At 41.1% G+C, this 57,671-nt stretch carries 50 protein-coding genes, 4 tRNA genes and 1 pseudogene (2 of these 55 running past the window's edge); 40 read left to right on the top strand and 15 right to left on the bottom strand.

Translation table 11 applies throughout. The annotated features are described in order from the left end of the window. The 3 genes from cmoB to CTN07_RS01015 all read right to left on the bottom strand — a co-directional run. A protein-coding gene (gene cmoB / locus CTN07_RS01025; RefSeq protein ID WP_036765100.1) for a tRNA 5-methoxyuridine(34)/uridine 5-oxyacetic acid(34) synthase CmoB crosses the window boundary here: on the bottom strand, positions 1 to 199 show its 5' end (the start). Its footprint begins 776 nt before the window's first position; only the first 199 of its 975 coding nucleotides appear in the window; it begins with the start codon at positions 197 to 199; the stop codon falls past the left edge of the window. 18 nt (positions 200 to 217) lie between these two features. Beyond that, entirely contained in the window at positions 218 to 946 is a 729-nt protein-coding gene (gene cmoA, locus CTN07_RS01020; protein WP_005300112.1) for a carboxy-S-adenosyl-L-methionine synthase CmoA, read from the bottom strand. Positions 947 to 1,117: 171 nt separating this feature from the next. After that, positions 1,118 to 2,014, bottom strand: a complete 897-nt coding sequence (locus CTN07_RS01015) for a DUF72 domain-containing protein (RefSeq protein WP_005300111.1) — start codon at positions 2,012 to 2,014, stop codon at positions 1,118 to 1,120. 242 nt (positions 2,015 to 2,256) lie between these two features. On the opposite strand from CTN07_RS01015, the gene aspS reads away from it, so the two are divergent. The 5 genes from aspS (at position 2,257) to ruvB (ending at position 7,373) form a co-directional block, all read left to right on the top strand. Then, positions 2,257 to 4,035 carry an aspartate--tRNA ligase gene (aspS, locus tag CTN07_RS01010; RefSeq protein ID WP_005300109.1) on the top strand — a complete coding sequence of 593 codons (1,779 nt, stop codon included), beginning with the start codon at positions 2,257 to 2,259 and terminating at the stop codon, positions 4,033 to 4,035. Positions 4,036 to 4,266: 231 nt separating this feature from the next. Next, positions 4,267 to 5,013 (top strand): YebC/PmpR family DNA-binding transcriptional regulator, encoded by a 747-nt coding sequence (locus CTN07_RS01005; RefSeq protein ID WP_005300107.1) that lies wholly within the window; start codon positions 4,267 to 4,269, stop codon positions 5,011 to 5,013. Positions 5,014 to 5,029: 16 nt separating this feature from the next. Next, positions 5,030 to 5,551, top strand: a complete 522-nt coding sequence (ruvC, locus tag CTN07_RS01000) for a crossover junction endodeoxyribonuclease RuvC (RefSeq protein ID WP_036764134.1) — start codon at positions 5,030 to 5,032, stop codon at positions 5,549 to 5,551. A gap of 169 nt (positions 5,552 to 5,720) precedes the next feature. Then, positions 5,721 to 6,344 (top strand): Holliday junction branch migration protein RuvA, encoded by a 624-nt coding sequence (gene ruvA, locus CTN07_RS00995; RefSeq protein ID WP_036764132.1) that lies wholly within the window; start codon positions 5,721 to 5,723, stop codon positions 6,342 to 6,344. Positions 6,345 to 6,362: 18 nt separating this feature from the next. Continuing rightward, positions 6,363 to 7,373: a Holliday junction branch migration DNA helicase RuvB gene (ruvB, locus tag CTN07_RS00990; protein WP_005300101.1), complete on the top strand. Its 1,011-nt coding sequence runs from the start codon at positions 6,363 to 6,365 to the stop codon at positions 7,371 to 7,373. Between the two features lie 174 nt (positions 7,374 to 7,547). On the opposite strand, the gene CTN07_RS00985 is transcribed toward ruvB, so the two are convergent. Further along, positions 7,548 to 8,450, bottom strand: a complete 903-nt coding sequence (locus tag CTN07_RS00985; RefSeq protein WP_005300099.1) for a dihydrodipicolinate synthase family protein — start codon at positions 8,448 to 8,450, stop codon at positions 7,548 to 7,550. A 323-nt stretch (positions 8,451 to 8,773) separates the two neighbouring features. Here CTN07_RS00985 and CTN07_RS00980 point away from each other — a divergent pair, with 323 nt between their 5' ends. The 17 genes from CTN07_RS00980 to CTN07_RS00900 all read left to right on the top strand — a co-directional run bounded on the left by CTN07_RS00980 (position 8,774) and on the right by CTN07_RS00900 (position 25,104). Next, on the top strand, positions 8,774 to 9,649 hold the full coding sequence (locus tag CTN07_RS00980; RefSeq protein ID WP_005300097.1) for a MurR/RpiR family transcriptional regulator: 876 nt from the start codon (positions 8,774 to 8,776) through the stop codon (positions 9,647 to 9,649). Between the two features lie 260 nt (positions 9,650 to 9,909). Continuing rightward, positions 9,910 to 10,617 (top strand): N-acetylmannosamine-6-phosphate 2-epimerase, encoded by a 708-nt coding sequence (locus CTN07_RS00975; RefSeq protein WP_005300094.1) that lies wholly within the window; start codon positions 9,910 to 9,912, stop codon positions 10,615 to 10,617. Then, entirely contained in the window at positions 10,614 to 11,492 is an 879-nt protein-coding gene (locus tag CTN07_RS00970; RefSeq protein ID WP_005300092.1) for an N-acetylmannosamine kinase, read from the top strand. The genes CTN07_RS00975 and CTN07_RS00970 overlap by 4 nt, the downstream gene beginning before the upstream one ends. Positions 11,493 to 11,554: 62 nt before the next feature. Further along, positions 11,555 to 12,022, top strand: coding sequence for an N-acetylneuraminate anomerase (gene nanQ / locus CTN07_RS00965; protein WP_036764130.1), 468 nt, complete (start codon positions 11,555 to 11,557; stop codon positions 12,020 to 12,022). Positions 12,023 to 13,051: 1,029 nt separating this feature from the next. Further along, the gene (gene cydA, locus CTN07_RS00960; protein WP_036764128.1) at positions 13,052 to 14,638 is read left to right on the top strand and encodes a cytochrome ubiquinol oxidase subunit I; all 1,587 of its coding nucleotides are present in this window, start codon (positions 13,052 to 13,054) and stop codon (positions 14,636 to 14,638) included. 18 nt (positions 14,639 to 14,656) lie between these two features. Then, positions 14,657 to 15,793: a cytochrome d ubiquinol oxidase subunit II gene (gene cydB / locus CTN07_RS00955; protein ID WP_036764126.1), complete on the top strand. Its 1,137-nt coding sequence runs from the start codon at positions 14,657 to 14,659 to the stop codon at positions 15,791 to 15,793. A gap of 11 nt (positions 15,794 to 15,804) precedes the next feature. Then, entirely contained in the window at positions 15,805 to 15,909 is a 105-nt protein-coding gene (gene cydX / locus CTN07_RS00950) for a cytochrome bd-I oxidase subunit CydX (RefSeq protein ID WP_036764124.1), read from the top strand. Further along, positions 15,906 to 16,217, top strand: a complete 312-nt coding sequence (gene ybgE, locus CTN07_RS00945) for a cyd operon protein YbgE (protein WP_036764122.1) — start codon at positions 15,906 to 15,908, stop codon at positions 16,215 to 16,217. Before cydX ends, ybgE begins: the two co-directional genes overlap by 4 nt. 318 nt (positions 16,218 to 16,535) lie before the next feature. Beyond that, positions 16,536 to 16,943, top strand: coding sequence for a tol-pal system-associated acyl-CoA thioesterase (gene ybgC / locus CTN07_RS00940; RefSeq protein ID WP_036764120.1), 408 nt, complete (start codon positions 16,536 to 16,538; stop codon positions 16,941 to 16,943). Continuing rightward, complete coding sequence (gene tolQ / locus CTN07_RS00935) at positions 16,940 to 17,626, top strand: protein TolQ (protein ID WP_036764119.1); 687 nt, start codon at positions 16,940 to 16,942, stop codon at positions 17,624 to 17,626. The genes ybgC and tolQ overlap by 4 nt, the downstream gene beginning before the upstream one ends. Positions 17,627 to 17,628: 2 nt before the next feature. Further along, positions 17,629 to 18,072 carry a protein TolR gene (gene tolR, locus CTN07_RS00930; protein ID WP_036764118.1) on the top strand — a complete coding sequence of 148 codons (444 nt, stop codon included), beginning with the start codon at positions 17,629 to 17,631 and terminating at the stop codon, positions 18,070 to 18,072. Positions 18,073 to 18,082: 10 nt separating this feature from the next. Next, complete coding sequence (gene tolA, locus CTN07_RS00925; RefSeq protein WP_036764117.1) at positions 18,083 to 19,171, top strand: cell envelope integrity protein TolA; 1,089 nt, start codon at positions 18,083 to 18,085, stop codon at positions 19,169 to 19,171. Positions 19,172 to 19,182: 11 nt separating this feature from the next. Beyond that, the gene (gene tolB / locus CTN07_RS00920) at positions 19,183 to 20,532 is read left to right on the top strand and encodes a Tol-Pal system beta propeller repeat protein TolB (RefSeq protein WP_005300082.1); all 1,350 of its coding nucleotides are present in this window, start codon (positions 19,183 to 19,185) and stop codon (positions 20,530 to 20,532) included. Positions 20,533 to 20,579: 47 nt separating this feature from the next. Continuing rightward, positions 20,580 to 21,125, top strand: a complete 546-nt coding sequence (gene pal / locus CTN07_RS00915; protein ID WP_005300081.1) for a peptidoglycan-associated lipoprotein Pal — start codon at positions 20,580 to 20,582, stop codon at positions 21,123 to 21,125. Between the two features lie 16 nt (positions 21,126 to 21,141). Continuing rightward, positions 21,142 to 21,876, top strand: coding sequence for a tol-pal system protein YbgF (gene ybgF, locus CTN07_RS00910; RefSeq protein WP_005300080.1), 735 nt, complete (start codon positions 21,142 to 21,144; stop codon positions 21,874 to 21,876). A gap of 167 nt (positions 21,877 to 22,043) precedes the next feature. Further along, positions 22,044 to 23,087 carry a quinolinate synthase NadA gene (gene nadA / locus CTN07_RS00905; RefSeq protein WP_005300079.1) on the top strand — a complete coding sequence of 348 codons (1,044 nt, stop codon included), beginning with the start codon at positions 22,044 to 22,046 and terminating at the stop codon, positions 23,085 to 23,087. Positions 23,088 to 23,256: 169 nt separating this feature from the next. Next, positions 23,257 to 25,104, top strand: coding sequence for a response regulator (locus tag CTN07_RS00900; RefSeq protein WP_005300078.1), 1,848 nt, complete (start codon positions 23,257 to 23,259; stop codon positions 25,102 to 25,104). Positions 25,105 to 25,146: 42 nt separating this feature from the next. Here the strand turns inward: CTN07_RS00900 and CTN07_RS00895 are convergent, their stop codons facing one another. Then, positions 25,147 to 25,722: a UPF0149 family protein gene (locus CTN07_RS00895; protein ID WP_036764115.1), complete on the bottom strand. Its 576-nt coding sequence runs from the start codon at positions 25,720 to 25,722 to the stop codon at positions 25,147 to 25,149. Positions 25,723 to 25,969: 247 nt separating this feature from the next. Here CTN07_RS00895 and CTN07_RS00890 point away from each other — a divergent pair. From CTN07_RS00890 to phaC, 11 genes are all read left to right on the top strand, one after another. Beyond that, positions 25,970 to 26,057, top strand: a tRNA-Ser gene (locus tag CTN07_RS00890). Between the two features lie 25 nt (positions 26,058 to 26,082). Further along, positions 26,083 to 26,173: transfer RNA gene (locus CTN07_RS00885), tRNA-Ser, on the top strand. A 164-nt stretch (positions 26,174 to 26,337) separates the two neighbouring features. After that, the gene (locus tag CTN07_RS00880) at positions 26,338 to 26,673 is read left to right on the top strand and encodes a DUF6404 family protein (RefSeq protein ID WP_036764113.1); all 336 of its coding nucleotides are present in this window, start codon (positions 26,338 to 26,340) and stop codon (positions 26,671 to 26,673) included. Positions 26,674 to 26,788: 115 nt separating this feature from the next. Beyond that, positions 26,789 to 28,417, top strand: a complete 1,629-nt coding sequence (locus CTN07_RS00875) for a LytS/YhcK type 5TM receptor domain-containing protein (protein ID WP_036765092.1) — start codon at positions 26,789 to 26,791, stop codon at positions 28,415 to 28,417. Between the two features lie 18 nt (positions 28,418 to 28,435). Then, positions 28,436 to 29,155, top strand: coding sequence for a LytR/AlgR family response regulator transcription factor (locus CTN07_RS00870; RefSeq protein ID WP_005300072.1), 720 nt, complete (start codon positions 28,436 to 28,438; stop codon positions 29,153 to 29,155). A 249-nt stretch (positions 29,156 to 29,404) separates the two neighbouring features. Next, positions 29,405 to 30,616, top strand: a complete 1,212-nt coding sequence (locus CTN07_RS00865; RefSeq protein WP_005300070.1) for an L-lactate MFS transporter — start codon at positions 29,405 to 29,407, stop codon at positions 30,614 to 30,616. Positions 30,617 to 30,928: 312 nt separating this feature from the next. After that, positions 30,929 to 31,381 carry an L-alanine exporter AlaE gene (locus CTN07_RS00860; RefSeq protein WP_036764111.1) on the top strand — a complete coding sequence of 151 codons (453 nt, stop codon included), beginning with the start codon at positions 30,929 to 30,931 and terminating at the stop codon, positions 31,379 to 31,381. 331 nt (positions 31,382 to 31,712) lie between these two features. Further along, positions 31,713 to 32,453: an SDR family oxidoreductase gene (locus CTN07_RS00855; protein WP_005300068.1), complete on the top strand. Its 741-nt coding sequence runs from the start codon at positions 31,713 to 31,715 to the stop codon at positions 32,451 to 32,453. A 13-nt stretch (positions 32,454 to 32,466) separates the two neighbouring features. Continuing rightward, entirely contained in the window at positions 32,467 to 33,672 is a 1,206-nt protein-coding gene (locus tag CTN07_RS00850; protein ID WP_005300066.1) for an acetyl-CoA C-acetyltransferase, read from the top strand. A 44-nt stretch (positions 33,673 to 33,716) separates the two neighbouring features. Continuing rightward, positions 33,717 to 34,064, top strand: coding sequence for a phasin family protein (locus CTN07_RS00845; RefSeq protein ID WP_036764108.1), 348 nt, complete (start codon positions 33,717 to 33,719; stop codon positions 34,062 to 34,064). A 59-nt stretch (positions 34,065 to 34,123) separates the two neighbouring features. Beyond that, on the top strand, positions 34,124 to 35,896 hold the full coding sequence (gene phaC, locus CTN07_RS00840; RefSeq protein WP_005300061.1) for a class I poly(R)-hydroxyalkanoic acid synthase: 1,773 nt from the start codon (positions 34,124 to 34,126) through the stop codon (positions 35,894 to 35,896). Positions 35,897 to 35,984: 88 nt separating this feature from the next. On the opposite strand, the gene mscM is transcribed toward phaC, so the two are convergent. Beyond that, positions 35,985 to 39,293 (bottom strand): miniconductance mechanosensitive channel MscM, encoded by a 3,309-nt coding sequence (gene mscM, locus CTN07_RS00835; protein WP_005300059.1) that lies wholly within the window; start codon positions 39,291 to 39,293, stop codon positions 35,985 to 35,987. Positions 39,294 to 39,539: 246 nt separating this feature from the next. Here mscM and CTN07_RS00830 point away from each other — a divergent pair. The 5 genes from CTN07_RS00830 to CTN07_RS00805 all read left to right on the top strand — a co-directional run bounded on the left by CTN07_RS00830 (position 39,540) and on the right by CTN07_RS00805 (position 44,914). Next, positions 39,540 to 39,627 (top strand) — tRNA-Ser (locus tag CTN07_RS00830). Positions 39,628 to 39,652: 25 nt separating this feature from the next. After that, positions 39,653 to 39,743: transfer RNA gene (locus CTN07_RS00825), tRNA-Ser, on the top strand. Positions 39,744 to 40,530: 787 nt separating this feature from the next. Continuing rightward, positions 40,531 to 42,342, top strand: coding sequence for a leukocidin family pore-forming toxin (locus CTN07_RS00820; protein ID WP_005300058.1), 1,812 nt, complete (start codon positions 40,531 to 40,533; stop codon positions 42,340 to 42,342). 826 nt (positions 42,343 to 43,168) lie between these two features. Beyond that, entirely contained in the window at positions 43,169 to 44,041 is an 873-nt protein-coding gene (locus CTN07_RS00815) for a BstA C-terminal domain-containing protein (protein WP_005300056.1), read from the top strand. Positions 44,042 to 44,200: 159 nt separating this feature from the next. Further along, the gene (locus CTN07_RS00805; RefSeq protein ID WP_005300053.1) at positions 44,201 to 44,914 is read left to right on the top strand and encodes a hypothetical protein; all 714 of its coding nucleotides are present in this window, start codon (positions 44,201 to 44,203) and stop codon (positions 44,912 to 44,914) included. Positions 44,915 to 45,147: 233 nt separating this feature from the next. Here the strand turns inward: CTN07_RS00805 and CTN07_RS00800 are convergent, their stop codons facing one another. Together CTN07_RS00800 and CTN07_RS00795 are read right to left on the bottom strand one after the other, a co-directional pair. Next, positions 45,148 to 46,206 carry an IS91 family transposase gene (locus CTN07_RS00800; protein ID WP_005300051.1) on the bottom strand — a complete coding sequence of 353 codons (1,059 nt, stop codon included), beginning with the start codon at positions 46,204 to 46,206 and terminating at the stop codon, positions 45,148 to 45,150. Between the two features lie 11 nt (positions 46,207 to 46,217). After that, the gene (locus CTN07_RS00795) at positions 46,218 to 47,093 is read right to left on the bottom strand and encodes a tyrosine-type recombinase/integrase (protein WP_005300050.1); all 876 of its coding nucleotides are present in this window, start codon (positions 47,091 to 47,093) and stop codon (positions 46,218 to 46,220) included. A 266-nt stretch (positions 47,094 to 47,359) separates the two neighbouring features. Between CTN07_RS00795 and CTN07_RS00790 the strand changes: the two genes are divergently transcribed. Further along, positions 47,360 to 48,079 carry a hypothetical protein gene (locus tag CTN07_RS00790; RefSeq protein ID WP_198137218.1) on the top strand — a complete coding sequence of 240 codons (720 nt, stop codon included), beginning with the start codon at positions 47,360 to 47,362 and terminating at the stop codon, positions 48,077 to 48,079. 291 nt (positions 48,080 to 48,370) lie between these two features. On the opposite strand, the gene CTN07_RS00780 is transcribed toward CTN07_RS00790, so the two are convergent. Continuing rightward, on the bottom strand, positions 48,371 to 49,900 hold the full coding sequence (locus CTN07_RS00780) for a transposase (RefSeq protein ID WP_005300046.1): 1,530 nt from the start codon (positions 49,898 to 49,900) through the stop codon (positions 48,371 to 48,373). Positions 49,901 to 50,047: 147 nt separating this feature from the next. Between CTN07_RS00780 and CTN07_RS00775 the strand changes: the two genes are divergently transcribed. Then, a complete protein-coding gene (locus CTN07_RS00775) occupies positions 50,048 to 51,226 on the top strand; it encodes a hypothetical protein (RefSeq protein WP_005300045.1) in 1,179 nt (392 codons plus the stop codon). A gap of 323 nt (positions 51,227 to 51,549) precedes the next feature. On the opposite strand, the pseudogene CTN07_RS00770 reads toward CTN07_RS00775, so the two are convergent. The 6 genes and pseudogenes from CTN07_RS00770 to ebgA all read right to left on the bottom strand — a co-directional run. Further along, a pseudogene (locus CTN07_RS00770) lies at positions 51,550 to 51,663 on the bottom strand (GNAT family N-acetyltransferase); the annotation flags it as partial. Continuing rightward, positions 51,638 to 51,931 carry a type II toxin-antitoxin system TacA family antitoxin gene (locus CTN07_RS00765; RefSeq protein ID WP_036764106.1) on the bottom strand — a complete coding sequence of 98 codons (294 nt, stop codon included), beginning with the start codon at positions 51,929 to 51,931 and terminating at the stop codon, positions 51,638 to 51,640. The gene CTN07_RS00765 and the pseudogene CTN07_RS00770, both read right to left, overlap by 26 nt. 148 nt (positions 51,932 to 52,079) lie before the next feature. Further along, positions 52,080 to 53,507 carry an amino acid permease gene (locus tag CTN07_RS00760; protein WP_036764105.1) on the bottom strand — a complete coding sequence of 476 codons (1,428 nt, stop codon included), beginning with the start codon at positions 53,505 to 53,507 and terminating at the stop codon, positions 52,080 to 52,082. A gap of 160 nt (positions 53,508 to 53,667) precedes the next feature. Then, positions 53,668 to 55,110 carry an amino acid permease gene (locus CTN07_RS00750; RefSeq protein WP_036764101.1) on the bottom strand — a complete coding sequence of 481 codons (1,443 nt, stop codon included), beginning with the start codon at positions 55,108 to 55,110 and terminating at the stop codon, positions 53,668 to 53,670. A gap of 107 nt (positions 55,111 to 55,217) precedes the next feature. Further along, on the bottom strand, positions 55,218 to 55,670 hold the full coding sequence (locus CTN07_RS00745) for a beta-galactosidase subunit beta (RefSeq protein ID WP_005300040.1): 453 nt from the start codon (positions 55,668 to 55,670) through the stop codon (positions 55,218 to 55,220). Positions 55,671 to 55,674: 4 nt separating this feature from the next. Next, positions 55,675 to 57,671, bottom strand: the 3' portion of a protein-coding gene (gene ebgA, locus CTN07_RS00740; RefSeq protein ID WP_005300038.1) for a beta-galactosidase subunit alpha. Its footprint extends 1,105 nt past the window's final position; only the last 1,997 of its 3,102 coding nucleotides appear in the window; the start codon falls outside the window, past its right edge; its stop codon occupies positions 55,675 to 55,677.

The following is a 57,671-nucleotide window of genomic DNA, read 5'->3' as shown; positions in this document are numbered from 1 at the left end:
ATGCAACACTTACTTCATCTTGGATATTAATGAGATCAGGCTTTTCTGTTGGTAACTTTTTAAGTGCACGTAACCAACGTCCCATATCGCCATGTTCTTTATTTTCCCAATCCGTCAGTTGCTGTGGCAGGATATTTAGCCAAGGACGCAGGGTTTCATGTTGGGCGATAAGTCGATAAAACTCAGAAAAACTAAACAACATAATGGAACGTAAACCTTATTTAATCGCAAACATTGAGCCAAAGTTAAAACATTGGAACCAAACTTCAACACTACTAAAACCGATCTGGCTAAGACGGTCACGGTGAGTTTGAATAGAATCTGGCAGCATCACATTTTCAATGGCACTGCGCTTTTGACTGATTTCTAGCTCGCTATAACCATTAGCTCGCTTAAAATCATGGTGCAGATCGATAAGTAACTCATGAGCGGTTTCATCATCAAAAACGTATTTTTCTGACAAAATTAAGATGCCACCAGGGCGAAGACCTGCATAGATTTTCTCTAATAGAGTTTGGCGATCATCGGGAGCTAAAAATTGCAGTGTGAAGTTAAGGACAACAACTGAGGCCTCTTCGATTTCAACTTCACGAATATCGGCTTCAATGACATTAACTGGAGTGTCTGAGCGGTAGGCATTGACCAATAAACGGCAGCGTTCAACCATTGCACTTGAGTTATCAACCGCAATAATTTGACAACCTTCTTGTTCTATATGACGACGCATAGACAGTGTCGCAGCACCAAGAGAACAACCAAGGTCATAGATTTTTGAGTGTGGTTTGGCAAAACGCTCAGCCAACATACCGATAGCCGATATGATATTACTGTAGCCCGGTACCGAGCGTTGGATCATATCAGGAAAAACTTCGGCAACACGGGCATCAAAAGTAAAGTCACCGATTTTTTCTATTGGCGCAGCAAAAATATTGTCGTGGCCTGCCATTCTCACGAACCTCATAAGTTAAAGAACTGGAATTCCCAAATAAACACTCTAATTTGATTGATAACATCAAACTAGGTGGGCTATCCATAAGCCTGAAAGGTCGCGTATTGTAGAGAAAATGGGAACATTTGTCTTTATCAATTCGCACTTTCCCCTATTTATTCAGCAAATCTACAGTAAGTTAAACTGCGGATTCTCATCGTTTAAGATTGGTAGCGTAATGCTTGGTAAATTCACAGTACTTAGTTGCTTTATACTTTGCTGTTTTAAGAGCGCATAAAGTCGTGTTGCAAGTTCTGGTGCGTGATTATTATCTGGGGTATGGATAAAAAGGTAGGGCTGTTTACCTTCATTAAGCCAGATAGGTAAGCGAGTGAGCCAATTGGCAAAAAATGGGTCATTGCTGAGATCGTCTGGATGACCAATAAAACGAATCATAGGATTATCGGCTGTCGCTATCGCATGAACAGGGACGCGAGGTTTTTTTTGATGGGCATCTTTTACAGCGGCAGAGGTCGGTGGGGCTGCAAAGACTGGTCGACTATCCATAATAATTCGATTGGCTTTTTTTTCGAATAATAAGTGGTTGAACCGTCTCTCATCTTCACCTTTGGCAAAGAAAGCGGCGTGACGAACTTCAACTCCAACTGGATAGTGACTTGGAAACAAATCGAGAAACTGCTTTAAAAGTGGTAGAGACTCTGGGCCAAAGCTTGCGGGGAGTTGTATCTTCCATAAACCAATTTTGTGCTCAAGAGGCGACATTACAGAGAAAAAATCGCTCAGACTCTGTTGGCTATGACGAAGCTGTTGCTGGTGGGTAATAGTTTTAGGCAATTTAAAGGTAAAACGAAAGTTATCCGGTGTTGCACTGTGCCATTTTTGGGTTGTAGTTAAGTTCGGAACAGCGTAAAACGTAGTATTACCTTCAACGGTATTAAAGGTTTCTGCATAGCGAGCCAAGCGATCACCTGTTTTACAACCTTTGCCATAAATCGATTGTTGCCACTGGTTATGTGACCACATAGCGAGCCCTAATCGTAATGGTGGTGATGAGTTTGGCTGCATAGTGGATCCTTTTTGAGTAATGAGCTTGTAGACTGAACAATTACCTTGCACTGAACTTCGCATCTTTGAGAGGTTTGGGTATAATACCTCGTTATTTTTTATCTTCCGACCAAATATCTCCGCCTTTTTGGTGCAATTTTGAGCGATGCTAGGTCGGGAGGCTAGATTAGCCTGTGCAAGGTAAGTGATTAGTTTACTTAAATCGCTCACAGGAATGTAAGTATATAGATCGGGAATTTCTTATGCGCACCCAATATTGTGGCCAACTGAACAAGTCCCAAGCAGGACAAACAGTAGAACTTTGCGGCTGGGTTAACCGTCGCCGTGACTTAGGCGGTCTTATCTTTATCGACATGCGAGATCGTGAAGGTATTGTTCAGGTTGTTGTTGATCCAGATATGAAAGAAGTATTTGAATTAGCAAACCAACTGCGCAATGAATTCTGTATTCGTCTAACAGGTGAAGTTCGTACTCGTCCAGAAAGCCAAGTAAATAAAGACATGGCAACGGGTGAAGTTGAAGTATTAGCTTCAGGTCTTGAAATCATCAACCGTAGTGATGTACTTCCTCTAGACTTTAACCAAAAGAACTCAGAAGAACAGCGTCTAAAGTACCGTTACCTAGATCTACGTCGTCCAGAAATGAGCGATCGTATTAAACTGCGTGCGAAAGCATCAAGCTTTGTTCGTCGTTTCCTAGATACTAACGGTTTCCTTGATATTGAAACACCAGTACTAACTAAAGCAACACCTGAAGGTGCACGTGATTACTTAGTACCAAGCCGTGTTCATAAAGGTAACTTCTACGCATTACCACAGTCTCCTCAGCTATTTAAACAGCTGCTGATGATGTCTGGTTTTGACCGTTACTACCAAATCGTAAAATGTTTCCGTGATGAAGATCTTCGTGCTGACCGTCAGCCAGAGTTCACTCAGATCGATATCGAAACATCTTTCATGAGCGCAGAGCAGGTTCGTGCTGTTACTGAGCAGATGATCACTGAAATGTGGAAAGAGCTTCTAAATGTTGATCTGGGCGAGTTCCCAATCATGCCATTTAGCGAAGCAATGCGTCGTTTTGGTTCTGATAAGCCAGATCTACGTAACCCACTTGAGCTTGTTGATGTTGCTGACATTGTTAAAGACGTTGACTTTAAAGTGTTCTCAGCACCTGCAAACGATGAGAAAGGTCGTGTTGCTGTTATCTGTGTACCAGGTGGTGCAGAACTAAGCCGTAAGCAAATTGACGAATACACTAAGTTCGTTGGTATTTACGGTGCTAAGGGTCTAGCATGGATGAAGGTTAATGACCGTGCTGCTGGCCTTGAAGGTGTTCAGTCTCCTGTTGCTAAATTCTTAAACGAAGAAGTTATTGCTAACTTGCTTGAGCGTACAAATGCTCAAACAGGTGACATCATTCTATTTGGTGCCGATAGTAACCGTGTTGTGACTGAGTCTATGGGCGCACTACGTCTGAAACTGGGTGAAGACCTAGGTCTAACAGATAAGTCTGCTTGGAAACCACTATGGGTTGTTGATTTCCCAATGTTTGAAGAGAACGAAGATGGTTCATTGTCTGCAATGCACCACCCATTCACTTCTCCATTGAATATCTCTCCTGAAGAGCTAAAAGCAAATCCAGCTGGTGCGCTATCTAATGCCTACGATATGGTACTAAATGGTTATGAAGTGGGCGGTGGTTCTGTTCGTATTCATAATGGCGAAATGCAAGCAGCAGTATTTGATATTCTAGGTATCGCCGCTGATGAGCAACGCTTGAAGTTTGGTTTCCTACTTGATGCGCTTAAGTACGGTACACCTCCTCATGCGGGTCTAGCATTTGGTCTTGACCGTCTAGTCATGTTACTTTGTGGTACAGAGAACATTCGTGACGTTATCGCATTCCCTAAAACAACAGCAGCAGCATGTCTACTGACTGATGCTCCAAGTGTTGCAAACCCAGCAGCGCTTGAAGAATTAGCGATTGCGGTTAAGCTAGCGAAAGAAGAATCTGCAGAGTAATAAAATCGACACTGTCTTTGATTGTGAAGACAGTGAATTCGAGAGGATACTGAGCTAAGAATCTCGCTTGGTATCTGTAGATTTTTATATTTAACTGGTCGCTCAGAGTTCTGGACGACCAGTTTTTTCATTTTTGTGAAACAGAGAGTCCCTTGGGCTTATACCATGCTCCATACTCATTTATGTTTTGGGTGGTTATGAAGCTTGGTATCAAAGAAATAGGAGTAAGATATGGCTGGTCATAGTAAATTTGCCAACATCAAACACCGTAAAGCGGCGCAGGATGCTAAACGCGGTAAAATTTTCACTAAGCTAATTCGTGAGATTGTAGTTTCAGCGAAAGAAGGTGGTGCAGAGGTTGAAAATAACCCCCGTCTACGTGCTGCAATTGATAAAGCATTATCAAATAACATGACACGCGATACCATTAACCGTGCTGTTACTCGTGGCGCTGGTGGTGATGGTGAAGACAATATGGAAACCGTAATCTATGAAGGTTATGGTCCTGCAGGTACTGCTGTTATGGTTGAGTGTATGACTGATAACCGCAACCGTACTGTATCTGCTGTTCGTCATGCATTTTCTAAAGCTGGTGGTAACTTAGGTACCGATGGCAGTGTAAGCTACCTATTTGATAAAAAAGGGGTTATCTCTTACGCTCCAGGTCTTGATGAAGACGCTGTTATGGAAGCGGCATTAGAAGCGGGTGCTGATGATGTTGAGACGAATGATGACGGCTCGATTGATGTTTACACTACGCCAAAAGAGTTTGGTGCAGTGAAAGATGCAATGGATGCGGCAGGTTTTGAAGCTGCAAACGCAGAAGTAACCTTAGTGCCATCCACTAAAGCGGATCTGGATATCACAACAGCGCCTAAATTGATGCGTTTGATTGATGTATTAGATGACCTAGATGATGTACAAGAAGTGTATCATAACGGTGATATGTCTGATGAAGTTGCTGCAACTCTAGAATAAGTGTAGCTACGCATTAATGTCGATTATTTTAGGTATTGACCCCGGATCTCGTATTACGGGATATGGGGTGATACGACAAGTAGGCCGAAAATTAGAGTATTTAGGCAGTGGTTGTATTCGTACTTCTTGCCCTGATATTCCAGGTCGATTAAAACAAATTTATACAGGGGTGAGTGAAGTTATCACTCAATTTCAGCCAGATGTTTTTGCCATTGAAGAAGTCTTTATGGGTAAAAATGCCAGCTCTGCTCTGAAGTTAGGTCAAGCTCGTGGCAGTGCTATCGTTGCTGCGGTTAATGCCGACTTACCTGTTAATGAGTATGCGGCCCGTTTGATTAAACAAGCGGTGGTTGGCATAGGTAGTGCTGATAAATTACAGGTTCAACATATGGTTTGTTCTATGTTGAAACTAGAAGGCAAACCTCAAGCTGATGCGGCCGATGCATTGGCCGTTGCCATCTGTCATGCTCATACTAACCGAACGTTAGTTGCTATGGCTGGACAGGTATCTGGTGCTCGTCGAGGCCGATATCGCTAACCTGATATTTTGTTCTATTAAAAGCAGCTTCGGCTGCTTTTTTTCTGTCAAATAAGTGAAAAGAGCTGGATATCCATCCAGCTCTTTACTATTCTAAGGCCAGAAAATGCATTGCTGCTTCTTAAAGGGAGCGGCATAACGTAATTCATTCAAATATAGAGAGAATGTTGTGATAGGTCGACTACGCGGAACCGTATTAGAAAAACAGCCACCAGAGGTACTCCTTGAGGTGGGCGGAATTGGTTATGAAGTTCAAATGCCAATGAGCTGTTTCTATGAACTGCCAGAAGTCGGCCAAGAAGCGATTATTTTTACCCATTTTGTGGTTCGTGAAGATGCGCAACTTCTGTATGGCTTTAATAAGAAAAGTGAGCGAGAGCTCTTTCGTGAAGTGATTAAAGCTAATGGTGTCGGTCCTAAATTGGGCTTAGCCATTCTTTCTGCCATGACAGCAAGCCAATTTGTACTTAGCGTGGAGCAAGAAGATATCACGACATTAGTGAAGATCCCGGGTGTAGGTAAGAAGACTGCAGAACGTCTATTGGTTGAGATGAAAGATCGTCTTAAAGGGTGGGGTGAAGGCGACTTATTTACACCAGCTCAAGATACGGCGGCGTCAAATGCACCAATTCAAAACCCATCTTCGCAAGCGCGTGCTGAAGATGAAGCTGTTAGTGCTCTAGTTGCGCTTGGTTATAAACCGCAACAAGCCTCTAAAGTGGTTTCACAAGTGGCTCAACCTGAAATGAGCAGTGAAACGATCATCCGTGAAGCTTTACGTTCAATGGTTTAATAGGTAGGAATTCATATCATGATTGAAGCGGATCGTCTGATTTCTGCCAATCACACGACATCACGTGAAGAAGATGTGATTGATCGTGCGATTCGACCTAAGCTGCTGCAAGATTATCGTGGACAGGATCATGTCCGTGACCAGATGGAGATCTTTATTAAAGCGGCTAAATTACGTAATGAAGCGCTGGATCATCTCCTTATCTTTGGTCCTCCTGGCTTAGGTAAAACAACATTAGCCAATATTGTTGCCAATGAAATGGATGTTAATATCCGTACTACATCGGGCCCAGTATTAGAAAAAGCCGGTGATCTTGCCGCTCTTCTAACAAACTTAGAAGAAAACGATGTGTTGTTTATTGATGAGATCCATCGTTTAAGTCCGCATATTGAAGAGATTCTTTATCCTGCGATGGAAGATTATCAGCTCGATATTATGATTGGTGAAGGTCCCGCTGCTCGGTCTATTAAGATTGATTTGCCCCCTTTTACTTTAATAGGAGCAACAACCCGAGCCGGTTCTCTTACTTCACCTCTTCGTGACCGTTTTGGTATAACGCAGCGCTTGGAATACTACAAAGTTGAAGACTTGAAAAACATTGTAAAGCGCAGTGCCGATTGCCTTGGTTTATCAATGGAAGAAGCCGGAGCTATGGAAGTTGCGATGCGTTCGCGTGGTACACCTCGTATTGCTAACCGTTTGCTACGTCGAGTGCGCGACTATGCCGAAGTAAAGGGTGATGGTCATATTTGTCCTGATGTTGCTTCTAAAGCGCTAGATATGCTTGATGTAGATAGCAGCGGTTTTGATTATATGGACCGTAAATTATTACTGGCTATCATTGATAAATTTATGGGTGGCCCCGTTGGTCTGGATAACTTAGCAGCAGCTATCGGTGAAGAAAGAGATACCATTGAAGATGTATTAGAACCTTACTTGATTCAGCAAGGTTTCTTACAGCGTACACCGCGAGGTCGTATTGCAACTCATCGAGCGTATTTGCATTTTGGTTTAGATATTCCAGATTAATCGCTAAGATTCTATCTGTACTGTTAAAAAGCAATGAATTAACACGCAATAAAAAACGAGGCGGTAGTGATATCGCCTCGTTTTGTCTTATTTGGGTGTCTAAAGTCGTTATTTAAGCTTAAGTTTTAGGATGTTATCTAAACCGAAAACATGTACTTAATGCTTTTTATTCCATTATTTTGCGGCGTTTAGAAAACCAGCATCACGCATCTTAGCAACAACTGTTTCTTTTTGTTCTGTAGTTAAAGCACGAAGTGGTAAACGTGGGTCGCCACAGTCGATACCGTGAAGAGCCATCGCGGCTTTACCTGCTGCTACACCACCAAATTCAACTAATACTCGAATTAGAGCAATAACATTGTCCATGCCTTTAACAACTGCTGCATGATCACCGTTATTGAAATCTTCAATCATTTTAGTGAAGTGCGGAGCTGCATAGTTGTAAGTACTACCAACTGCGCCAATAGCACCAACAGCAAGTGCCCCAGGAAGATGCTCGTCAACACCAAATGGAATGTCGTATTTGCCATCGCAAGCACGTAAACAGCGTTGGTATTCGTATAAGTCACCAGAGTTAAACTTAATACCTGATAGGTTAGGGATCTTTTTATCTGCTTTAATTAGGAACTGTTCCATATCTAGGTTCACACCAGACATGCCTGAGTGGTAGTAGTAGAACCCTTTTGATGGCGCAGCTGCTGCAACGGTTGCACAGTATTCAACAAGATCATCAACAGAACCTGGTTTAAAGAAGCAAGGACCAATTGCCGATGTTGCGAAAATATCTAATGTTTCAGCGTGACGAGTCAACTCTAGTGTATCAACAATACTTAGAGCACCTGTGTGTAGAGTAATCTTTAGCTGGCCTTGAGATGCTGAAACCCAACGCTCTGCAATCGCTTTACGCTCTTCAACCGAACAGTGAATGCCTTCTCCTGTTGTACCACAAACATAAACTCCTTTTACGCCGTCTTTAATTAAGTGAGCGGCAATTTGATCGATAGCAGCAAAGTTAACGTTGCCATTAGTATCAAAAGGAGTGTGTGGAGCAGCAATTAGACCTGTTAGTTTTTCCATGGTATGCCTCGATATCAATCTGAAGTTTTACTTCATTAAATATTTAAAAGTGGAGTTTGAGTTTATTCTATGGAGTAAAATTTCATTAAGCAATGGCTAAAATCGGTTCAAGACAACAAAACCATTAAAATGTGATTGGTACGACATTTGGACAAACAATTTTAAATCGAACTGTTTTTACCCATATTGGATTTATAAAATTTGCGCAAAGAAAATGCGACTGATATAACACTTGGTAAATGGAGTAATACTTCACATTATTGTTATGCCATGTGAGAATGTTATAACAATAGAATCAATACGATAAATCAGTAGGGGATAGCATGACCGCAAAAACAACAGCGATAAAAGCGGGTAAAGTTTTAGATATGATCGGTAGTTTACAAGAAAGTTTAACGCCATCAGCTCAAAGAATTGCCGATTATGTTCTTGATAATGCAGCTGATGTTACTCGTTTCTCTATTGCTGAATTGTCTAGTGCGGTAAATGTGGGCGAGGCTACGATTATCCGATTCTGTCGAACGCTGGGTTTTAAAGGATTTCAAGATTTTAAGATGGAGTTGGCTATAGAGCTTTCTACTGCATCATCGCCTAATGAGAAATCTCTGTTAGATAGTGATGTGACCCCAAGCGATAGTGCCGAGCTTATTGGACAGAAGTTACATAACACGATCAATAACGTATTAGGTGAAACGCTTAACCTACTTAACTTCGATACTTTAGCGAAAGTGGCAAAACTGCTGCGCTCATCTCACGGCGTGTATTTTTTTGGTGTTGGTTCATCGGGTATTACTGCAGAAGATGCGAAAAATAAATTGATGCGTATTGGTTTCAATGTTGATGCATTAACCAATAACCACTTTATGTATATGAAAGCTTCTCTTTTGCATCCAGGCGATCTAGCCATTGGTATTAGTCACTCTGGTAACTCGTTGGAAACAACAAAAGCGCTTAAACTGGCAAAAGAAGCAGGAGCGACAACTGTAGCTCTAACTCATAATCCCCGTTCATCGATAGCAGAATATGCTGATTATGTGCTGGTTAATGGTAACCGTCAGGGTAAATTACAAGGTGACTCCATCGGTACTAAAATTTCTCAACTGTTTGTTCTCGACCTTATTTACGCTTTGTTAGTTCAAGAAGATATGGATGGTACACAAGCGCAAAAATTGAAGACAACACAAGCGCTCGATTTTTAGCTTAAGGCCCCCAAGTAATATTAAGGTGCTAGGTCTTGAAATTACTTGGGTATTACTCCGATCTTCGTTTGCTCTCTTATCTGACCCTCTCTCTTTTTTCTAACTCTTCTCAAAAGTTGATTTGCCTCTAATTTCATATTCAGATACATCTATTTTCGTGGAGTAGATCTCTATTTTCTTAAAACCAATTTGAAGCTAAACTTCATTCGCTTTAAATTGGAGTCAAACTTCATAAGTAAAAATGTTTTGGAGTAAGACTTATGACACACAATGAACAGCCAATTCTCAAAAAGCTTAAGGGTGGTTTTATCTCTTCATGCCAGCCTGTTGATAATGGTCCAATGGATGACCCAAATATTGTTGCAGCGATGGCTCAAGCTTCTGTGGCTGGTGGTGCAGCGGGCCTTCGTATTGAAGGGGTTGCCAATCTAAAAGCAGTCCGTCCAACCGTTACTGTTCCTATCATTGGTATCATTAAGCGTGATTTGCCGGATAGTCCAATTCGTATTACCCCATTTATTGATGATGTTATCGCATTAAAAGAAGCGGGTGCCGATATCATTGCTATAGACGCCACACACCGTACCCGTCCAGTTGAAATTGCAGCATTGGTTCAAGAAATAAAAGCTCAAGGCTGTTTAGTAATGGCTGATTGCTCTAATTATGATGAAGGCATCTATTGTCAGCAACTCGGTGTGGATATTATTGGTTCTACTATGTCTGGCTATACTGGTGGAGAAGTGCCAACCGAACCAGATGTAGAACTGGTAACTCGTTTGCATAATGCGGGATGTTGGGTTATGGCAGAAGGTCGCTATAACACACCTGAGTTAGCGAAAGTTGCAATTGAAGCTGGGGCTTCTTGTGTGACTGTTGGCTCTGCGATTACACGAGTTGAACATATTTGTCAGTGGTTCAGTTCTGCCGTTGCCAGTGCTGAGCCACAAAAGATTGAGGCAATAGCATGAAGTCAGTGTTAGCTGTTGATATTGGAGGCACTAAAATTGCCTGTGCGATAGTGCGAGATGGTCAAGTTTCTAATCGACAACAGATTGCCACTCCCAGTTCGCAGCAACCCGATGCGATGACTGAAGCGTTACGTCAGCTATTAACACCGTATATTGGCCAAGTCGAACAGGTTGCTGTAGCTTCAACCGGTATTATTGATCATGGCATTCTCAAAGCATTAAATCCGGCTAATTTAGGTGGGTTAAACCACTATCCCTTACAGCAAGAAATCATCGCTATTATGGGCTGTGATGTTGATGTGATTAATGATGCACAAGCGGCGGCATGGGCTGAGTTTAAAGCTCTTGAACAGCCTGTGAACAATATGGCCTTTATTACTGTATCAACAGGGGTAGGGGCTGGAATTGTTCTTAATGGTCAGCTTCAAGTTGGCCCACGTGGTATAGCAGGCCATGCCGGACATACAGTCGCCGATCCTCATGGCCCTCGTTGTGGCTGTGGCCGCATTGGTTGTGTAGAAGCTATCGCATCAGGAACCGCCATTGCAAAGCAAACCAGTCAGCGTTGGGGCGAGGAGTGTACAGGTAAAGAAGCGTACCAAGCTTTTTTAGCCGGAGATCCTCACGCCACTTTCTGTGTGGAAAATTCAGCAAAGGCGATTGCTAATTTAATTGCTGATCTCACTATTACGCTGGATTTAGATACAGTCACCCTTGGTGGCAGTGTGGGCTTAGCCCAAGGATATCGAGAGCTAGTTGCAGCACAATTAGCCGAGTTACCAGCAGTGTATCGTCCCAAATTAGTGGCGGCAAAAACACAAGCAGATGCAGGCTTAGTGGGTGTTGCTTTATGGGTCAACGAAACGAATTCCTAGTTCCCCCTAAGGTTCAGATGTACTGAGATGTCATCTGGGCCTTTTTATAAAGGATTTACAATATGATTTTAGGTCATCTTGATAACGCAAAAAGTTACGAGTTTTTACCGCAACCATTTAAACAAGCGATTCATTTTTTATTAGAACAAGATTTGGCTGCGCTAGAGCTCGGTCGTCATGAGATTGCAGGCGATTTGATTTATGCCAATGTCATGAGTTTTGATACGGCTGATGCAAGCTCTAAGCAGGCTGAAGTGCATGAGCAATATATTGATTTGCAGGTGCTGATATCGGGTGAAGAGCGCATTGATTTTGCCTTGCCTGACGCACACCCAAAAGCGACAGAATACGATGATGAAAATGATTTTTATCTAGTAAGCGAAATGGTTGCACAAAGTACTGTGATCATGAAGCCAAGAATGTTTGCCATCTTTATGCCGTTAGAGCCGCATAAGCCAGGTTGCGTAGTAGAAAATGCAACGAATATAAAGAAAGTAGTGGTTAAGATTCATCAGCAAATCATCCAATAACTGGTTTTGTTAATACTAAGTTATTATAAAGGTGGTGGCATGTGACAAAAAACGGGACTCTGACAGTCTCGTTTTTTGTCTCTAATGTTTAATTTGTATAATTAATGCAAATTAAATGAATCTTTTGTGATGCTGGTAACAGATAAAAAACAAATTCAATTACAGGATAACTCATGCAAGGAGTGAATTTATTTTGTAGTTTGGCTGTTTTTTGTCCGTTCTTTAATTAATCACGTTTCTCTTGGCTAATTGCCAAAAAATTTTTTTAGAATAAATGCTCAATCTGGCAATTAAATTTGCCATAACTTCTACCGCTATCAATACATTATACGATAAAAATCACCTCGAATTTTTCCTCTGAATCAGCACGTTTTATTTCCTTATATGAGCCATATTTCTTCAAGTTAATAGCCCCAAAACACCGTAATTTATCTTTATGGTGAAAGGTTAAATGGATTAGTTTTATTTATGTATTTAATTTGGCTTAAATTACGTTAATCCATGATAAATCTAAGGTGTTCTCTTAGAAAATACAGCAAAGATGCATAGTGAATTATCATCTTTGCCTTATTTTTTTCGGGTGAAATGTAAGTTTTGTATCAAATTAAAAACAGGTTGTGAATAAACGTGATTTACTCATGAGCAGATTTAAAAATTTCCTATTTAAATATCCTAACAGCCCTTCTAAATGGCTTTGAAAATCTTGATCTGTATCAATTGATGTTTCGATGGTTAAATTCTGAACAGCATTTATTGATATTTATCAAAGCAAATTGATTAATAAATTCTTTGAAGAGTAGAGCGAAAATCAGTAATATTAGCGATGACTTTATTAGCTGTAGCTTAACAATAAATTAACAGTTTTTCACAAACTTGCAACATAATAAGGATGCTTTCGTCATAGCTATGATCGCTGCCAGGAAGGTCACCCAATGATGCGGTTTATTGGCTATAACCAAAGCTAAAACCAATAATCGGTACACTGTGTAGTACTGTCGCCAGTCAGCCTGGCGAAAGAAGGAGTTCTCAATGTTCACTGATATCGTCGAACTATCGCGGTTACAGTTCGCATTAACTGCGATGTATCACTTTTTGTTCGTGCCTCTGACTCTTGGTATGGCATTTTTACTTGCCATCATGGAATCAGTTTATGTAATGACAGGAAAGCAAATCTACAAGGACATGACTAAGTTCTGGGGTAAGCTTTTCGCAATCAACTTCGCACTAGGTGTGGCAACAGGCCTAAGTATGGAGTTCCAGTTCGGTACTAACTGGGCGTACTACTCTCACTATGTGGGTGATATTTTTGGTGCACCACTAGCAATCGAAGCGTTAATGGCATTCTTCCTAGAATCCACTTTAGTCGGTATGTTCTTCTTCGGCTGGGATCGTCTGTCTAAGCGTCAACACCTTGCAGTGACTTGGTTAGTAGCACTTGGTTCAAACTTCTCTGCTCTTTGGATCCTAGTGGCTAATGGCTGGATGCAAAACCCTGTAGGTGCCGATTTCAACTTCGAAACCATGCGTATGGAAATGGTGAGCTTTGCTGATGTGGTTCTAAACCCAGTTGCTCAGGTGAAGTTTGTACACACAGTTGCGTCTGGTTACACAACAGGTGCGATGTTCATTCTAGGTATCAGTGCATACTACCTACTTAAAGGTCGTGATATTGCTTTTGCTCGTCGTTCTTTCGCCATTGCAGCAGCTTTTGGTCTAGCGGCAATTATTTCTACTATCATTCTTGGTGACGAGTCTGGTTATGAGCTTGGTGACGTACAGAAGACTAAACTAGCAGCAATTGAAGCCGAGTGGCACACTGAGCCAGCTCCTGCAGCCTTTACTGCGATTGCAATTCCGAACCAAGAAAAAATGGAAAATGATTTCCAAATTAAGGTTCCATATCTATTAGGTATCATTGCAACCCGTTCTCTTGATGAGCAAGTAACTGGTATTGTTGACCTTAAGAAAGAGCACGAAATCCGTATTCGTAACGGTATGATCGCTTACGGTTTACTTGATAAACTTCGTGCTGGTGACAAGTCACCTGAAAATATTGCAGCATTTGATAAAGTTAAGAAAGACCTTGGTTACGGTCTACTATTGAAGCCTTATGCGCCAAACGTAGTAGATGCAACTGAAGCAGATATTCAAAAAGCGACTGACGATTCAATCCCTACCGTTTGGCCGCTATTCTGGAGCTTCCGTGTGATGGTTGGTGCGGGCATGCTAATGCTTGGTATCATCGGTATGGCATTTATTCAGTCTTGCCGTCATAAGATCACAGAGAAGAAATGGGTTCTTAAAGCAGCTCTTTATGGTATTCCACTACCATGGATTGCAGTAGAAGCTGGCTGGTTTGTTGCTGAATACGGTCGTCAGCCATGGGCAGTAGGTGAAGTTCTACCTGTTCATATGGCAGCATCGAATCTACAACCTTATGAGTTATGGCTATCACTACTAGGTATTATTGCACTATACACAATCTTCTTGATTGCAGAGCTATACCTAATGATTAAGTACGCTCGTTTAGGTCCAAGTAGTCTAAAGACTGGCCGTTATCACTTTGAAAAAATTGACTCGCAGCAAAATGCTGTATCACGTCAAGTAGAAGCGTAATCAGGGAGAACCATAGCAATGTTTGATTATGAAGCTTTGCGATTCATCTGGTGGATACTAATTGGTGTGTTATGCATCGGTTTTGCTATCACTGATGGTTTCGATATGGGCGTAGGTATGCTGTCTAAAGTTATTGGTAAGACAGATACTGAACGCCGTGTAATGATTAACTCTGTCGCTCCACACTGGGATGGTAACCAAGTATGGTTAATCACCGCAGGTGGTGCTCTATTTGCAGCGTGGCCTCTAGTTTACGCAACTGTATTCTCAGGCTTCTACCTTGCAATGATTTTGACGCTAGCAGCTCTTTGGCTTCGTCCATTGGCGTTTGACTACCGTTCAAAGCTTGCTGAGCCTAAATGGCGTGACGCATGGGATAACGCTTTATTTGTAGGAAGTTTTGTTCCACCATTAATTTTTGGTGTGGCGTTTGGTAACCTGCTACAAGGTGTTCCATTTGAATTAAATAACCTACTGATTCCAACCTACAAAGGTAATCTATTGGGTCTTCTAAACCCATTTGCATTGCTATGTGGTGTTGTTAGTGTGCTAATGATCCTGACTCAGGGCGCGGCATACCTACAGATGAAAACAACAGATGCTGTTCATGTACGTGCTCGTGCAGTGGCAATGAAAACATCTATTGCAACAGCAGTAGCGTTTATTATCGCAGGTATTTGGGCTCATGGCCTTGATGGTTATGTAGTGACTTCAACAATGGATCACTTTGCTCCATCTAACCCACTGAATAAGCAGGTAGAAGTAGTTTCTGGTGCATTGTTCCTTAACTATGCTCAATACCCAGCAATGTGGATTGCACCAATTCTTGCTGTTGTAATGCCGGTTCTAACCATGCTTGCTTCACGTGCTGAACGTGCAGGTTTTGCCTTCTTATTCTCAAGCTTAACATTAGCGGGTGTCGTGCTAACTTTCGGTTTTGCGACTTTCCCATTCATTATGCCATCGAGCATTATGCCGAATGTAAGCTTGACCATTTGGGATGCAACATCTTCTGAGCTAACTCTGAAGATCATGACAGGCGTAGCCTTCGTTATGGTTCCAATTATCTTGGCTTACACCTCTTGGTGTTATTACAAAATGTTTGGTCGTCTTGATAATAAATTTATCGAAGACAACAAAAACTCATTGTACTAAGGAGATTAACCATGTGGTATTTTGCTTGGATTCTAGGTGTATTACTGGCATGTTCATTCGGTATTATCAACGCATTATGGCTTGAAACAACCGAAGATATGGACAAAGAAGATTGAGTAATATCAACAGTGTAATTACAGCAGTTCATGCGCCATTGGCTAATCTTCCAGTGAGAATATTAGCTTTTGTGATGGCTGTAGTCACAACCGGACTCGTGATGTGGAATCCGCATCAGTTTGCCGATGCAATAGGGGGTTTTGGTCCTGTTATTGCGCCAGCCATGATTTGGTCTACCTGTGCATGTATGATTCATGCAATGGGGTTTGTTCCACATAAGTGGTATTGGAAGTTGCTCTTTACACCAGTAATTGCACTACCTGTTTTAGCTTACATCTTAGGATTACGTTTACATTTAATAATGTAATATCCTGAAACAGAATAAACGGCTTGTTCTTATTAAAGAGCAAGCCGTTTTTTTATGGCTTGAGTATAGTGAGTTGTATTTTTAGGATGCAAGGACGCTACTGAGTTCGAGTATAGATAAACTGTGACAAAAAAAGACAGAGAGAATATACCCTGAACAGAAATGTAATTTGATTGTCAGAAACCAATAAATACGACAAATAATTGGGTAGAATAGCGCTCGGCTCGACTTATTAACGGATAATTATCTGAAAGGTCATCGAGTTAGGGTATAGTAAGCCCAATTACTGAGTAACAAAATCATATTGCAGTGCAGATTATGAGTGATATTAAAATCTTTAATTGGCCCATTACCATCTACTATGAAGATACCGATGTTGGTGGCGTGGTTTATCATGCCAATTATCTGAAGTTTTTTGAGCGTGCTAGAACAGAGATGCTTCGTAGTATCGGTGTGAGCCAGCATGTTCTTCTTGAGCAAAATCTAAGTTTTGTTGTGAAAAGCATGAACATAGATTTTCGTAAAGGTGCTCGCTTAGATGAGCACTTAACCGTACAAACCTGGGTTGAAAATGTCCGTAAAGCCTCTTTGGATTTTTGTCAAAGTTTGGTGAACAATGACGGTCAAATCTTGTGCTGTGCAACTGTTAAGGTAGCCTGTATCAACCCGAAAATAATGAAACCTCAAGCGCTTCCAGAGCATATTAAATCGGAGATTATGAAGTGACTGGCGAACTGTCCATTTTAGACCTTTTCTTACAGGCGAGCCTGTTGGTTAAGATTGTAATGCTGATTCTATTAGGGATGTCCGTGGTCTCTTGGACCATGATCATCAAACGCTCTCAGGTACTTTCTGAGGCAACAACACGAGCTCATCGTTTTGAAGACCGCTTCTGGTCTGGTGTGGATCTTTCTCAGCTTTACAAAGAAGTTGAAGCTCGTAAAGACGATCTAACCGGTTCTGAGCAGATCTTCTATGCGGGTTTTAAAGAGTATGCTCGTCTTCATCGCAGTAACGGTAAAGTGCCAGAAGCTGTGATGGAAGGTACTGGCCGAGCAATGCGTGTTGCGCTATCTCGTGAAGTGGAAGAGCTTGAAACTAATCTACCATTTTTAGCAACCGTAGGTTCAATTAGCCCATACATCGGCTTGTTTGGCACGGTATGGGGCATCATGCACGCATTTATTGCATTAGGCGCAGTAAAGCAAGCCACTCTAGCTATGGTTGCTCCTGGTATTGCCGAAGCACTAGTGGCAACAGCAATGGGTCTGTTTGCAGCGATCCCTGCTGTTATGTTTTATAACCGTTTAACTAACCGAGTTGCGAAACTAGAACATACTTACGCTACTTTTATGGAAGAGTTTTCTAGTATTCTACACCGTCAAGCGTTTGCTGCTAATCAGGAGTAAGCATGGCTTATCAACCGAAAAAGCGCAAAATGACCGCAGAGATTAACGTTGTTCCTTATATCGACGTTATGCTGGTGCTGCTGATTATCTTTATGGTAACCGCGCCGTTTGTCAGTCAGGGGGTTGATGTCGATTTACCTTCTACGCATACGGCACAAACGGTTGCAGATTTAAATGGTGAGAGTGATACACCACCGATTATTGTCGAAGTCGATAAAGACGGTAACTTAGGTCTGAGTGTCAATAATGAAGATGTTCAGCGAGGCTTGAGCTTAAATGATTTAATCACACGAGTAAAAGCAGAGCGACAATTGAACCCTAAAGTTTTAGTGATGGTGGGTGGGGATGGTAGAACTCCTTACGCTAATATTATTGAAACGTTAGATGCGCTTAATACCGCTGGTGTGAGTTCGGTTGGCCTAATGACCGATCCGATTGATCAGTAAAGGACCTTGAATGAAAAATAACAACTACACGACATCTGTCATCATATCGTTATTTCTTCATGCCTTACTGTTAATTGCTCTGATTTGGGGGGCGGATTTTGCCATGACTGAATCTAAGCCTGCGGGTAATGCGATTCAGGCTGTGGTCGTTGATCCAGCTCTTGTTCATCAGCAAGCTCAGCGCATACGAGATCAGCGACAAGCGGCGCAAAAAGCAGAGCAAGATCGACTTAAACGTCTTGAGCAACAAGCTGATGCGCTTGAAAAGCAACGCAAGGCAGAAGCTGAGCGAGTTCGTAAGCTTAAAGAAGATAAACTAGCGGCAGAAAAAGCCACTCGTGAAGCCGAAGCAGAGCGTAAAGCGAAACAAGAGGCTGCAGAGAAAGCCGAACAACTGCGTCAGCAAAAGTTAGTAGAGCAGCGTAAAGCAGAAGCGGCAGCGAAAAAAGCAGATGCCGAGCGTAAAGTTAAAGAGGCAGCGGCTGCAAAAGCTGAAGCCGAACGCAAAGCAAAGCAAGAAGCAGCAGAAAAAGCTGAGCAACTTCGCCAGCAAAAAGTAGCTGAACAGCGCAAGGCAGAAGAAGCTGCGAAAAAAGCAGAGGCAGATCGTAAAGCTAAAGAGGCTGCAAAGAAGAAAGCTGAAGAAGCCGCTAAACTGGCAGAGCAAAAACGTATCGAAGCTGAGAAACAACGTAAAGAATCTGAGCGTAAAGCCGCAGAAGCGAAAGCTAAACAGCAGCAACAAGAAGCAGCATTAGATAATATCTTTGATGGTTTAGAAGCCGAAACACAACAGCGTGGTGGTGCTAAAGGTCAATTTATTGCCGATGAAACTCAGCGTTATGGTGCTATTTATAAACAAATGATTCAGCAGAACTTACTGACTGATCAAAGTTTTATTGGTAAGCAGTGTGTGCTGAGTATGCGTTTATCGGCTAATGGTTTATTGTTAAATGTTGACCAGGTTTCTGGCGATAACACCTTATGCCGAGCAGCGAAGGCCGCTGTTGTAAAAATCAGTCAGTTCCCAATGCCGGAAGATCCTGCCGTTATTGAAAAACTGCGAAATATTAAACTTACCGTCAGTCCTCAGTCATAAAGGAGTTGTGGATGAAACGTTGGATAATGGGCTTGTGCTTAATGTTACTGACCGTGAGTCAGTTTGCACGTGCTGAATTAGAACTTGTGATAACCGATGGTGTCGACTCGGCCCGTCCAATTGCTGTTGTGCCATTTAAATGGGAAGGGCAAGGTAAACTACCTACTGATATCTCTGCTGTTGTCGCTTCTGACTTACAGCGCAGTGGTAAATTTAGTCCAGTACCTGTGGCAAAAATGCCGCAGCAACCATCTGATGAGAGCCAAATTAACTATAATGCTTGGACTCAAATGGGTGTGGATGCTCTTGTAATGGGAACGGTATCGCAAGATGCTAATGGTAATTACGTTGTTCAATATCAATTGATCGACTTAGTGAAAGGTCAACTACAAAGTAAACAAACCACAGCAGATGCTAATGGTCAGGTTGTAACTGAGAAAAATTATATCTTAGTCAATAACCGCGCAACGGTGAAACCAAACCGTTTACGTCAGTATGCTCACCGTATTTCAGATGTGGTATATCAAAAACTAACGGGTGAGCGTGGTGCTTTCTTAACTCGTATTGCTTATGTTGCAATGGAAGAGAAATCAAAATTTCCATATCAACTTCGTGTAGCTGACTACGATGGTTACAACGAGCGTACCGTACTTAAGTCTCAGCAACCAATTATGTCTCCTGCATGGTCACCAGATGGCAGTAAGTTAGCTTATGTTAGCTTTGAGAACAATAAAGCTCAGATCTACATTATGAATATCTATAAAGGTACTCGTGAGCTGGTTTCTGACTACCCTCGTCATAACGGTTCACCACGTTTCTCTCCAGATGGTTCTAAGTTAGCGCTTGTACTGTCTAAGAGCGGCAGTTTGCAGATCTACATTAAAGATTTAAATACTAAGCAGTTAACACAAGTGACTCGCGGTCGTGCTAATAACACTGAACCGTTTTGGGATCCTACGGGTAATTCATTGATCTTTACCTCTGACCGTGGGGGTAAGCCTCAGATTTATCGTGTTAACTTAGCGGATGGTCAAACTCAGCGCTTAACATGGCAGGGCAGTCAGAATTTAGGTGGCCAATTAACACCTGATGGTCGTTACCTTGTAATGGTGAATCGTTCAGATACTGGCTATAACATTGCTAAGCAAGATTTAAAAACGGGTGCGGTACAGGTTCTAACAAAGACATTTCTTGATGAATCACCAAGCATTGCCCCTAACGGCAGTATGATCATTTACAGCTCATCGATTGGTAATTCTAACGAGTTGTCTTTAGTGTCTATCGATGGTCGCTTTAAGGCTCGTTTACCATCGGCAAGTGATCGTGTTCGTTCACCTGCTTGGGGACCATTCCTCAACTAATAGTTACTAAAAAAGACAAATAGATATCAAGACAAAGGATACAAATAATGCAATTAAACAAAGTACTTAAAAGTCTAGCGATTGCGCTACCGCTAATGACTCTTGCTGCATGTAGTTCAACTGAAGGTACAAACAGTTCAGCGGCTGATCAAACTGCTGGCGGTTCATCTTCTATGGTTGATCAAGGTGCAATCTCAACACCTGTAGATGGTGGCAATGGATCAATGTCTGAGCAAGAAATTCGTAATCAGCAATTGCGTCAAGAGACCACTGTTTTCTTCAAGTTTGACAATGCTGAAATTCAACCTGAATATCAAGCAATGCTAGAAGCTCACGCTGAGTATCTACGTGACCACCCAGCAGTAAAAGTTATCATCGAAGGTCATGCAGATGAGCGCGGTACGCCTGAGTACAACATTGCCCTAGGTGAGCGTCGTGCTGCTGCGGTTGTTAAGTACCTACAAGCATTAGGTGTTCCTGCAAGTCAGATGTCTATCGTGAGCTACGGTGAAGAGAAGCCGCTAGTTCTTGGTCATACAGATGCTGATTACGCGAAAAATCGTCGTGCAGTACTTGTTTATAAAACTATCTAATTGATAGGGATCTATCATGAACAGTAACAATATGCGTAAACTCGCATTAGGGTTGCTGGTTGGTGCGGCGACTCAATTGGTCGCCGTTCCTGCTTTTGCCGATTCACAGTTAGATCGTCTAGAGCGTATGCTTGATGCGCGAAATCAGATGATGCTTGATATGCAGCGTCAACTCGATCAAATTTCAACAGATGTTGACGATCTTCGCGGAAAAGTAGAGCGCAATAGCTACGATTTAAAGCAGATGTTAGAGCGTCAACGTGAACTTTATCGAGAAGTAGATACGTTAAGTAGCCAGCAAGCGCAACAGGCAAAAGAGACCAAAGCAACCAATACGGATGCAAAGGAAAATCAAGAGAGCTACAGCAGCAATCTTGATGAAAACCAAGCGTATGAGAAAGCCGTTAATCTGATTTTAAAAGAGAAAGATTACCAAGGTGCAACGAAAGCCTTTAATGACTTTATTGCCACTTATCCAAAATCGGTTTACGCGCCTAATGCCCACTACTGGTTAGGTCAGTTGTATTTTGCTCAAGGGCAAATGAAAGCTGCTGATGAACATTTTACAGCAGTTGTTGCTGCAAAAGATTCAAGTAAGCGTGCCGATGCTCTATTAAAATTGGGTGCTATCGCTCAAAAAGCCAATGATAATGCCAAAGCCACTCAGTATTATCAGCAGGTTGTTAAAGAGTTTCCTAGCTCAACAACGGCCACACAAGCCCAAGCTGCATTGAACAAACTGGGACAATAATCCAGAATTTTCATTGGTTAAAAACTAAGGTCTGAGCTTAAGTTCAGACCTTTTTTATTGTGAGATTTCGCTGAAAGCTGGTGGTAACTCAATGTTCCTCCTGCATCTTGTGAACGTTTTGTATATAATCAAGGCAGACTAAGGATTAGCCACTAGAGCAAGAAGCAATGACAAAACAATTCAATCCCGCCGAAACCATTTATCCCTTTCCACCAAAGCCAACGCCTCTAACCGCCGATGAGCGCGCTACTTATAAAGAGAGCATTCAACGTCTATTAGTAGAGAAAGACGCGGTGATGGTCGCGCACTATTATACCGATCCTGAAATTCAGGCATTGGCAGAAGAAACAGGCGGCTTTGTTGGCGATTCGCTAGAAATGGCTCGTTTTGGTAATCAACACCCAGCGAAAACCCTACTGGTCTGTGGTGTGCGTTTTATGGGAGAGTCTGCCAAGATCTTAACACCAGAGAAGCAGATACTGATGCCAACATTAGAGGCTGAGTGTTCCCTTGATCTTGGCTGTCCAGCAGAAGCTTTTACTCAGTTTTGTGATGAGCATCCAGAGCATACCGTGGTTGTTTACGCCAATACGTCAGCGGCGGTAAAAGCTCGTGCTGATTGGGTGGTGACATCAAGCATTGCTTTGGAGATAGTCGAGCATTTAGAGGCTGAAGGTAAACCTATTATTTGGGGACCTGATCGCCATTTAGGTTCTTATATTCAAAAGCAAACTGACGCTGATATGTTATTGTGGCAAGGTGAATGTGTCGTCCACGATGAATTCTCAGCTAAAGCGCTCCGAGATATGAAAGCGGTTTATCCTGATGCCGCTATTCTCGTACATCCAGAATCACCTGCCAGTGTTGTCGCTCTGGCCGATGCCGTTGGTTCGACGAGTCAGTTGATTAAAGCAGCTAAATCGCTTCCTAACCAACAGCTGATTGTCGCAACAGATAAAGGCATTTTTTATAAGATGCAGCAGATGGTTCCAGAGAAAGAGCTTATTGAGGCTCCAACTGCTGGTGCTGGCGCGACCTGTCGCAGTTGTGCTCACTGTCCTTGGATGGCGATGAACGGTCTAAAAGCAATCGAGACCGCATTGATAGATGGCGGAGCGGAGCACGAAATCTTTGTTGATGAAGCTATTCGAGTGCAATCGCTCGTTCCTTTAAATCGCATGTTAGATTTTGCTGCTAACCTACAACAGTAATTAAATTCTATTCTGAGCCAAATGCCGCTTTCGCTTAATCGTTAAAGTGGCATTTTTTATTCTGACTAAACCTCGAACTTTGAAGTTACTTAAGTATAAGTATTAAAAAAGTACCAAAAAGCCAAAATTTTGCTTTACTTAATTAACAGTAGGTAAGGAGATTTTAGGCATGAAGCAAATTGGTCGGCTCCCATTATGGGGAAAGTATTTACTTGTGATCGTGAGCTTAACCATGGTGATGTGCTTTGTTTTTGGTGAGATTTTACGAATTTCAGAAACCAAATTTATTGAAGAAAAAATCCAAGGCCAATTAGAGCAGTACAGTAATATTATTGTTTCTGCTACTAAACAAGATCTCCTTGAGCAAGATACTCAAAGATTAGAAAATACTGTTCTCACTATTACACATAATATTCCCAGTTTAGCCCATCTCTGTTTTTATAATCGTGATAATCAAAAAGTGTTTCAATGGGGAAGTGCCGATGATCACCATGATGATCATTTTCACTATGAGATCACCAAAGATGTGGTGGTTAATAATGGTTATATCGGCAAAGTTGAGATCGCTTTAAAAAATCAGGTTCCTGAAGAGATCATAGCCCACCATGTCGCTTATATTCGAATTATTCTTGCGGCTTCATTATTACTTCTGGGCTGTTTATGCTATTTCGTATCGCAATATCTTATTATTAATCCTATTGCGCGAATTAATAATAAAATTCTTTCGCTTAAAGAGATGTACCCTAAATTAAATCAGGTAAAAGAAAACCAGTCAGAAATGCAACGGCTGAATTCATCAGTCTTTATTTTAAAGCAAGTATTAGAGAAGCAGCGAGAAAAAGAATTATTACTTCAAGAAGCGCAACATGAATCAGAAGAAGCCAATCGAATTAAGACTGAATTTATTGCGACCATGAGCCATGAAATTCGCACTCCGATGAATGTGATTTTAGGCTCGTTAGAAGTACTCAATGAAGAAGACTTAAGTCCTAAAAGTAAACGGTTTGCCGAAATCTCACAAAGTGCAGCCCATTTACTGTTAAATCAACTTAATGATGTTTTAGACTTTGCGCGATTAGAATCAGGAAAGGTGGCACTTAGCCAAGGGGAATTCTCACCGTATAAATTAGTTCGTTCCATAGAAGATATCTTTCGCAATCAAGCTGAACAAAAAGGCGTTAAATTTCATGTTGATATCGGTTTTTCACCAGAGCTATTCATGGTTAGTGATGAAGGGAAAATATCACAAATTCTCACTAACATTGTTGGTAATGCACTAAAGTTTACCAGCTCTGGGAGTATCACGATTAGGGCCCGTTGGCATGAGACAGAGCAACTGATTTTTACCATTAGCGATACTGGAATTGGTATTGATAAAGATAAAATAGCCTCGATTTTGCAGCCTTTTGTACAAAGTGATGCATCCTTTTCAAGACGTTATGGTGGGGCAGGGATGGGACTGGCTATCACCTCTGCGTTGGTTGAGTTGCTCTGTGGCCAGTTAGAAATTGATAGCCAAGTTGCAAAAGGAACCCAATTTACCGTGAGACTACCCATTGCTAAAAGCTATTTTAAGCAACAGAAACAGAGTGGATCTTCAAAGCACGATGATTGGACATTACTCCATGGTAAAAAGATTTTGTTAGTAGAAGACAGTATTTCTAATCAATTGATTGCTAAAACGATTTTAGAAAAAAATGGCTTTGTTGTTGAAACGGCTTTAAATGGTCGAGAGGCGATAGAGCAAGTACAGCAAGTCAAGGTTGATGCAGTATTAATGGATTTGCAGATGCCCGAATTAAATGGGTTAGAAGCCAGTCTTGCGATACGCCGCTTAGGGGGGATATATACATCCCTACCTATTATTGCGATGACAGCAAATGCTAGCGATAAAGATAGAGAGGAATGCCATCAAGCTGGTATGGATGATTATTTAACTAAGCCTATAAATAAACAGCATATGCTTGAAGTGCTAAGGATATGGTTAACGACTCAGTCAATCCCTGAAATTGAGTAGATTTGGTATACGACAAACCTACTCAATTATAGGGTTTGTCGCTTATTGATCTTCTGCTAACGTTTGGGCTCGTTGAGTTAGGCCACATAGCATAGTTGGAACAGCTTTAAAGATCTCTTCAAATTGAGCCAGAGCATCGGCACCTTCTTGAGATAATACTGCAAGAGCATTTTCTGGGTCGAACAGTAAGCTGATAGACAGAAGAACGCCACCTAGTAGGGCATTATCTTCACTGTCTTCAGGCATAATGGTTTCCCAATCATCACGTGCTAACTGCCAGCCTTGCAGCATGCCTTCTGTGAACTCGCGAGTCTCTTCTGTCACTAGTTGAGCATCATCGAGGGCGCAACCTTCAGGCCATTGCCAAGTACCCGCTAGCAGTGCTGCTCGTGCATCATTCCAGATACCAACAATAGCATTTGCGTAAGCTTCAAGTTCTTCATGAGTTGTAAATGGTGAAACTTCCTCACCACCCCATAAGAAAGCAAGCCACTCTGCAGGATCAAGAATATTTGGTGCAGCCGCCATAGAGGTCACAAAACCATAAGTTTGTGCAGAGGATAATAGCTGCTCGGCAAGGTTAGAATCTTCTAAAATTGCATTTAGTTGTGAAGACATAGTTAGAATCTCATCGGTGAAGGCTTAATGACGTCTTACTGTATTTAGCGACGTATCTCATGGCCTGATTATATACCAGTCTTACTTAAGAAGAGCAGTGATGGACTCGCTAAATTCTTGTTATTTCATCTTGTTGTTTGAATAATGAACGCTTAAAAACAAATAAAGAAAAAAGGCTTGCCAATGTAGTCGGGGATCTTTATAGTACGCCTCCGTTGTCACGGTAAAGCTGTGATGGCAACAATGTGGTGAGGTGTCCGAGTGGCTGAAGGAGCACGCCTGGAAAGTGTGTATACGGCAACGTATCGAGGGTTCGAATCCCTCCTTCACCGCCATAACTTCTTACGAGAAGAACAAAACGGAGAGATGGCTGAGTGGTTGAAAGCACCGGTCTTGAAAACCGGCATACGTTTGTAGCGTATCTAGGGTTCAAATCCCTATCTCTCCGCCATATTTAGAAAAGCCGCTGAGTTTATGCTCAGCGGCTTTTTGCATTTTTGCGAGATAGCTAATAGAATCCATTTCTCATTGTGCAATAATTTGCTTATAAATCCGTTGCCGTTGTCATCATTGAAGCGGGAATAGATAACAATGATCTCTTCAAGGAATGAAGTTATGGACGCACACTATCAGCAAAGACTCAACGCCGCATTTCGTCAATTACAAGGTGTCAGAATTACCAATTATGATCCTATTGTTGATCGCTTATTTCGCCGAATCGGCATCTATCTACCTCCGAGTTATTATCGCCACCCATTAAGCAACCTAGCGATTTTTGGGGTTATGTACTGGCCGCTCTTTTTCGTGCTCAATATCTTATTCGTCCCTGTGGCAAGTGCGGCACTTTACAGTTTAATTCCAAGCTTATTATTGAGTAGCTTGTTAACCGCGTATTTTTATTGGGCTCAATGTATTAACGATCTCACTGAATGGCAGCAGTTAGATTTGTGAACAGCAGGTTTGAACTTCTCAATAAATCATCCTACAAATTATTTTTCACTTTAGTACAATTCCCTCACTAAATATTCAATGTAAGTGAGGGAATAACGTGTACAGTGAACAACTAATGATGCTATTGGCGGTGTTTGAGCGCGCCGCCTTAATGCTCATGGCCCTTTTTCTCCTCACTCGAACACCGCTATTCCAAGATATTGTTAAGAAAAAACATCGTCGACCAATAGAAACGGCAATGATCTCTTTGTTGTTTATCCTTTTTGCGGTCTTCAGTACTTATACTGGAGTCAAAGTTGATGGCTCTTTGGTTAACGTTCGTATTATTGCGGTTATCTCTGGCGGAATTATTTTTGGCCCTTGGATTGGCATTCCAGCGGGCATTATTGCAGGTATTCACCGCTATTTGATCGATATTGATGGTCCAACTTCGGTAGCATGTTTAATCACGAGTGTTATCGCAGGCTTATTAGCTACATGGATACATAAAAAGTGTGCCCCTAAGCATTATGCAAAGTTAGGCATTTTAGCGGGTATGGTGTGTGAAGCGTTAACCATGACCTTAATTGTGGTGTTATCTAATAATGACTCCCAAGCCTATACCATAGTGTCACACATTAGCTTTCCAATGATTACCGGGACCTTATGTATTGGTCTTATCATTAAGCTGGTGCAAGATCTTGATGAAGAGAAAGACCTGGTTGCTGCAAGACAAGCCAAACTGGCACTTGATATTGCCAATAAAACCTTGCCGTATTTTCGTAAAAGCAATCGTGAATCTTTGATGGCGGTATGTAATATCATTCGCCATGAAACAGAGGCTGATGCGGTCTCTATTACCGATACTCAAGATGTTCTCGCGTATGTCGGAATAGGGGAAGAAAATTACTTAGATGCCTATCATAAGATCAGCACCATGACCCAGCAAGCCGTGACGACAGGTCAGCAAATTATCAGTAACAATCTCAATATTCACAATTTTCACTCTTTGTTGATTATACCTTTGTGTGAAAATGGGGAAGTAACCGGGACGCTGAAAATCTTTTATCGCCAGCCGAATCAGGTTAAACCGTCATTACGAGAAATGGCTATTGGTCTATCACAATTGATCTCGACGCAAATGGAAGTCTCCCGTATTGATCAACTGCGAACTATGGCGAGCAAAGCGGAATTTTCAGCCTTACAAAGTAAGATAAACCCTCATTTTCTGTTTAATGCGCTTAATGCCATTTCTACTTTAGTGCGAATTCGTCCAGATCAAGCTCGTGAATTGATTGCTAACTTAGCCGATTTTTTACGCTACAACCTAGATCACACCGATGAATTGATCGATATTCAAGAAGAGCTGCAACAAGTGAAAGACTATGTAGCGATAGAGCAAGCTCGTTTTGGTAATAAACTGAGTGTGAATTTTGATATTGATGATGTTCACAATAAAATTCCGGCACTGCTTCTACAACCGTTAGTGGAAAATGCCATTTTGCATGGAATTCAGCCTTCAGCCAAACCAGGACAAGTGTCTATTCTGGTTAAGCGCTTACTTACCGATGAAGTTCAGGTCACCATAGAAGATACCGGGGTAGGTATTAAACCTGAGGTTATCACCAAATTGCGTAACGGTAACATGGAGAGTCACCGAATTGGTTTGCAGAATGTCCACCAGCGATTGCTACTGTTATATGGTGAAGGATTAGAGATTGTCTCTGATAAGCATGGCACTAAAATGTCTTTTATTATTCATTAAGCGAGAAGGGAAAGAACAATGTTAAAAGCATTAATTGTTGAAGATGAGTACCTAGCTCGTGAAGAGTTGCAGTATTTGATTTCCACCCACAGTCAAATCGATGTGGTAGCCAGCTTTGATGATGGTCTTGAAGCCTTTAAATATTTACAAAGCCATAAGGTCGATATTGTCTTTTTAGATATTAATATACCCTCTATTGATGGCATGTTATTGGCGCGTAATATTCATCAATTTCAACATAAGCCCCATATCGTGTTTACTACAGCTTATAAAGAATATGCAGTAGATGCATTTGAACTCGAAGCGTTTGATTATTTGCTTAAGCCTATTAGTGAAACTCGGGTCAAAGGCTTGTTGCAGAAACTGGAATCGATAAACAACGACATCCCTGTTGCCAATGAAAAAGTCACAACATCATTAAATTTAACCCGTGATAACCGCATTTATGTCACACCCATTAAAGATATATATTATGCGGTAGCCAAAGAGAAAATCACTGAGGTTTGTACTGCATCGGGCCTTTATATTGTGCCATATACTATTAGTGACTTAATGACCCGCTTGCCCCAAGATCAATTTTATCGCAGTCACCGCTCTTATATTGTTAATACCAGTAAAATCTGCGAAATCATCCCCTGGGTAAACAGCACTTATCTACTGAAATTACGTGATGTAGAAGGGGAGATCCCGGTCAGTCGTAGTAATATTAAAACGTTTCGTCAGCTAATGAACTTGTAACTGATAACCCATTTTATAGTGACTAATGCAGAAGGCCACTTCTGGTTTTGTTGAAAATATGCGCGATTTTGAACTTTGATCTCGCGCAAACTCTGCATTTCATGCGGCTATTTTGCATTTCATTCCAACCCCAATGCAGCTCAGGTTTTATTGATTTCAACCTCTTGCGACAGCCATAAATAAGCTTAATCTCATCTTTAGAGCAGCGAGTTAATCGCTTGATTTTTATTGATGTTGGAGATGCTTATTATGGCAAGTGCGATCACCAAACAGAGCCGTATCTTTACTTTGATTGGCACCATAATTACCCAGTTTGCTTTGGGTTCGGTCTATACTTGGAGTCTGTTTAATTCACCATTAGCAGATAAGTTATCAGAACCTGTTAACCGCGTTGCGTTCTCATTTGGTATCTTGAGTTTAGCACTTGCTGTTGCATCTTCTCTATCCGGCAAATTACAAGAACGTTTTGGTGTTCGTAAAGTCACAATTGGCGCAGGCTTATTACTGGGTGCAAGCTTATTGCTAACTGCACACGCTTCCAACCTGATTTTGCTGTATGTTTTTGCAGGATTACTGGTTGGTTTTGCTGATGGTACTGGCTACCTATTAACCCTCTCTAATTGTGTGAAGTTTTTTCCCGAACGTAAAGGATTGGCCTCTGCCTGTGCAATTGGTGCTTACGGTCTAGGTAGTCTTGGCTTTAAATACATCAATATGTACTTACTCACTCACATGGGTCTTGATATGACTTTCGATGTGTGGGGCGCAATTGCTATGGTTATGGTGATTATTGGTGGTCTGATGATGACAGATGCTCCTAAGCAGCAAGTAAGTGCTAACAATAGTGCAGAGCAGCGTGATTATACCTTGGCTGAAGCGATGAAGTGTTCTCAATTTTGGTTGCTAGCCCTAGTATTCTTAACTGTTTGTATGAGTGGCTTATATGTTATTGGTGTTGCAAAGGATATCGGTCAAGACTATGTACACTTATCTGTCACAACGGCGGCATCTGCGGTCGCTATTATTGCCGTTGCTAACCTAAGTGGTCGCTTAGTCTTGGGTATCTTATCTGATCGTATTGCTCGTACTAAAGTCATTGCGATTGCTTTAGCAGTATGTCTTGTTGGTGTTTGCTCACTTCTATTTGCTCACCAATCTATGCTCTCTTTCTATGTGGCGGTTGCGTGTATAGCCTTTAGCTTTGGTGGTACGATTACGGTATTCCCATCATTAGTTAGTGACTTTTTCGGTCTTAATAATCTCGCAAAAAACTATGGTTTGATTTATTTAGGCTTCGGTATTGGTAGTTTTGTCGGCTCAATTGTTGCGTCTGTATTTGGTGGCTTTATCGCGACATTCTACTTAATGTTTGCTTTGTTAGTGGTGTCATTAATTATCGCATTAACCATCAAAATTCCGGGTCAAACAGGTATAAAACAGCAAATTATTATGGCTAGTTAAGCATAAATCAGACAACGTGCTAAAAATCACAAAATTGAATCGGGTAGAGCGTGTCTCTACCCGTTTTTTCTTGGTAACATGTTGTTTATCATCTTGTTATTACTGTATTTTTAAAAAATGGTAGCGAAAGTAACTAGTTTTTAATCTGAAAGTAGCGATTAATTCACAACTGAGTTAAATCTTTGGTGAGATATTTTATAAAAAAGCTGTTCTAATACAACAATCAACTGCCAAGTTAGTTAATGGCTGGTGATAATCGCTTTATTTATTCTATTTATTGGGCTTATTTGCTAGTTGTTTGAGGTGTTGTCTATGGCTGTTAAAGGGCAATTTAATTTTAAGAGTGCGGCAGTTGATATGTTTGCCATGGTTGTGTTCAGTTTTGTTGCTGGTATGGCAATTGAAATATTTATCTCAGGTATGACATTTCAGCAATCGTTGGCTTCTCGAACCTTATCGATTCCGGTGAATATTGCTATCGCTTGGCCTTATGGTGTCTTTCGTGATTATGTTATTCGCCAAGGCCACCGTTTATCTGAGCGTAAGTGGATGAAAGGCGCATCAGATATGGTTGCTTATGTGCTGTTTCAGTCCCCAGTTTATGCGTTGATATTGCTGGTGGTTGGGGCCGACATGAATCAGATTATCACCGCGGTTGCAAGTAATGCCTTGGTTTCTGGGGTATTAGGTATCGCTTATGGACAGTTTTTAGATATGTGTCGTCGTTGGTTTAAAGTTACCGGATACGCACAGCAACAAGCTTAATTTTCCCCGCTGTTTCCATTCAACTATTTTTGAATTCGTAAGGCCAGATCATCACGATCTGGCCTTTTCTTTTTTAGAACTATCTACCTAATCTGTTTATTTAATCGTCAAATATATGACGGGAAGGGCATTTTTATTCGATACATATATACCATTTCGTAATGTTTATCTTGTTCACATCCGATGAGTGTATTGAGATAAGGATCAATATTATGAAAATAGTTTAATACAGTCATTGCAATGTAATGTGTATGCATTAGGTTAAATAACAGTCAAATGCAGAAGGCCAACGGTTGTTTGGTCTGGTTGTTATTAAAGAATGGAGTCTTAAATGAGTAAATTGGCTTTGATCACAGGTGCAAAAGGCGGTATTGGTTCTGCAATTTCATGTCAGCTTGTTAACGATGGTTATCGTGTGATTGCAACCTATTTTACGGGTAAGCATGAATGTGCCTTAAAGTGGTTCAAGGAGTGCGGTTTTACTGAGCAACAAGTGCGTTTACTCGAATTGGATGTAACGAATACGCAGCAGTGCCAAGAGCGTTTAACCGCATTGCTGGAAGAAGAAGGTACCATCGATGTTTTAGTCAATAATGCCGGAATTACCCGTGATTCTGTATTTAAAAAGATGTCGGCAGAGGCTTGGTATGACGTCATCAATGCCAACCTAAACAGCTTATTTAATGTTACTCATCCACTCTTTGCCGCTATGTGTGAAAAGGGGAATGGACGAGTAATTAATATCTCTTCCGTTAATGCCTTAAAAGGTCAATTTGGACAGGCAAATTATTCAGCAGCAAAAGCAGGCATGATCGGTTTTTCTAAAGCTCTGGCAGCAGAAGGTGCGCGCAGTGGTGTGACCGTGAACGTCGTAGCCCCTGGCTATACCGCAACGCCAATGGTTCAAAAAATCAAACCAGAGATTTTAGATGCGATCAAAGGTGAAATTCCTATGAAACGTCTTGCCGAACCAGAAGAAATCGCCAAATCAGTCAGTTTCCTTGCCAGTGATGCAGGCGCATACATTACAGGGGAAACACTGTCTGTTAACGGCGGCTTATACATGCAATAAAGGGAAAATCATCATGGAAAGAGTATTTATTGTTGCAGCAAAACGTTCGGCGATTGGCGCATTTGGCGGCACATTAAAAGATCAAGCGGCAGGGAAAATTGCTGCAGAAGTGATTAAAGGTGCATTAGATGCGGCAAATATCAATGGCGCTCAAGTCGATGAAGTGATTGTTGGTAATGTGGTTGGTGCTGGACAAGGGATGGGGGTAGGCCGCCAAGCTTCATTGTGGGCTGGAATTCCGGCTACAGTGCCTGCTTATAGTCTTAATATGGTATGCGGCAGCGGAATGAAGACAGTCATGGATGGCGTTTCTCATATTCGTAGTGGTGATGCAAAGGTGGTGGTTGCAGCTGGGGTCGAAATTATGTCCCAGATCCCGTTTATTGTGCCAAGCAAAGTGCGTGATGGTCAAAAGATGGGAAATCTCACTTTAACCGATCTCTTGATTGCTGATGGCTTAACCGATGTTTATAACCAATGCCATATGGGAGTTACTGCAGAAAATATTGCTAAGCAGTTAGATATCTCCCGCCAAGAACAAGATGAATTTGCCCTTGCCAGTCAGCAAAAAGCCGTAGCTGCAATTGAAATGGGTAAATTTGAAGATGAGATTGTTCCTCTTGAGATTCAACAACGTAAAGGAACGATCACCTTTTCAACCGATGAATATCCAAAAGCCAATGCGTCTTTAGATGCGCTCGCCAGTTTACGACCAGCTTTTGATCGTGAAGGGTCTGTCACCGCAGGTAACGCATCTGGAATTAATGATGGTGCCAGTGCCGTTATTCTCGCTTCTGAGTCTGCATTAAAAGCACATAATCTTATTCCACTCGCTGAAATTGTCGGATATGCCCAGTCTGGACTTGAGCCAGAAATTATGGGGTTAGGACCTGTTGAAGCGGTGACCAAAGCTTTGGCACAAGCCGAATTGAATTTATCAGATATCGCCGTATTTGAGCTCAATGAAGCCTTTGCCGCTCAAGCTCTTGGTGTGGTGTATCAGTTAGCTGAAAAACATCAGGTGGAAGCTAGCGATATTATTGCCAAAGCAAACCTAAATGGTGGGGCAATCGCACTCGGTCATCCATTAGGGGCTTCGGGTAACCGAATTTTGGTCACCTTGACCCATGAATTGAAAAAACAACGCGGCCGATATGGAGTGGCATCGCTCTGTGTTGGTGGTGGTATGGGAACCGCAATTGTCATCAAAGCAATGTAATTCTTTTATTTAATAATTAACTGTCCTTTACAAGGAGATAGCAAATGTACAGTGATTTTTTTAAGACGTTTACTGATCAAACTGAAAAAACACTTCAACCTTATGTGAAATTCAACAAGCTTATGACTAAGAATGTTGAGGTACTCACTGAGCTTCAATTAAATGCAATACGCACCTACAGTGAGATGGGTATTGAGCAAATGAAATCGGTAGGTGAGATCCGTGATGTGACATCTCTTGCAGCTTATAACAGTCAGCAAATGGCGGTTTTGACAAAATTATCCCAGCAAATGGTAGAAGACAGCAACAAGCTTCAATCTATTGCTAAAGAGTTTAAAGAAGATTTGGAAAAGCTCTCATCCGAGAATCTAAAAACGGTGACTCCAGCTTAATAGCTCTTATCAGCGCCGCCAGTGACCGGTGGCGCTTTCCGATTACAGGAGTTTTTCCCATGTACCAAAACTTCTTCTCGGACTACCTTGTGAAGCTCCAAGAGACCAATCAACAGTGGTGGCACGATTTTGAAGCCAACAAGGCAGCCGTAAATTCCCCTCTTAATAAAGCAATGCAAGAAGTGAATTTTGAAGATACCGCAAAATTCTTCGAACAAGCTGCAAATCAACCAGCAGCAATGTTAAAGGTTCAGACTCATTGGTGGGAGCAGCAACTGCAAATTTGGCAGAATCTGGTGCTCAGTGATCCATCTAAATCTGTGGTTGAAGCTGAACTTGGAGATAAACGTTTTGCCAATGAAGCGTGGCAAAACGAACTTCTTTATAACTTTATTAAACAGTCATATTTGCTATTTAGTAAAACCTATCAAGACACGATTGATTCTATTGAAGGGGTTGATGAGAAGACAAAAGAACGTATTAGCTTTTTCTCTCGTCAGGCCATTAATGCACTTTCTCCATCAAACTTTATCGCAACCAATCCTGAATTGCTTAAGATGACCCTTGAGCAAAATGGTGAAAACCTCATTGCAGGACTGGAGAAGTTTAAAGAGGATATTGAATCGAGTGCTGATATTTTAAAAGTCCGGATGACCAACAATAACGCATTTCGCATCGGTGATGATATTGCAACAACCGAAGGGGATGTGGTGTATCGAAATGATCTGTTTGAGTTAATTCAATATCGACCTTTAACCGAGAAAGTTCATACGACCCCGTTGTTGATCGTTCCGCCTTTTATTAATAAGTACTATATCCTTGATTTAACCGCAAAGAACTCCATGGTTCGTTGGCTGTTAGAGCAAGGTCATTCGGTCTTTATGATGTCGTGGCGAAATCCCGGTAAAGCTCAAGCGGATACCGAGTTTGGTGACTACATTACCGATGGGGTGGTTAAAGCCGTTAGTGCAATTGAAGATATCACAGGACAACAGCAGGTTAACGCCGCAGGTTACTGTATCGGTGGCACTTTGCTGGCTTGTACCGTGGCTTATTATGCCGCTAAACGAATGAAAAAACGCATTAAATCAGCGTCATTTTTCACGACCATTTTAGATTTTTCTCAACCGGGTGAAATAGGTGCTTTTGTTAATGATACCGTGGTGTCAGCCATAGAGCAGCAAAACAAGGTTAAGGGATATATGGATGGTCGCAGTTTAAGTGTGACCTTTAGTATGTTGCGCGAGAATAGCCTTTATTGGAACTACTATGTCGATAACTATTTAAAAGGTAAGAGTCCGGTTGATTTTGACCTTTTATATTGGAACAGCGACAGTACCAATGTGGCGGGACCTTGTCATAATTTCCTCTTACGAGATTTTTATCTGGAGAACAAATTAATCCAAGATAAAGGGGTGAAGATTGATGGGGTATGGATGGATCTGAATAAGATCAAAATTCCAAGCTACTTTATCTCAACCAAAGAAGACCATATTGCGCTGTGGCAAGGGACTTATCGTGGTGCTCTGCTAACAGGGGGGAATAAAACCTTTGTTCTTGGTGCATCTGGTCATGTTGCGGGTATTGTTAATCCACCCAATAAGAACAAATACGGTTATTGGACCAACGATAATCTAGATGATTCTGCCGATGAGTGGTTAACCAATGCCGAATATGCAGAAGGGTCTTGGTGGACTCACTGGGATCAGTGGTTATCGCAGCATAATCGTCAAGAGCAAGTCGAGCCTTATTCGCCAGGATCTGAAAACTATCCAGTAATCGATAGTGCGCCAGGTCAATACGTGAAGCAGGTTCTGCCTATTACTGAATAGCTACAATCGTATTTTGTGGTAAAGCTGTAATAAGAAACTCGATAAAAATAAAGGCTTGAAGTGAATGATCAGCTTCAAGCCTTTTTGTTTAAGCCTTACGTGAGCGGAAACTCTTTCGCATTGGATGCAGTTCTTGTTTTTTCATGGTCACTTCAAGTTGTGGGTGAGCAATCATAATACTGTGATCCATAAACTTATTCTTAATGCGGCAGTGTAAGTCATGGGTCAAGCTTAAGCGGTGTCCGGTTTCTGCGGCGTAAGCACGAACCTCAAAACGTTGACAGTTGGCATCGAGCCCTAAGAAAAAGACCTCAGGAGCTGGGTCATCCAAAACCAAACGGCATTCATGGGCGGCATCAAACAGTAATTGAGTGACCAATTCAGGGTCAGCGACATACTCAACATTGATAAAGAGTTTGACGCGGGTAATAGAATCACTGAGCGACCAGTTAACAAATTGCTCGGTAACAAAAGCTTTGTTAGGCATGATCACTTCTTTACGATCCCAATCGACAATGGTGGTGGCTCTGGTCTGAATTTTTGTCACCATGCCAGTGAGATCACGAATAGTAACGGTATCTCCAATTCGAATTGGCTTTTCAAATAAGATGATAAGGCCAGAAATAAAGTTAGCGAAAATCTCCTGCATACCAAAACCAATACCCACACCGAGGGCGGCGACAAGCCATTGCATTTTGCTCCAGTCAAAACCAATCAGACCAGAGCCAACAATGATACCGATAAATATCGCAAAATAACGGGTAAGGGAGGTGATGGCATAACCGGTTCCTGGACGTAAATCCAAGTGTTGTAAGATCAACAGTTCCATCGCTGCGGGTAAATCTCGCGCTAAAATGGTGGTTAAACCAAATGTTAGTACCGCGAGCAACACACTGTTTAAGGTAATCGCACTCAGCTGATCAATACCATTAATCTTACTGGTTACATCCCACAGCGTAACGTTTTGTAGCGAGCTGGTGGCCAGATAGAGATCTGAAAGTAACCACGCCATCATTGCCAGATAAATCAGTAGCAGTAACGAGCGCAGTAAACGCAACGATTGCGCACTGATTTTATCTAAGTCAATTTCAGGCTCTTCAATCTCAATATTGATTTCGCTGGTACTGAAGTTTTCTTCTTTATCACCTTGTACTTCTGCCTGACGCTGCGCAATGATCTCTTGACGCTTGGCTTTCGCTCGTTCAAAAGCAAGACGGCGTTTTTGGATCAACATTAAGCGTTTACATAAGTAATAAATCAGCATGGTTACAACGCCAAGTACGGCCGATTGTTCCATGCGCAGCATAATGGCTTGAGAGGAACCTAAGTAACCGTTTAGTGCGCTATAGTTTAGAATTTGTGGGACTAAGATTAACGTCCACCAAAACAGATGATGACCTAAATGCGCTTTGCCTTCAGGAACATCACCATAGGTCATTGGTAGTTTTTGTTGCCACATACGATAGTGGAAATAACTTAAAGCACAGTTACTGATAATAAATGCCAGTCTCCCCAGGGTGCCATTGACTTCGATATCACTGTAATTGAGTGCAAAGTTTTGAATCACCATCATGGGAATGTAAATCCATAATAAGCGACGATAATGGGCAAACGTTGGGTTTACGACAAAGTCATCCCAGCCAAAATGACTGATGAAAAGGCCATTTTTTCGTACCAATTCTCTAATAAAGAAAAAGACGACTAATGCCATAGGGTAGACAATAGCTTGGCCAAGATGATGGACAAATGGATATTGCCATGCTTCTTGTAATCCATAGCCAAATAGGGTGATCACCAGTGGTATGACCCACGCAAAGCAGAAGGCGACGAAGACATTAATATAACTGTAACGGAACTTGTCCATAGTCACTCGGCCAATCTTGGCGCTGGTCTTTTCTAAGTATTTCTTCCAACGTTTACGAGCCCAAATCTGGCCGCTGATCAGCAGTCCACTTACAACGATGATAGTCAGTAAAATGAAGTGGTTTATGACCATTGGCGCTTTGAGTAAATTGATCCACTGAGATGGTGAAAAGAACCACTTTAGCTTTTCCCATGTATCGATGAGTAAATTAATACTGAGAGGGTTTGTGTCAGGCGCCCAAAATAGACGTTTAGCCGCAAGATTTTTTAGGTCGGTCAATTTGGTATTCAACTTATCATAAGCAACTTTTAGTACGGCCTGCTGATAGATAAGGGATTCTGAAGCAGCAATTAAGTCGTTGTATAAACCGATGTTCGCATCACTGAGCTCTTTTGCCATCACTTGTTGTTCTGGGGTAAGTCCTGAACTGGTAATGTGCTTTTGACGTTGAGATAAAGAATCCACTTGTTGTTGATATTCGTATTTTTTCAGCTGATTGCGACCAATACTGTTATCTAACGCTTCAATTGGGGGATTGCTTGGTAGCCCTTTAATTCGGTTACGCATGCTTTCACTAAATGCTGGGCTTAGTTTTAGCAAGTCGGTCATCGCATTTAGATCGTCTGCAGTTTTGGTTACTTCGCTAATTTGTTTATTGGCGGTGACCGCTTGTTGCTGCGTTTGTTCGTTTTGGTAGTTGAGGTTATTCAACTCCCCTGAAAGACGCTGATTAGCTTGAAGTAACTGTTGAATGACCAAGGGCTGATCACTCATGGATTCTTCAAGCTCTGTCCCTGTCTCTTGGTTGTCGCTACTGGCCATTCGCAATACACGATTTAAGGTACTTTGAAGATTGTTTCGGTACGCTTGGCGCGCTTCAATTTCTTGATTGTCGTATTGAACTTGGAGCTTGGCTAAAGTACGGCGATTACCTGAACTAAGCTGTTCTGCTTCTAGCATATTTAAGTAGCTATTGAGATACTGCTCGTTGATTTGAAGCAAAAGTAGGGCATTCGTATCGTTAATACGACGAGCTTGTTGCAGATCTAATTCGGTTGATTTTAGTTGGCGACGCAGGCGATCTGACTGAGCCGTAAAGTTATCAATACCTCGTTCGATTTCTAATAAGATATTTTTATGGGCGTTACGTGAGCTTTCGAGTTGCAGTAAAAGATTATCTTGTTCTGCAATTTCGAGGGTCAGCTGTTCTTTGTCCCATTGATTAAATTCTGGAAATTCACTAGTAGAGAAGGCATCAATTTTATTTTGTAGTGCTGCAACTTGTTTGGGAAAGGTATCTATAAGGTCGTCATATTGCTTGGTAAGACGATTAAACTCTTTTGCTTTAGCAACTTGGTTTTGTGCTTGTAAGTAGATATCAAGCTCTTTTATGGTCTCGGGAGTTTGTGGCTGCTTATTGAGGTACTCAATTTTGTCATTTAATGTTTGTTCATTCTCATTAGCGTGCGCAGGGGTCGTCACTAACATTGTGAACATCAAACAAACTAAGACAAACAGTCGTCTACCAAGCATAAAGCTACCTTTTCTTATTCTCTACCTGACTTGTTAGATTAACGTTAAATCATAGATTTGTTAAGGAATTAGCACTATTTTTGCGCACCGTTAATAGGTCACTGCATACGGGGAGGGTAAGATTAAAGCGAATTGATCTAATCCTCTGCAACTAAAAGAAAATAAAAGAAAAAGCCTTGACCCCATGGCTCTAAATCTTTAAATTACGTCTCCGTTGTCACGGTAAAGCTGTGATGGCAACAATGTGGTGAGGTGTCCGAGTGGCTGAAGGAGCACGCCTGGAAAGTGTGTATACGGCAACGTATCGAGGGTTCGAATCCCTCCTTCACCGCCATAACTTCTTACGAGAAGAACAAAACGGAGAGATGGCTGAGTGGTTGAAAGCACCGGTCTTGAAAACCGGCATACGTTTGTAGCGTATCTAGGGTTCAAATCCCTATCTCTCCGCCATATTTAGAAAAGCCGCTGAGTTTATGCTCAGCGGCTTTTTGCATTTCTGCGTTTTGAAATTATCTTGCAAGGTGTGTTTTATTTGTATTGCTGCTTTATTTTCATTACGTGATAGTAGTTACCCCAACGGCTAGAATGATACATTGCGGTGCGCTCTAGTAATGGGAGTCCTTCATCAGTTTAGGCAGGGATACCAATAAGGTATGATAAAACCTGACATAATCACGACAAATATTAGATAGAATAAGCTCATCCGTTACTGTAATGTGAATCATTATCATTATCATTATCATTATCATTATCATTATCATTATCATGTGCTGTGAGGTGATTATATGTCAAGCTTACTCAATACTTGTATTATCTCGCTATTTTTTGCATCAATGATAGTTCGGACTGTCATGTCTACTCATGTTATTCATTTAAATCTTGGTTATAGCAGCCCTCACTCCAACCTACACACTAACTACCTTTGTTCTAATTATATTATTAACTTATTACTCATTAGAGTATGAAAAACAAATAAGATCTCAATAGTAAAAAAGTAATATCGAATTACAAATTCTGAGCAGAGAGGAGATATTATTTTTAAAATTGGATAACGTCACGAAGAGTTAGGGAGGGTCTAATCAGTTATATAGAGATAAGAAAGGATTTATTCTCTGGAGTAAATAGTTAAAAAACGATGGTTTAAATACGTTATTTGACATGAGAGTGTAAGTATTATAACAAAAATATTTAATTATTAAAAAATATATTGTAACGCAAATGTTTATATGGGGATATTATGAAAATTAGAAAACTATATAGTTGTATACTTTTAGGTCTTAGTAGCTTATCTGCCAGCGCTATAGCTGATGTTGATAATTATTCTACGGGCGCAGACGTTATATCAATATTAAGCAGTGTGCAAAATCCAGATCGTATTGTATATGTAAATATGAAGCAGGAGGAAATATCAACTTACAACCGTATATTAGAAGATATCATATATAATGATAAACAATATATCTTTGATCTTTCTTTTGATAATAATGAAGAAAAAGAGAAGCTTCAAAAGAAATTTAAGGATTTAATGGGAGTAAAATTTGATAGTAATTTTATAGTTGTAACAGGCTATAAAAATCAACTAATGTATACTCCTATAGCAGATGCTAATGATCGTATGGTATCTGTTCTAGATCATGAAGCCAGATCTAATGATATCTCTAAATACCCAATGGCTTTAGCTTTACGTTCAGGTAACGCTACTAGTGATCAATCAATTTCTTTGCCCCATGTTTCGTTTTATCTTAATGTTAATAAAGAAATAACTGATCAGGAATGTACTTTCCGAAATTCTTTAATTTGGGATAGAGGAAGTCGTTCTTTCTGTAAAAATGGTAATATTTCACTTATTTATCAAGTTATATTAGAGCGTTCTTTATCGTTTGGTACTAATGGCATTGCAACGCCTGATGCAAAAATAGTTCGAATTAGCTTAGATGATAATACGACAGGTGCCGGTATACATCTAAATGATACACTGACGCAAAAATATTATTGGGCTAATTATCAGGTGGTATCTGGTTGGGCTAGAGAGTGGTCAGCCAGTGCTATTGCTCAAGATTATTTATTTGATATATCTACTTCAAATAAAAAAGCTCAGATATTAAAAACGTTCCCTCGGGAGAATATTAATTCTAATTATAATATAAATGAATCTTCTGGATTCACCATTGGTGTTACTGGTGGTGCTGAAGTTAGTAAAGATGGCCCGAAAGCGAGTCTTCAGGCTAATGCTAGTTATAGTCAATCTAAGTCGTTATCTTTTAATACCCAAGACTATAGAGTTGAAAAAAATTCAACTTCTGCCCAAAATGTTTCTTTCCGTTGGGCGAGAGAGCAGTATCCTGACTCAGAGTCACTGTTAGATAAGTGGACAAACCCTGTATGGTCGGAAGGTTATCCTGCGAATCTAAAAAAAGTTCAGCCGCTTAGTTATGCGAGTTTTGTTCCTAAACTTGATGTTATATACAAAGCATCTCCTAATGAAACAGGAAAAACTCAATTTACTATAGATTCATCAGTTAACATTATGCCTCTATATAATAGATCGTGGTTCTATTTTTATGGAATTGGTGCACATCAGACTTATTATGGTGTAGATGATCAGCCTCTTCGTAGAGTTAATAAGGCAATATCATTTACTGTTGATTGGGAGCACCCTGTATTTACTGGTGGAACTCCGGTAAATTTACAGTTAGCATCTTTTAATAATAAATGTATCGATATCCAAAACAACAATAAAGTAATGACGGCTGAATGTGATATTAATAGTAAATCACAGTCATTTATTTATGACCAATATAATCGATATGTTAGCGCAACTAATACTAAATTATGCTTAGATGGCGAATCTTTATCAGAACTGCAATCTTGTAGCTTGAAGCTAACGCAAAAATGGTTATGGGATGGAGATAGATTAAAAAATAGTTTTGAAGATAAATACTTAACTGTTGATAGTGATACTTTATCGTTAGAAACTGGTTTATCTAATAAACAAAAATTAAATTCATCATATACAAGAGTTTTTGACCCATCAACCATAAATCAGTAAACGTTAAAGTTTAATGTTATGTAAGCTCATTTGGTGTTAAGCCAAATGAGCTTTTCTATATAAAACTTAACTAACTCTAAATTTCATGATTATTAGCGATATTTGAAACAGATTCATGTCTATATTGTTGTTTCTAGTGTGGAGCTGGAATTCCTATCTTTCTATCATTTTTAGAACAACTACTGAGTTTTGATCGTATCTTTCAGGGAGTACAACTCTCATATTGCACCCCAACTTTCATTATGTGGTAGTGGTTATCTCAGTGGCTTTAAATTCTTACTTCTTAACTGCGAGCAAGAGGAATGCCTCTTCACTTCCAGCCCACTAGCGTAGGTAGATAACGTTTCTTCACTCGTTTTTGCCCCAAAACTTGTTAGATCAAATACTCATTCATTTTTTATTAACGTGGTTTTGGATTAGTTTTATTTACTGTTTATATGAACAGTTATAATGAAACGTGGTGATTTTATCGCTTTAGTTCTGTTTTTAATAAGAAATATTTCTTGTTAAAAACAGAAGTGGAATCATAATCAATTGAAAATTATATCATTTAACATTTCAGTTTGTATTTAATAAGACTGATTAAATACATTTCTTACTTATCACACCCTCTTATTGAGCGTCAGGCGTGAAAAATTGTTATCAACTTCATGATATATATAGATTATATCTAGTATGATAAAGGTTGTTTATGCGTGTATTTTTGCGCGAAAGTAAGAATGCTTATTAATATACTGTTAGGTGCTAAAAACATCGTACTTCATACTTGTTTTCTTGCATATAAGACCCCATGTAAAAAATGGGTATCTAATCGCAAGGATTTTAAATGGAACAATACAACCTTCAACTATCTTCAGTAAAACATACTGCTCCTGATGGCATTGAAATGGGTGTAATGAACAACGGCACTCCGTATCTTGGTGCTCGTGGTTTGGCAGCCTTATGTGGTGTCGCACCAAGCGTAATAATCACTCTTGTAAAAGATTGGGAAGCAGATTTGCGCTTTAAGCCTCGTGGTCAGGCTATTGAGCAGCTGATTCTGGATCAAGGTGGCGACCCAAGTAGTTTATATGTTCCAATTACCGTCGATGGGAAGACTTACCATGCAATCAACGATGTCAATTGCATGGCAATACTTGAATACTATGCGTTCGAGTCTCAAACACCACAGGAACAGGCCACACGTAATTATCGTAGTCTTGCCAAACTAACTCTTCGTACATTCATTTATGAACGCACAGGCTACAACCCTGAAGACTCGCTGCCACAATATTGGAAAACTTTTCACGAGCGTATAACACTTAACGAGTTACCGTCAGGTTACTTCAGTGCTTTCTCTGAGATTGCTAACTTAGTAATCTCCGGTATTAGAGGTGGTATGCCTTTTGACAGTAATACGATGCCAGATATAAGCGTTGGTATGGCATGGGGCAAGCATTGGTGTGGTAATAGCTTTGATGAAAAATACGGTCTTCGTCGAAAACACCTGCACGTATTTCCGGAAGATTTTCCCCAAAAAGATCCAATGGCATGGATTTACCCTGTTGAGGCGTTGGGTGAGTTCCGTCGCTGGATGGACGACATTTATGTCACCGAGAAGTTTGGCACTTATTTGAACAATAAGGCAAAAAAAGGTGGTTTAAACAATGTCGATATACAAGCTTTGGTTCAAGCAGTTCAACCTGCACGATTGAACTAGTTAGTGCGGGCAATTAGCACCTAACAATCTGTTTAAGAGTGATTCGCAACGCGTGGAATTTTTACTATGCGTTTAGTGAGGTATGCGGCGGCTTTGGTATTGCGTTGCTCACACCGTAACAGGGCATTATATTAATTCAAAAAAGTGTAGAGAAACTATATGACTAAAATGACACTTGGTTCTGCGATGTCAAAGACTGTAAAGTCTGAAAAGCCATTAGATTTATTAGCAGATATTTCAGATATTATTTTGTCTGAGCTTGCAAGTAGTTTGGAATCATTACCAATATTTGGTTTGTTGTTTAAAGGCTACAATGCCTTAAATACTATTCAAGGCGAAATTTCCGCACGAAAGATATACAACTTTTTCTATGAAATTCAGAACTTGCGTTTAGAAGATAAAGCTAAAGTAATGGATGAAATTTCCCGAAGTAAGGGGGGGGGTGATGAAGCAGGGCTTTTATTACTAGATCTGGTTGATAAATCAGATGATAACCTCAAGCCTAAACTAATTGGTAAATTATTTGTAGCGTGTGCATTTTGTGAAATCACAACTCAGCAATTTTTGCGTCTTTCAAGTGTTGTTAATAATGTGTTTATTGATGATTTACAGAAACTAAAAGAAGTTTATGAACACAATGCACTCTCAGATCAACTAAAATCTATATATACAGCAAATGGATTAATGGAAATTTCAATCAAAAAGCCTCAGAAATTCTCTCAAGGTTACACTATGTCTGAGCTTGGGGATGCTATATTTAATCAAGGGTTAGCGCTTGAATACTCTTTGACAGACGATGGTAAGCTATTGGCAAAAGTTTGCTTTGAAACTACAGAAAAAATAGGAAATACGCTAGAAAAGTTTGGCGTGTGACAATTAATATAACAAATAAGGATATGTGTCGCGAAGCCGACACCTATCCGAAGTGTTGGACAAGCCCAAGCCGCCTTATATTAGTAAATATTGGAAATAGCATGAAGGGGGATGACAAAATGCAGTCGAGCGTTATCCTTGGTGTGAACCAATAACTTTAACACTCTGATTTATAATAAAATCCTCGTTAGTTCTGCAGCGTGAAAGCCATTATCCTTATTATTGAACGTCGGTTATTTGGGTCGAAATATTCCTGTTAATTGCATGACATGTTGGCAGCAGGGGCAAAAGGGTTGGGCTTTTATATGTACCGTTTTATTCGGTGAGGGCAACGTTAGTTGCCCGGCTAACATGAACATAAATTGGATAGCTTGAAGCCGCTTCTTTTCATGCCCTCGCAACAAACCATAATCACGTACCCGACGAAATCCTTTCGGTAACACATGCTGCAATATCAACCAAAGAAATTGCAATACGGGTAATGTGCGTGTCTTCATCGTTTGAGTTTGACTCTCTTTATAACGAAATGTCACCTGATCATGATGGATAAACAGAATGTCTTTGTCCGCAATCACCCCTCGATAAAGGTATGTCGATAAATACAATAATGCAGGTTTTCCTTGCCCTACATGCCGACAATCAACCACCCACTTTTTCGTGATGTGATCGGGTAACGCCCACTTTAGTTCAGTGGTGAGATAGGCTAACAATCTTGCACGCCATACTTTCGCAAGAGCAAACGCATTAAAGAGATACTTATTTTTACAGTTCTTCCATTGTCGTTTTTTGTCATCAAAGCCACCGCCAGTGATCACCATATGAATATGAGGATGTAAATCTCGACGTCGATTATGAGTGTGTAAAACAGAAGTAAAACCGATGCGATTACCAAGGTGTTTATCATTGTTAGCGAAGCTTTTTATCACACTGGCTGTCACAGTAAACATGGCTTGGTAGAGTGCTTTGGTATGCTTTTTTGCCAGATATCGAAGCTCAGCTGGCAGTGTGAATGTCACCATAAAGTAATCAACAGGCAACAATTTCTGTTGCTGCTTTGCTAACCAATCGGATGTTGCTTGGTGCTGACACTGAGAACAATGACGGTGTCCACAAGACATCGCATATTCAGATTGATGTTCGCAATGCGAACATTGCCAGCGACTATGTCCTTGTTTTTCAGTGTGACATGTGAGTATCGCTTTCATGGCATAACGTATATCGTGATTGATCTGGGTGGAGTACGTAGCACAAAAGTCATCGTAATAGTCACGCAATAATGATTGAAATGTCATAGGTTCAGTTCCTATGATAGCGTTAAATCATTAGTGAGTTGATTAACGGTTGTTGTCGTATTTTTGCGGGAGATGTCGGTTAAATGGGTATATTTAGCGGTAGCATTTAAACTGTTATGACCTAATAAGTGCTGTACTGAACGTAAATCTAAGCCTCGTTCTAATAGGTGAGTGGCATAGCTATGACGCAAATTATGAGGACTGATAGATTTCGTGATCCCGCAGCTTTTAATGACGGCTTTCATTGCTTTTTGAACGCCGCCGCGATCCATCACGGTATGGTTAAGATTGAACTGTGAAGGAAAAAGATAACGACTATTTTTGTGGGTTTGCCAATAATATCGCAGGGCATACAGGGTTCGCCTTGGTAGTGGGATGAACCTGTCTTTACCGCCTTTGCCTTGTCGAATATGGACAAGCATACGATGGCTATCAATATCACCCACTGTGAGATTTAACCCTTCACCGAGCCGTAACCCGAGGCTATATAAGGTCAGAAAAAACACTTGGTAACGCAGTTGCGAAGTAGCATTAATCAATAGGCTCACTTCGCTTGGAGTCAAAATGTCAGGTAAGGTTTTCACATGTGGTGGCTTTACAATATTCAGCCACTCCCAATCACGTTGAAGGACATGCTTAAAGAAAAACTGTAAGCCATTGCGATCAATTTTCACGGTACTCCATGAATGTGTTTTGATCAGTTGTGTAAAATACCGTTTCAGATCGTCGGTAGTTAACGTGTCTGGCGATTTATCCAGTTGATGGGTAATGCGACGTAGCGCACGACTATAAGCATCAATCGTAGCGGGACGTTTACCTTGCAAGGTGAGATGGGTAAGGTGTTGTTCATAAAGATAATCTGAACGATGTTGCTGTGCTTTATTCATGATAAATACTCCTTTTGGAAAGGTGTATTTACCGTAGTTGAGGTTGTGGGTTTTCACTCTGCCGCGCAGCGGCTTCGTTCAACAAACTGTTTAAGAGTGATTCCCAACGCTTGGCATTTTTCATTCCATCGTTGGGTTTTGTGTTTAAGGTGATATGGTTAGGTTCAGTGGTAACGTTGCTCACCCCTTAACTAACAGGGCGTTAGTTTGACTATTAAACTAACATCATATAACCTCGATGTCTGTATAAAAACACAGTGGTGGTAATGATGAGAGATGATTTTATACAAAAAACTAAGTTAGCTTTGCAGCACCGAGTTGGTAATTGCTGTTCTAACCCAGATTGTCGGCGCAAAACAACAGGACCTAACTCTGATCACTCCAAAGCTAGTAACATCGGTGTCGCTTGTCATATCACCGCAGCTTCGAAAAATGGTCCGAGATATGATTCTGATTTATCTTCTGAGGATAGAAAATCAGTTTTGAATGGTATTTGGCTATGCGAGTCTTGCGCCAAAATGATTGACGTTGATGTAGTTAGGTATCCGGTAGAACTTTTATATAGTTGGAAGCATCAAGCCGAGGCTATAGCAAAGTATGAGTATGAAGGCCAAGATGTACCACCAGAGTTACTTCATAATGGATATTATTGCCCCTACTGCGAAACCTTTGTTAAGGAGGGTATTACCTTTTGCAAAGGTTGTCATGCGGATATTTGTTATGGCTTGACTCCTAATGAGAAGGGAGAGTCCGCAAAAAGTTGGGGAATGATTGGCCTTGTGAGTAGCATGCTTTTGTTTATGCTCGCGCCGCAGTTTTTAAATGGAATGTTTGGCTTTTCAATTCAGCCATTTTTTGGATCTGGTATCTTTGCAATAATTTTTACAGCGGTGTTCTCGTTTTCATTGATGCTTTTTATGCCTGAGCGCGAACATAAAGAACGGCTCAAGCAACCCCCGCGTTTCTTTAAGGCTCGGTCATACTAGTCAAAACTAACAAAGCATTTAAGAGTGATTCGCAACGCGTGGCATTTTCACTATGCGTTGGTTCTAGTGTTTAAGGTGGTATGCGGCGACTTCTGTATTGCGTTGCTCACACCTTAACAGAGCGTTGAGGCTGTAGAATTTCTCGGTTTTTCTCAAATTTCACCTGATATTTTGATAACTTTCCCGTATATATTGGCTTAAATACGGAGCCGTGACATTGGTGCTTACGGTGATAATTTAAGATATAGGCGTCGTTGCTGGTTCTGGCTGGTTTTAGCGGGTTTTCCCGCTCTAATGAATGTAATTTCGCAGCTTTTCTATGTTGTGGAGCAAGCTAAACATCGCCCATTGAGCGTTGACTTTCTCTTTACCTCTCAGAGTGAATCGATTCATCTGTTTGTTAACGGTGATATTGCCGAAAACGGGCTCAACACACCAAAGGCGCTTACTGTATTGCCGCCTTCCTTCTGGGCTATCAATTTTGTCTTTCATAGCTTGCATATGGTCAAAGTCTTTGGTGTTTTTGTATATAAAGAAGACTTGTCGGCCTTGCTGTTTTCCTGGAGGCTTCCACATACACTGAGATTGGTGAGTGCACTGTCGACAGTCGTTGAGGTAGCCACAAAACTGAGCGCCTCGCTCTCCGCGAATTACGGCATTCTTACTGCTAAGGCGCATCATCTTCCCCGCAGGACAGCGGCAAGTCATCGTATCTTGGTCAAACTCGAACATCGTAATGGGATAACAGGTTTTGCCTGTTTTGGAGCGCTTCTTACGTTTCTTTGCTTGCTCGGTTTTGTAGGTTTCACTGCTTTGAAAGAGTGGGTTGCGACTGCGAAATGCAGTGTCAGCGATGTAACAATCGTACGGAGTGCCAGCCAAGAATTTGAGATTGGCTTTGCTGTGAAAGCCACTGTCAGCCGTGAACTTGATTGTGTGCTCGGCAGAATTCGGCAGTTTGTCCAGTTGTTCGTTTAAAGCGAGTACTGCGGGTTTGAGCGTTTGCTGCTCACCGACACTACCCCATACTTGGCTGTACAAAATGACTTGGTGTTTGTCATCAGTGATAGCAATGCCGTTATAGCCTTGAATCGTGCCCTTCGAGGTGGTCATTTTTGCACTATCGTTGTCAGTGATGTTGCTTTTTATGGGCTTGTTATTAGAGCCTAACTTGTCCTGAGTACTTGCGAGAAATTCACCTATTTTATTGGTGCTGCTATCGAGCTTTTGTTTTTGTTTTAAGTCTTGTGCGATAACCTCGTTAGGTAGGGCGTCTTGATTTTGATGGCGTTCGATAATGCGGCGACTCGCACGTTCTAGTTTCTCTTTTTTGCGTTGCAGCTCATCGTGTGTGCCACTCCATTCTTTACTGGCATTGGATGAGATTTTACATCCATCAATGGCAAACATGTTACGCCCGATAAGACCTTGTTCATCACATATCATCAAGACTTGAGTAAAGAGTGATTCAATGGTGTCTTTCATTTTAGCGATGAAGGCAGCGATGGTGGTGAAGTGTGGTCTGACATCGCCAGATAAACACATAAAAGTGACATTGTTGATACAAGCTTTTTCAATGCGTCGACTTGATAGCATGCCGAGAGAATAGGCATAAAAGATAACCTTGAGCATGATGGAAGGCGGATAGGCGGCCGCTCCGTTCTGGTCATTGCAATAGTGTTCATCAAAAGGTGATAGGTCGAGGTGATTATCAACGATATGGGCTATTGCATACTCGATAGTGCCAGGGATGATTTGCTCATCGATGATGACAGGGACAAACATGTATTGGTTCGAGTAATCGGTTTTGAAGTTGGGCATAACCGTGTCTCATGACGAATAATTTAGATTAGATCACAAGGCTTTAGTGCGTTCAAGCTCATATCATGATGAAATATAGGTAAGATCAGAATTGAGAACGAGTAAGGAAGAAATCCTACAGGCTCGTTATATTTTTATCGAGGTTATATGGTCTTTCAAAGTGATTTAAATGAATATTGCCAGACATATCTGGTTAAAAAAGAAAATGTGCCTGAACCATCACCTTGGTCTTTTTTAAGGGATACAGAGAAGACTAACCAATCAAATTTTGAGCAATCCATGCTCTTTGATCGAGTTAGTTTCAAAGTATATGGTGCAAATATTCCTCTTATAATATTGATTAATAAGTTTGGTGTGAAAGGAGTCGAGGCATTATTAGAGCAAGATGCAATTAATTTTGTTCTATGGAACCATATGGTTACGTATATGGTTGATGAGATAAAAGGAGTTGAGCCTCTCCAATCAGGAACACTAACATCGCCAGCTCACTCTGATCCAGAAGAGTCGCTGAGTTTAGGTTTTGGGTGGTTAGCGAAACCTTTACGGACATCCTCAAAAAAGAATTTGATACGAAAAACTAGAGATAAGTATACGATACTAGACTCTAATCTATCAGCAAAGTCAGTCCAATTAGCAAAGTCCAGTTATAATTCAGGTAAGCTGAAAATTTATGGCTTAGACCCAGAGTTATCATCATATATTGATCTAAATAAAAGTGGTCGAGAAAAATTATGCAGTTGTGCAAGTGAAATACTGCTTTATTCTTATCTTATAAATAATAATATATCAACTTACGATAACTTTGAGTTTTATAATATTTTTAACGAGTCAGTTGATAAAATAAACAAGTCTAAAAAGGTTTTAAATAACTATAATGTGTTATCAAAAGTAGAAAATATACCTAATGCTGCCTCAATTTATAATCAACTTGAAAAACCTTTTGATAAGTTAATTAAAATCCGGAATAAGAATAATTCAAAAAAGTTCAGGAAATGGTTATCAGATAATTCATGTACAGATCAGGATATAACGAAAAGCTATATTGACTCAATAGTTAATTCCAAAGGTTTCTTTGAAACTAAGAAAGGAAAATTAACAAAATCTATAGCAATGACTGCTATCGGAGGTGTCATTGGTGGGGCGATTGCTGGTCCTGGAGGTGCTGTTGGTGGCGCAGGCGCATTAAAATTATTAGAACCTGCAGCTGATATTGCACTAGATATGCTCGATGAGTTCGTTTTATCTGGGCTAACTAAGGGTTGGACTCCAAAAATGTACTTTGATGATCTGGGGAAACTTCAAAATATAACAAAAACATCAAGGTGACGCTTTACACTCGGCGGTTTTGGTATGGAGTCCGGTGCGCTTGGTAAGTTGATCGTGGCGCACCTTATCTTCGGCGTTATCCCTACTTTTCCTAATACTTACCAGCCAAAATAGAGCAAAGTGCGTAACTCGCTTTTGTCCAAAAATCATTTAGCCTGAGACGCTTGAACACACTCTCATGTCAGTTATTGACCAATTTTTCTATGTGCTAAGCTAAGCATTTACGATTATGCAGACATGTTCTGCAATTTGTGGTTACAAGAAATATAAAATCGGTTAGAACCATGTGCTGCTATAGCATCTGTATTTTATGAAAATGTTATCTTTCTTGGCTGCTGACTCGCCATCACTTTTAAGTAATTATTGAGAGTTTCGATGCCATAGTTGAATCGGTTTACATCGTGCTTAGCTTTATCGAGAAGTACCGTATTCATCATTAAGTTTTTTCCCGTATCGTGTAGCGGCCGCTTTTAGTTTTGAATTTTGTAGTGCTGGGCGGTCTAAAGCGTTCATCAGCAACGTAGCATCAACTTGGCTCAGTTTTAAAGTTTGTTCATGCTCGATAACTTTTTTCGCTTTTTCAATTGCAGCACTTATAACAAACGAGTTAATACTCGACATGCCAGATATCGCAGTAGTTTTTGTCAGTAAATCTTGTGTTTCAATATCAACTCTAGCGGTAATGCGATGTAAGGTAGTCACCATAATATTATCTCTGGTTGTGTCAAAATCTCATATCAGCATTTTGGTCTAAAAGTGTGCAATAAGCAAAAAAGCCCAGTCACTTATTCACTCTCCATGAGTTCATAAGATAACTGGGCTTTATTATTTCAAGATTCGCGCTGTAAAACGGTTACGCTTTAGCTTCTTTTAGTACTTGCTTTGCCGCTAACTTTTTTTGTTTAGCTTCAAAGCGAGAAATCCACCACCAAGCAAGGCCAGAGAATACCGCAGTCATAAATACGTTGATAAAGAATGCACGAACTAGGTCAACACCAGTTGGGAAAGCAGAGGCTGTCATACTTACCACAAAGATAGCGATAAGAACCGATACCATAGCCATACCAAACTTCTGTGAGCCCATACGGAAATCACGTGGTGTATCATCGTGTTTCCAACGGAAGACAAAGTACGCCACCATGATAAAGATAGGTGGAAGCATTGCAGTACCCGCAGTTAGGTTGATAGCTTGGTTCATCATATCTTGTACAGATTCAGAGCCAAAACCGTTCACAATTAGCATCACGAAAACGAAAGCAAATTGCCACCAAGCCGCGCGCACAGGAACTCCGTGTTCATTTAGCTCAGTCGTTTTTTCGCCGTAAACACCTTTTGGAATTTCAGAGAAGTGGATTTTTACAGGCGCTGCTGTCCACATCATCATCGAACCAAACATCGCGATAAAGAGTACGATACCGACAAAGCGACCAACTAGAGACTCAGAAATACCAAAGTATTGCGCCATACCAGTGAAGATCTCAACCATACCGCCAGAGTAGGTTAGAGCATCGCGAGCCACAAAAACGTTAACCAGCAGTGAACCAAGAGCGTACATCCCACCGATTAGCAGACCAGCAATAATGATCACCTTAATGAAAGATTTATGACCACCTTTCACATCGTTTAGGTAAGCTGCCGCTGTTTCTGCGCCACCAGCTGCTTGGAAAATCCAACACATAATACCCAGAGTTGCCCAGTTAACGGTTGGCTCCATCGCTTCTAATGTAATTGGTTGAGCAGGAGTATGATCGCCACCTAACGCCAGTAGGGCACCGAAAACGTAAATCGCAAACAGTGCAAATACACCATAAGCAACGATTTCAGAGATCTTACCTAACCATGATGCACCCTTAGTTGAAATATGAGTCGCTACAGCAAACAGCACCATAGAGATAACAGAGGTTACCATAGGTGAGAAGGCATACTCATAACCTAGCATCGCGTAAGAGGCATAAGCAATAACGTTAGGGAGTAGTGAAACAAACCAGAACAAGTTAACGAACCAGTAGAGGAATGAGCCCAAATAGGCCGCTTTTGTGCCCAAAGGTTGTTTTAACCAGTCATACATCCCCGATTCTGAGTTTTTATTAGCCGAAACAAATTCAGCAATAATAAACACAAACGGAATAAAATAGACCGCGGTTGCTAATAAGAAAATAGGGGCTGAGCTCAGTCCCAGTTCGATATTGTTGTTTACGATGTTGCGGACGTTAAATACCGCAGCAAAAGTCATCGACAGTAAGGCAAACTTGCCAATCGTGCCGCGCATTGAGTCAGACATGGTGGTACTCCATTTATTGCATCTGCCAGATTTAAAACATTATTGGTTTTGTTATATCCAAGTTCCCTTAGCTCGATCCCAGAACGATAAAGAAATTTGGATATCGCAAAACGGCAAAGAAGCAGAGAGAACATCAAAGCTCTCTCTGCAAGTTAGTGGATTATGCGTTTTCGGTTAGCAACTCCGCTGGTGGTGCTTCTTGTTGACGCTCTTCATGATTAAGTGTTTTTTCATATTGACCGTACTTCCACCAAGCAAAGCCTAAGAAAAGTACGATGCCGCCAACGTTATAGAACACAATGGTCATAATATCGGCACCTGTTGGGAAGGTTGATGCTAGGAAGCCAACCGTGAAGATAGCAATCAGAATTGATACAACAACGATACCTGTGCGACGAGAGCCCATCTTAAAGTCGCGCTCAACATGGTCTAGTTTCACTCGTAGGTTTAGGTATGCCAGCATGATAAATAGCGGTGGAAGCATAGAAGCTGCCGCAGTCATATTGATAACCGTGTTCATCAGATCTTGTGCAGTATTTGAACCAAGAGCTGGGATAACCATAAGAGGAAGAACGATTAGGTATTGAATCCATGCTGCGCGAGCTGGAACGCCATTTTCGTTAAGTTCAACTGTCTTCTTACCAAAGATACCTGCTGGAATTTCAGAGAAGAAAATCTTAACTGGTGTTGCTGTCCACATTAGTAGAGAGCCGAACATTGCTGTGAAGGAAACCAGACCTACAAAGCGGTTCATCATAATTTCAGGTAGACCGAAGTAACGAGCTAGACCTTCAAATACTTGAACAGAGCCACCTGTAAACTTCAATTCGCTGCTTGATACGAATACGTTGATAAGTACAGAGCCAACTGAGTAAAGCACACCGATAAACAGACCTGCTACGATGATCACTTTAACGAAAGACTTAGAACCACCTTTGACGTCGTTTACGTAAACGGCAACCGATTCTGCACCGCCTGCGGCCATAAAGATCCAGGTTGTAATGCCAAGGAATGCCCAGCTAAATTCAGGGATCATTGCATCAACAGTGATTGGGTCAGCCGGTTGTACACCACCTAGTAGTGCCGCACCTGATAGCAAGATGTATGACATAGTCAGAAGCAGCATCAGTGATGATGTCACCGAGGTGATTGGACCTAACATTTTTGCTCCGTTAGTTGAAACGTACGTAGCAAAAGCAAATAGGATCATACTCAGTGCTGTGGTTGTAAATGGCGTTAAGATGTACTCATAACCTAAGAAGGCGTATGAGGCATAAGCAATAACGCGTGGCAGCAATGAGGTGAAGAAAAAGAGGTTAACAAACCAGTAAGTATAGGCAGAAATGAAAGCCCAACGACCACCTAACGAACTTTTTACCCATGCATAAACGCCGGCTTCAGAGTCTTTATTTAGGGATACAAATTCAGCAATAATCAAACAGAAAGGAATAAAATAAAAAATGGTCGCCAAGAAGAACATTGGAGCCGAAGATAGGCCGATCTCAATGTTATTGTTGATGATATTGTTAAAGCTAAATACAGCGGCAAAGGTTAGGGAGAGTAGCCCGAACTTGCCTATGGTATTACGTTTGGTATCAGACATCTTTTTATTCTCCGAAGAGTCACGTTATATGTAGGTGTAGGTTTTATGAAGGACTTACAGCCGTAACTGCAGTCCTTCTTTTTTATTTATTGCAATGTCTTACGTGGTTATTTATTTAAGAAGTAACCGTCTTCTATTGTCACTTTCAGCACCACTTTGCGAACGCGGTTATCGCCACAAAAACGGTAGGCTTCATCGTTTTCAAAAATAACGACTTGGCCTTCAGTCAATTCACGAGTTTCACCTTGACCTTGTAGATATTCGCGGTCAGTTTCATCTCGGTATGCTTGAGTGAGTGTTAGTTGATCTTTTTTCGCAAATTCAACGGTTTCACGACCTTCTAAGTAGTAATGAACATCGAAGTAACGACGGTGACCAACAAAGTTTTCTGTCTCTTTTGCGGTGCCATCTTCTACCATGTACACCAGTGAATCGCCGATAGAGTGCATGACGCCATCTTTGATATTGCTGATGTTATTGATAGCTTCTACGCAGCGATTCCATTTACGACCGTTGCGATATACCGATTTAAATTGCTCTAAGTTATCAAGTACGATCATGGGGTTACGCCTCGTTTACAGATGTTTGAGTTGATGCTTGAGTAAAAAATGCATCGCCAAAGTTATGAGCTGCCATTGCCTGTGCACTGCAATCACCTGCTTGAAGTGGCATTAACGTTAAGCCGTAGCAGAAGGTATCCATGTACACTCGGTATGAGTCGAGCACTTCACTACCCCAAGAGTTTGAGCCCAGACCCATCACTTGGTGATCAAGGTTCAACGTGATGTAACCGCTCTTCTCTAGCTCGATAGTGTGCTGTGCAGCATGAAGATTTTCATTGGTGCAGAACCAAGCACTGAAGTTGATATCTTGCTGAGGTTTTACCAATAAACCCGTACCGTGACGGTTAGTAAGAGCTGCCCAACGAACATGCTGACGGTTACCGTTATTTTGCGGGAACGGATAGTTCACAAACATATCGGCAACGTTAGTCTGGTATACGTCGATCATGTTGGCTTGTTGGCTATCTTGGTAGTTCTCTTCTGGGCCTCGACCGTAGTATTTCACCTGGTCAAAATCACCATTGATGCCAAGATCCAATCCGATCACTGGGATCACATGTGGATAATCGCCGTAACGTTCACCACGAAGCTCGATATTTAACTGACCTTCAGCATTGATTTGGTAGCAGTAGTGACAGCGCATACCAAAATCAAACACTGGTGGGGCAATAATGCTGGTGGTATTGATAACCACTTTGCCATCTAAGGTTTCAACGTTTAGGGTACGGAAGTGCTCTTGCATGATCTGAAGGTGAGCAGGCTGCCACAGACCTTCGTACTCTTGCTTATGGTTATCAATCATTGGTTTGAAGAAGTTCAATCGTGGTTCTGATTGAATAAGCTCTTCACCATTGATTAACCATGACGTCAATTTGCCGTTTACTTTAGAGAAAGTGAGCGCAAAGTTATGGCCTGTGATGGTGTAATCAAGACGACTCTCTGCAACGTTAAGCTCAGTTGCATTGTGGTTAACAAATACCGGTGCTGTTGCTGTATTCTCTTTTAGCAGGAACTGGTACACCGCAATATCGTGGTTTGCTGCGCTGTATAGAGTGCGGCTGTCTTTGCGAACGGTGAAGTTTACAAAAGTCTCGCGCTCATCCAGTTCTGGTAGAGCTAACGTGATCTCACGAGCTGAGTTTGCCGCTAGGTCTTCAACTTTAAACTGTACGGTACGTAGCGTTTCGCCTTCAGCACGAACATCAGCAGTAATGGTGTAGTCATTAAGATCGCTAAACCACAGTTTGTTTTCGATGGTAAAACGGTTATTTGAGCCATCGACTGCACGGATCTTAACTGGAGCAATCACTTGCTTATATTCTTTTAGACCAGGGCCAGGTGTTTGGTCTGGGAAGATCAAGCCGTCCATACAGAAGTTGTAGTTGTTTGGATAGTCGCCGTAGTCACCACCGTATTTGTAGAACTCTTCGCCGTTCTCATCACGCGCTAGAATTCCGTGGTCACACCATTCCCATACATAGTGACCTTGAATATGATCGTGTGCATAAAACACATTTTGATACTCAGTCAGACCACCAGGACCGTTACCCATAGCATGGGCGTATTCACAGATAATACGAGGCTTCTCGTGTGGGTGTTCGCCAAAGTAATTCATTAATTGAGCGCGTGAGTACATGGTCGAGATAACATCAACGACTTCTGCATCACGGTCTTCTTCATAGTGAACTAAGCGTGTGTCATCAATAGCTTTGGTTGCCGCATACATAGAGCGGATATTACAGCCATAGCCAGATTCGTTACCTAGTGACCACATGATGATCGATGGGTGGTTCTTCTGTGCGTGAACATGACGCTCTGCACGATCAACAAATACGGCTTCCCACGCTGCATCGTTCGTAATACGGCTTAGATCGCCAACGTTAGCAAAACCATGAGTCTCAACGTCAGTCTCTGCCATGACAAACAGGCCGTAAATATCACATAACTCATAGAAACGTGGATCGTTAGGGTAGTGCGCAGTACGTACTGAGTTGATGT

Source organism: Photobacterium damselae (genome assembly GCF_003026815.1).
Classification (GTDB): Bacteria; Pseudomonadota; Gammaproteobacteria; order Enterobacterales; family Vibrionaceae; genus Photobacterium; species Photobacterium damselae.
The sequence above is the reverse complement of the archived record's forward strand: the minus strand, read 5'-3'. Positions and strand labels throughout refer to the sequence as shown.

Bases quoted from the DNA above. Each gene is read 5' to 3' on its own strand.
- ruvB (WP_005300101.1), top strand. From the start codon at position 6,363: ATGATTGAAGCGGATCGTCTGATTTCTGCCAATCACACGACATCACGT.
- CTN07_RS00750 (WP_036764101.1), bottom strand. From the start codon at position 55,110: ATGTCTGATACCAAACGTAATACCATAGGCAAGTTCGGGCTACTCTCC.
- cmoA (WP_005300112.1), bottom strand. From the start codon at position 946: ATGGCAGGCCACGACAATATTTTTGCTGCGCCAATAGAAAAAATCGGT.
- pal (WP_005300081.1), top strand. From the start codon at position 20,580: ATGCAATTAAACAAAGTACTTAAAAGTCTAGCGATTGCGCTACCGCTA.
- CTN07_RS00975 (WP_005300094.1), top strand. From the start codon at position 9,910: ATGACACACAATGAACAGCCAATTCTCAAAAAGCTTAAGGGTGGTTTT.
- cydX (WP_036764124.1), top strand. From the start codon at position 15,805: ATGTGGTATTTTGCTTGGATTCTAGGTGTATTACTGGCATGTTCATTC.
- phaC (WP_005300061.1), top strand. From the start codon at position 34,124: ATGTACCAAAACTTCTTCTCGGACTACCTTGTGAAGCTCCAAGAGACC.
- CTN07_RS00870 (WP_005300072.1), top strand. From the start codon at position 28,436: ATGTTAAAAGCATTAATTGTTGAAGATGAGTACCTAGCTCGTGAAGAG.
- ruvC (WP_036764134.1), top strand. From the start codon at position 5,030: ATGTCGATTATTTTAGGTATTGACCCCGGATCTCGTATTACGGGATAT.
- CTN07_RS00745 (WP_005300040.1), bottom strand. From the start codon at position 55,670: ATGATCGTACTTGATAACTTAGAGCAATTTAAATCGGTATATCGCAAC.
- CTN07_RS00875 (WP_036765092.1), top strand. From the start codon at position 26,789: ATGATGCTATTGGCGGTGTTTGAGCGCGCCGCCTTAATGCTCATGGCC.
- CTN07_RS00820 (WP_005300058.1), top strand. From the start codon at position 40,531: ATGAAAATTAGAAAACTATATAGTTGTATACTTTTAGGTCTTAGTAGC.
- CTN07_RS00795 (WP_005300050.1), bottom strand. From the start codon at position 47,093: ATGAATAAAGCACAGCAACATCGTTCAGATTATCTTTATGAACAACAC.
- tolA (WP_036764117.1), top strand. From the start codon at position 18,083: ATGAAAAATAACAACTACACGACATCTGTCATCATATCGTTATTTCTT.
- nadA (WP_005300079.1), top strand. From the start codon at position 22,044: ATGACAAAACAATTCAATCCCGCCGAAACCATTTATCCCTTTCCACCA.
- cydA (WP_036764128.1), top strand. From the start codon at position 13,052: ATGTTCACTGATATCGTCGAACTATCGCGGTTACAGTTCGCATTAACT.
- CTN07_RS00865 (WP_005300070.1), top strand. From the start codon at position 29,405: ATGGCAAGTGCGATCACCAAACAGAGCCGTATCTTTACTTTGATTGGC.
- CTN07_RS00970 (WP_005300092.1), top strand. From the start codon at position 10,614: ATGAAGTCAGTGTTAGCTGTTGATATTGGAGGCACTAAAATTGCCTGT.
- CTN07_RS01005 (WP_005300107.1), top strand. From the start codon at position 4,267: ATGGCTGGTCATAGTAAATTTGCCAACATCAAACACCGTAAAGCGGCG.
- CTN07_RS00845 (WP_036764108.1), top strand. From the start codon at position 33,717: ATGTACAGTGATTTTTTTAAGACGTTTACTGATCAAACTGAAAAAACA.
- CTN07_RS00860 (WP_036764111.1), top strand. From the start codon at position 30,929: ATGGCTGTTAAAGGGCAATTTAATTTTAAGAGTGCGGCAGTTGATATG.
- CTN07_RS00880 (WP_036764113.1), top strand. From the start codon at position 26,338: ATGGACGCACACTATCAGCAAAGACTCAACGCCGCATTTCGTCAATTA.
- nanQ (WP_036764130.1), top strand. From the start codon at position 11,555: ATGATTTTAGGTCATCTTGATAACGCAAAAAGTTACGAGTTTTTACCG.
- CTN07_RS00800 (WP_005300051.1), bottom strand. From the start codon at position 46,206: ATGACATTTCAATCATTATTGCGTGACTATTACGATGACTTTTGTGCT.
- CTN07_RS00790 (WP_198137218.1), top strand. From the start codon at position 47,360: ATGATGAGAGATGATTTTATACAAAAAACTAAGTTAGCTTTGCAGCAC.
- ybgC (WP_036764120.1), top strand. From the start codon at position 16,536: ATGAGTGATATTAAAATCTTTAATTGGCCCATTACCATCTACTATGAA.
- CTN07_RS00855 (WP_005300068.1), top strand. From the start codon at position 31,713: ATGAGTAAATTGGCTTTGATCACAGGTGCAAAAGGCGGTATTGGTTCT.
- CTN07_RS00805 (WP_005300053.1), top strand. From the start codon at position 44,201: ATGACTAAAATGACACTTGGTTCTGCGATGTCAAAGACTGTAAAGTCT.
- ybgF (WP_005300080.1), top strand. From the start codon at position 21,142: ATGAACAGTAACAATATGCGTAAACTCGCATTAGGGTTGCTGGTTGGT.
- cydB (WP_036764126.1), top strand. From the start codon at position 14,657: ATGTTTGATTATGAAGCTTTGCGATTCATCTGGTGGATACTAATTGGT.
- tolB (WP_005300082.1), top strand. From the start codon at position 19,183: ATGAAACGTTGGATAATGGGCTTGTGCTTAATGTTACTGACCGTGAGT.
- CTN07_RS00980 (WP_005300097.1), top strand. From the start codon at position 8,774: ATGACCGCAAAAACAACAGCGATAAAAGCGGGTAAAGTTTTAGATATG.
- CTN07_RS00775 (WP_005300045.1), top strand. From the start codon at position 50,048: ATGGTCTTTCAAAGTGATTTAAATGAATATTGCCAGACATATCTGGTT.
- CTN07_RS00765 (WP_036764106.1), bottom strand. From the start codon at position 51,931: ATGGTGACTACCTTACATCGCATTACCGCTAGAGTTGATATTGAAACA.
- tolR (WP_036764118.1), top strand. From the start codon at position 17,629: ATGGCTTATCAACCGAAAAAGCGCAAAATGACCGCAGAGATTAACGTT.
- CTN07_RS00815 (WP_005300056.1), top strand. From the start codon at position 43,169: ATGGAACAATACAACCTTCAACTATCTTCAGTAAAACATACTGCTCCT.
- CTN07_RS01015 (WP_005300111.1), bottom strand. From the start codon at position 2,014: ATGCAGCCAAACTCATCACCACCATTACGATTAGGGCTCGCTATGTGG.
- CTN07_RS00985 (WP_005300099.1), bottom strand. From the start codon at position 8,450: ATGGAAAAACTAACAGGTCTAATTGCTGCTCCACACACTCCTTTTGAT.
- CTN07_RS00850 (WP_005300066.1), top strand. From the start codon at position 32,467: ATGGAAAGAGTATTTATTGTTGCAGCAAAACGTTCGGCGATTGGCGCA.
- CTN07_RS00900 (WP_005300078.1), top strand. From the start codon at position 23,257: ATGAAGCAAATTGGTCGGCTCCCATTATGGGGAAAGTATTTACTTGTG.
- CTN07_RS00895 (WP_036764115.1), bottom strand. From the start codon at position 25,722: ATGTCTTCACAACTAAATGCAATTTTAGAAGATTCTAACCTTGCCGAG.
- CTN07_RS00760 (WP_036764105.1), bottom strand. From the start codon at position 53,507: ATGTCTGACTCAATGCGCGGCACGATTGGCAAGTTTGCCTTACTGTCG.
- mscM (WP_005300059.1), bottom strand. From the start codon at position 39,293: ATGCTTGGTAGACGACTGTTTGTCTTAGTTTGTTTGATGTTCACAATG.
- CTN07_RS00780 (WP_005300046.1), bottom strand. From the start codon at position 49,900: ATGCCCAACTTCAAAACCGATTACTCGAACCAATACATGTTTGTCCCT.
- aspS (WP_005300109.1), top strand. From the start codon at position 2,257: ATGCGCACCCAATATTGTGGCCAACTGAACAAGTCCCAAGCAGGACAA.